Genomic DNA, 57,671 nt, shown 5'->3' with positions numbered 1-57,671 from the left:
CGTCGACGGCCGCCAGGGCGACGTCGACCACGGCGGCGACCCGGGCCCAGATCGCCGCAGCCGCGGCACGGGCGTACTCGAGGAGGGAGTTGATGACGTCGACGGCCACCCCGGAGGTGGCAATCGCGCTCTCCTTCCAGTCGGCGCGCAGCTGGGCAAATGACCGGGCCTTCTTCTTGGGAGGGCGGGTCATCTTCGCCGCGATCCCGTTCAGCTTGGCGCGGGCCCGCTCGGAGACCACCGGCAGGAAGCGGGGCTCGCCGTCGTCGTCGACGGCGGTGACGTACTCGTGCTCCAGCTCGGCGAGGCAGGCGGCGATCTGGTCACTGCGCCGGGAGGTCCAGCGGATCAGCTCGTGCGGCACCCCGGCAACCTCCATCACGGGTCGGCGCCCCGGGGTGACGGTGCGCGGCTCGGTCGCCAGCCCAAGCGCCTCGCAGACCTCAGCGGCCACGGTCTCGTTGTAGAGCGCTGAGGCGGCGACGGTGTTCTCGTGCAGGGCCGTGGTGTGGATGGAGCTGTGGGCTCGCATTCGGAATGTCCCGTTCCGGCGTGCCGAACAGGGCCTTCTGAAAAGTCTCAGTTGCGGGACAGGGCGTTTCCGTCTCACCCCAGTGTCCCCTTTTACTCGTCGCTCAGCGCCCCCTGTCGGGTCCGCATGGAAGGTTTCAACCTGGGCACTGAAGTTCCCTGCGGGACGGCTCGTGGGTGGTTCGTGCGCACTTTGTTGGCTCTCTGGCCGCGGTGTTTTGACAACCCCTGGCTGTGGGGCACTGGATCAGCGTTTGACACGGTTGCGCACAGCCAGGACTGCCAGGCCCAGCAGGACGGGCTCGACCACGCGTGAAGCCATCTCAACGTAGGTGCCAGTGGTTGTGAGGTCCTCACCGGAGGATCGGAACACCACCGAGTTGAGCGTGACGTTCAGGGCCTTCTCGAAGCGCTCGCCGGTGAACTGGACCCCAGTGGGATTCTGAGGGTCCGCCTTGTCGATCTCGAAGGTGATCCTGCCTCCGCCGGGCGGCACAGTGCCCGTGGCTTCCTGTTTCGGAGACTCTTGAGGGAGCCCGAAGCCCATCAACAGCAGGATGGTGATCAGCATAGCGAAGGCAAGCCATCCCAAGGCTCGCAAACCGCGCAGGCCATAGCCGGACAGCAACCAATAGCCGTGCAAGAGTCCGCGTTCAGCGCGTGTGGTGCCGATGCGGTCGTGGCGGCGCATCTCCATCTCGCCGTAATAGAAATCTGCCGCCCCCGGCTCGTCCTTGCGGTCCTCGAACGACTTGCGCAGCGCCCGGTACACCGGAGCCAGCTGTGCCGGCCCAACGCTTCCGGCGCCGAACACCGCCACGTCCCAACCCCGGACTGCTTGCGGTTGACGCGCGCGCCAGTGGTGCTCTTCAGCGAGGGTGCGGCGCTGGGTGTACTGAGCGGGGCGCCACCGCCGTCGCGGCGGGACCTCGGCGAAGGGACAGATGCCCTCCAACCGGAGCTGGTCCAGATGCACTGTCCCGGTGAAAATGCACTTTGACAGTTCGACGTCGGCGAGGACCAAGTGGGCGGCGTCCACCCCGCGCAGTGAGGCCATCCGCACCCTGGTATCGGGCGCGTCGGCGAAGGCTTGTTCTGCCACCACCCGTCCATAGGGGAGACCGAAGGGCTCGTCCTCCCAGGCGATCGTGAGGGGGTACTCGAAAACCGCGTGGGCGAAGTCCACTGTGGCGTAGCGCAGACGCAACTCAGCCGCTGACGACCATCGGGTCCGCCGACACTCAAGGTGACGCGCGGCGATAGAGAGGGTCACCGGGCTGGTGAACACGGCGCCAGACAGCCTTATCCGCCCGGCGCACACCAGCGGCCCGAACCGGGCGACACGTTCGAAGGTCGCGAACCCGAACTCGGCTTCGCGCCCGAAGGCCGCCGCCCCGAAGCGGGCGTCACCCTGGAAGGTCGCCGACTTGAACCCTGCGACAATCTCGTAAGTCGTCGACTCGAACCCAGCGTCGCCCTGGAAGACCGCCGACGTGAACCAGGCTTCGCGCTTGAAGGCCGCCGACTTGAAGTCGGCATTGCCTTGGAAAGTCGTCGACTCGAACCCGGCGAAGAGCTCGAAGGTCGCCCGTGTGAACTCGGCCTCGCGCTTGAACGTCGCCGACCCGAACCCGGTGTATCCCTGGAAGGTCACTGACCCGAACCAGGCCTTGCGAACGAAGGTTGCCGACTCGAACCGGGCGCTAAGCGCAAAGGTCGCAGATACAAATCGGGCAGCGCGTTCGAAGGTCACTGATCGGAAGTCGGCTTTGCCTTGCAGGGTCGTCACACCGCCTTGCAAGGTCGCCTTGCCTTGGAAGGTCGTTGACTGGAAGTTGGCATCACCTTCAAAGGTCGCCGACTGGAAGTTGGCGTCGCCGAGGCGGGGGTACCCAGTAGCGGGGTCGCGAAGGGCATCGAGGAGAGCTTCAAGAAGGGGCTCGGTAAAAGGGGTGCCGCAGTGGTTGATGTCGGTACCGGGGGTCAGGCTGGTCAAGTAGGCGGTACGCTCCGCATCGGATAGATGCGCGAGGCACACGGTGTGTCCGGGAACGTGGATGCCGCGGCAGCCGACTGAGTTTGCTGCTGGGACGGCGCCGTGGCCGCAGTGAGGCCAGTGAAGCGGGGCGGGACTTGCAGACGTCATGTCTCAAGGACGATCGGCGTACCCAGGCAGTTGCCGAGGCGGCGCAAAATTCTTCGGAGCGCCACTGATGGTCGCACTGAGATGACTCGTGCGCTGGAGACCTCTCGTGCGGTCCGGCACCACGGTGCGGTGGCGCGGAGTACCGCATTCACAGAATGCGGTACAGGCGTTCGGTGTCCTCGGGGCGGACTCCGAGTTGATCGGCCAGAGGAAGGGCGGCCCGGGCCACACGCTGCCCGAACTCGGTGAGCTGCATGGACCGGCCTTTGGATGCGCGATCAACGAGTTGACCGCCGAGGTCCGCCTCCAACTGCTTGAAGGCCTTGTTGACCGCAGTCCGGCTGAGGCCGTGTTCGTCGCAGGCGGTGGCGAACATCGGGTAGCCGGCGACGCGTAGGAAGATCCTCAGTCGGCGGAGGTGGTAGTTGTTGCTGAGTACCGGCTGAAGCAGGGGGTCGGCATCGCCGAAGTCGTGAGTGGGGCGGCTGAATCGTCGCTGGCCCTTGGGGTCGGTGGGGCGAGTGAGTTTGTGGGTGCGGAGCCATCGCATGATCACGGTGAAGCTCACGTCGGCGTCGTCGGCGATGTCCGTGATGGTGCGGTTGAGCTCGATGTACTGGGTGTGGAGCCATTCCGGGTCGGCCTTTCCGCCAGGGCAATGGTTGTGCCGGGGCAGGCCGTACTCGTCCACGAGCGGGGAAACGTCTCGGGGGTGGAGTCCTCGGTCTTCAGCGATCTTCTGGAAGGACTGGCCCTGCTGCACGTAGAGGTCTTCCAGGAGGTCTTCGGGGATCAGGCGGCGGGCCGTCTGGAGTCCGGTCTCTTTCCGCCACTCGGATCGGTTGTTTCGGCTCCGGCTCCGGCCTTTGCGTGCTGTGCGGGAGTTCGCCCGCGTGACCTGTTGTGCAGGGGCTGGGTGGTTGATGAGGGCGAGGCGGAGGATTGGCAGGTCGGTGCCGAGGGTCTTGGCGATTTCTGCGGGGCGTTCTCCGGTTGCCACCCGGCGGTGAAGATCTTCGAGATCGAGGTCTTCGGGGCCGGGCCAGGGCAGGTCGAGGCCGTGCAGGAGTTCGGTGGGGGGCTCCCAGGTGAGTGGCTCGCCGAGCACGCCGCTGCACGCGAGGAACTCGTGGGCAACACGGTCGAGGCCAGCCAGCAGGTCGGGGGTGAGCAGGAACGGAAACCGCTTCAAGGTCGTGTTGAACGCGTGTGAGGGCCCAGGAGATCCAGGGAGTTGTTCATACGGTAGGCCGCTGATGCGTTCGAACAGGAAGGACCGGGCGTGCTGGTGGCGCCTGCCGTATCCGGGCTGCAGCAGGGCGTCGTTGCACACCTGCTTCCACTGGGCGGCGGGCAGCAGGTGGGTGTAGTCGAGCTGGCGGCGGCGGGCGTAGTCGATGGGAACGTCGTGGTGGTCGAGGTAGTCGGCGAGCCGGATCAGGGCGAGCTGGATGCCTTCCCATTGCGGCGCATCTCGTAGTGCCTGCAGGACGTGTGTGGTGACGGGCTGTTCGATGAGGCCGTGCAGGTATTTCTCCGAGGCGGTGGTGAGATCGATGGGGCTGTCGACCAGCATGAGCGCGACGGACAGGGCGGTGCCCAGATTCAGGCGTACGCCAGGGTCGAGGCGGACCTGCCACGTTGGCCAGAGCAGGGCTGGGGTCTTGGCTGCCCGTCGGCGCACGGCCGCGGTGTCGGCCGATGGACTTCCCGGCCTGGGGGCGGCGATCCGGTAGCGCAGCTGGTCGGTCTGTCGCATTCGGGGGGCGAGGGACGCGGCATGGGCGGTCCGCAGCATGGGGCTGCTGTAGCGGGCCCACGACTGGGGTGCGGTGGGGCTGAGCCAGCGGTCGCGATCTGCTGCCACGTCCGTCAGCAGCTGCATTCGGGCGCCGGCCTGCCGCAGGTCGGTTTGTCGCAGCACCGTCCAGGCCGCTGTGACACTCGCGGCGGTCACCGCGGCGTTGTATATGGCCTTGCGCTCCGTGGTGGGGAGTTCCGTGACGGCGGTCCGGCACAGTTGGGCCAGGTCATTGGGGATGAGTTGAGCGAGCTGGTCGGCGGACAGGACCGTCAGTGCACGCCTGCCGAGGGCTTTGATGTCGGCGAGAACGTCCAGGGCGGGTACCTCCGCACTCCGGTATACGCCGAAGGATCCGAGGCCAGCCTTCACGGTGTCGGCCAGGTCCTGCTGCGCACGCAGGGCCGGATGATGGGCGGCAAGGAGGGGGACGTCGACCTCGCTGAACGGGAACAGGCACCGGCGGCGGGTACCGGGATCATGCCGGCTGAGATGGCCGCATCGCCCCGGGGAAGGGATGTCGGTGCCCGGATAGGCGACCGTGCGGGGGCGGGCGCCGCACCGCGGGCAGGTGTCGGCCAGCAGTCGACGATGTGGGATGCACGCGTACACCCAGCCGAGCCGCCAGGAAAGCTGCCACCGGCCGCCGTTCTCCTTGAGGCACTCAGGGCAGTACCGCGAGCCCGTCCCGGTGCCGTGCTTCCAACTGCGGAAGTGGTCCACGTTGCGCCGGCCGCGGTCGACGAGTACGGCCCGCTGATCGAAGTGCGCGAGCGTCATCGCACGGAGGACGGTTTGTGGGATGCCGGTCGTGGCCGCCACGGAGTCGGCTTCCTCGTCTTCCAGTAGGACCAGCCAGGGCACGCGCCACACCCAAGCACGTTTGTGCAGGCCCACGGCGCCCAGCAGGTCCGCCAGTGGAGCACGGAGCTGGGCGGCTGCGGCTTCGAGCCACGAGTCCATGGCCTCCCCGGGCAGCGGGGGAAGCCGCAGCGGCAGTGTCCGCGTCACCTTCACGCCACGGTCTTCGTCGTCGTGGTCTTCGACGTCCGTGGCCGGGTGATCTTGGTGGTCATACGCCGAAGGGCGAACTTCTTCGCGAGAGCGTTGCGGGCTCGCTCCGCCGCGGCGTCCAGCTTCACTTGGTCCAGGAGTTCCTCGTCGAGGAGCTCGGCCCCGGTGCGGGCGGCTCGCTGGCAGCCTCGGTTGATGAGCGTCATCAGCGAACCGATGTGGCCGGTGGTGCGGATGTAGAGGTAGTCGGACAGTTCGTCGGCGAGCATGCCGGGGAACTTCCTGGCCAGGACGATCCGCTGTTCCAGTGCCAGGAGGAGGTTCCGCCATTGTGTTCGGTGCCTGTTGTCGTTGACGACAAAGGGATCCATGGTCAGCGGCGTGGTGCGGCGTGCGGACTGGGCGAGGGTGATGTCGCCGCTGGAGTCGGCCTCGGAGTACAGGCCGCGGTTGCCCAGTTCGACCCCGATGAAGATCAGAGTGACGGGGAACTCGTTGGCGATGTACTTGAAGTGGTTGCTGACCTCCTTGCCGTTTTTGTCCTGCCACTTGAGAAAGTGGAGGTCGTCAATGATCAGCAGTTTTGTCTCACATCGAAGGACGCAGTCCAGCGCACGCTGCACGAACAGGGCGGCCGTGCCGCTCGTGCGGCCGGGGTGTGCGTAGAACTCCAGTAGAGACCGGTTGAAGTCCTTCATGCCGATGTTGCTGGTCAGGCCGACGCGGCAGACGGGCCACCGCTCGTGACCGGAGGCGGTGAAGGCGCCAGCCCGCGCGATCTCCTGCCGGTGGTACTTCAGTGCGAAGTCGAGCACCGCGGTGGTCTTGCCCAGTCCTGGAAACGCGTCCACAGCGATGGCCCCTTTGGCCTTGTCGCCGTCCTGCTGGTTGCTGGTGATGATGTCCCACAAGTCCTCGTGCAGTTCCTTGAGTTGAGGCGTTCCGATCGGCCCGAGGTTGGCGTGCCAGACACTCCGGCCGTGCTCGTACTCGAGCCGTGCCGGATCACTCAGGTCGGAGATCTGCTTGGCTGTCAGGAGCTCCGGCTGCCGACGGAGCTCGGCCTCCGCTAGGGCCCGCAGTCCTTCCTTGCGGGAGAGCGTGAGGTTGTCCAGCTGCGGACGCACGTCCTCGGACGGATCGGCGGGGCGGGGCGGCATCATGCGTCTTCCAGGGCGTCGGCGTAGAAGTCCTCGTCGGAATCGGGGCCATCGAGTTCGTCGTCCTCGTCGTCATCACCGGCTACCGGGCCCTCGTACGGCTCGGCCTCGTCCAAGTCCTCCAGGTCGTCCGCGTCGTCGGTGGCGTTGAGGATTCGGGCGACGGACGGAAGCGCTCGCACGTCGTCCGCGACGGTCTCCGGCAGGTCGAAGGCGGACTGCTCGCGGGCCTGGCGCAGCGCGAGGCGCCGCTCTGCCATCGTCAGCCCGAGCCCCAGGTGCCAGCGGTCAAGGAGCTCCGCGACCGCAGTCTCGTCGTCGGGGAACGGGTACTTCTGGCCCGCGAGCTTCCGGGCGATCTCGATGGCCCCCTGACTGATCGGGAACTTCTGTGCCGGGGCGTGCTCCCACTCCAGGGTGTGCCAGCGGCGGGTGTCCGGGCGGCGGAAGTAGATGTAGTTGATGTTGTCAGGGTCGACCTGGATGGGCCACAGGCCCTTGGCCTTGGGGCCGGTGTACGGGCTGGTCTCGCCCCGGTAGCCGTTCAGGCCGTCGCCGTTGTAGCGGCACTTGCGGATCTCGACGCCATAGTGGTGGGTCGGCTTCCACTCGGTTTTCAGGAACTCGAAGCCGAGGTCCGGATCGCGGGGCACCTCGATGTAGCCGGCACGGGCGATGCCGTGCTCGAACATCTTCGCTGGCGAGAGGTTCAGCCCCGGCACGTAGGCATCGACAAGTCCCCTATGCGGCCTGTGGTGGTACGTGCACGCCACCCACTCCCGGATGATCGCCTCCAACTCATGGAGGAAGAAAAACGCCTGGTCCTCCGGCCGCTCGCCGCGCGAGAACAAGTCAGGCCCCTTGTAACCGGGCAGCTCCTCCAGCACCCCCTCGCGCACGGTCTTGAAAAATCGCTCCAGCGGTCCCTTGTCCCGGCCCGTTCGCAGCCGGGCGGGCTGAATGGACAGACCCAGACGCTGGCAGACAGAGGTGATGTGCTCGGAGATGTAGGGCTTGCCGTGGTCGACCACGATTGTCTCCGGCACCAGCGCCGGAGACGCGACACCGCGCGGTGTGCCCTCCTCAGCCTCTTCGCCCTCCTCATCCTCTTCGGGGTTGAGCGCCTTGCGTTCGACGAAGACCGTGCGGGGAATGCCGTGGTCGGGCCACACCGCGTACGCGGGCCAGCCCTTGCCTGCCGGGCGGGGACGAAAGGTCTGGAACATCACCGCCGCGACGTCGATCGACGACGTGGACACCGGGGTCACCCGCAGCCCCGTGATGCACCTGTCGTACCAGTCCATCGCGGCCGTCAGCTCGGCCTGAACCCACTTCATCGTGATCGGGTCCATCGCGAACACGTCGAGACGCGTCGTGTCCAGCAGCAGATACTCACCCGGCCTCGTAGGCCGCAACTTCCCGTACGCGCCCGGCGGCCGGGCGGCGATGTCCCGGTTGCGTTTCGAGCTCAGCCGGAAGGTCGGCAGCCGCCGCTCCAGCTCCTGAAGCCACCGATACGCCGTCGCGCGGCCCGGCAGCTTCACCTCGCCCTCGCCGTAGCGGGCAACGAGGCGCGGGCCGACGGCACGGATCACTTTCCCGCGGGTCGGCTTCGACTCCTTCCCGTGCTCGGCCATGATCTCCAGGGCCATTTCCACCCACCGCGCGTCGGCCCGACCGAGCCCGCCCATGTCGCCGTCGCCGTGATCCGGGCCGCCGTGCACGAGCCCAGCTTCCCGGTCGGTGTGGAAAGCGCGCACCCACCGTTTGATGGTGCGTACGCTAACGCCCAACTCTGTTGCCTTCGCCTCGTATCGCTCCAGTTTGGGCACGGTGGCCGCGTACTGCGGCCGGGGCTCGCCCGCCTCCGGGAGCTCGTCGCTGCCCGACCGGAAGCCGGTCAGCACCTCGTTGATATGGGCGGCCCGTTCCCTGACCTTTTCCAGCTCCTCCTCGCCGAGCTGGGCGAGCAGCACCGAGGCCGTCTCGCGGTCGTCGTCCGATTCTGGACCCGGCTCGGTCGCGATGACCTGGGCCCGGCCGGAGGCGAGCACCTCACGCAGCGACAGCCGGAACCGGCGCCCCGGACCATCCCGCACCAAGACCTCGTTACCGGCCGCCGAGCCGAACATCTCCTCCACCACGACGACTTCGCCGTCGTACCTCAACCTCGAACCCAAGCCGACACGTACAGCAGCTCCGGTCACATGCCCTCCCTTACGAGACCCCCGCACCAGACAAATCTGCTCGCCCTCCGCGCCATCGCGTCCGGAATCCTCGACGGGGCGTGGCAGATCACGCCGACCAGCCCCGACCCCTACGGCCCGGCCCTTGCGCAGCACATGGCGCTCGGACAATGGCTCCGCCATGTCCGTCACGAAGTGCTGACACCACAACAGCCGCAGGACAGCAGCCCGCACCCGCCAGTCCGGGTGCCGGGGGAAAGCACAAAACGCCTCGCCCAGCGTTGCCCCATACAGATCCGTCGCCCGGATCTCCGCGAGCAGGTCCTGGTCGAAGAGCCAGTCGCGGCGATACCCGGCGAGAAAGCGAAGGTTCGCCAACTCCGCCTCCGGTGGCTCGGACCACACCTCGAAATCCCAGCCGCGCGACAGCACAACCTCACGAGCCCAGCCGAGCGCGAAGTTCACCTTCGGCCGGGTGAGCAGGTGCCCCGGCTTGACGTCCACGACCAGGGGCACGTCGTTCTCGCGCAGCACCAGGAAGTCGGGTACGTGCCGGCGTCGACAGCCGTCGACGGTAGTGGTCAGGAGGAACGGCTGGGCGAAGACGGCCGTCACGTCCGGGTCGAAGTCGGCGTAGAGAAGGCGCGTCAGCTCGAGCCGGGACTCGTAGACAACGTGGTCACGCATGGTGGAAGACCAGTGCGTCCCCGAGTAGTGCTTCTGCCCGTACCGCCAGCGGAACGTACGCCACGGAATCGAGGGCTCGAAGACATCGGCGCCCGTCGTCGACCAGACCAGGTCCTCGTCGATCACCCCGTCCGTACGACGGAGACTCATCGAAACTTCGCCCACTACACGCGCCATAGCTCACCCCCAGGCCGCGAGAGCGGGAAGCAGAAATCCCGATCTCGATCAGCTGCGACGTCTCCACGATCAGGTTGGAGATCGCCGCTGCATAGATCAGGACCGGGATCAGCACTACGACGAGCGAACGATCAGACGGGAGTTCGTCTCACCGCGCCGTCCCTTGGGCCAGACAAGGGCCACGGTCAATGAGAAAGGGACACTAGAAATGCGAACCTACACCCACGTCCCCTTGTCGTCCGGCCGCCGGGCGCGGATCGACACCACCGCATGATCGTGGAGCAGGGGCTTCCCGGCTCTGGACTCGTAGTCCCGGAACACCGCGACGATCAGCCCGTCCTTCACCGGGGCGCGATGCTTGCCGCCGCTCCCCCAGCGGATCTCCGCGACCGACTCCTCCAGCCTGTGGGGCTCGTAAAGTCATCGCTGCAGGTGAACAGTGGTGTCCATGGTTGTCGGTGGTGGCTGGGACCCTGTCCGGATGATCGTGTGGCTGTTGTGCCGTGCTGCTCGCACGATGCTGTCCGTACCGGCTGTCCTGCTGCGCCGGGACACTGCCAGGGACGCCGAGTTGTTGGTGCTGAGGCATGAGAACACTGTCCTGCGCCGTCAGTTCAAGGGCCCGGTCCGCTACGAGTCGGCCGACCGGTTCTGGTTCTCCGCGCTGTCCTCGCTGATACCGCGGCGCCGCTGGGCCGGTGTCTTCCCCGTCACCCCCGGCACCGTGCTGGCCTGGCACCGCAAGCTGATCGCCAAGAAGTGGGACTACTCCGCCCGCCGCAGCCGTACCGGCCGACCCCCGACTGTGGCCGCGCTCAGGAAGCTGGTGCTGCGCCTGGCCAGCGAGAATCCCCGGTGGGGGCACCGAAGGATCCAGGGCGAACTGGCCCGGCTGGGCCATCCGATCGCACCGTCCACGGTCTGGGGGATCCTGAACGCCGCGGGCATCGACCCGGCTCCACGCCGGTCGGCCCCAGCTGGCGCGAGTTCCTGACCACCCAAGCCCAAGGGATCATCGCGGCCGACTTCTTCCACGTGGACACCATGCTCAGAGAGCGCCTGTACGCCATGGCGTTCCTGGAACACGGCACCCGTCAACTGCACATCACCGGCGTCACCGCCCGCCCCACCCGGGCCTGGGCGACGCAGCAGGCCCGCAATCTCGCCGACCAACTCGACACGCGCACGGAGTCCCTGCGCTTCGTGCTGCGCGACCGCGACGCCAAGTACGACCAGTCCTTCGACGCCGTCTTCGAAGCCGAGGACATGGAGGTGCTGCTCAGCGCGCCACGGGCGCCTCGGATGAACGCGCACTGCGAGCGGGTGATCGGCACCGTCCGCCGCGAGGCGCTCGACCACCTCTTGCTCATGAATGAGGCCCACGCCCGGCAAGTCCTTGCCGACTTCGAACGGCACTACAACACACATCGACCTCACCGGGCCCGAGATCAACGGCCCCCTCACGCCTCCGGGCAGCCAGCCACCGTCCACGACCTCGACGGCCGCAGACTCCTGCGCACCCACATCCTCGGCAGTGCTATCAACGAGTACCGGTACGCCGCTTGACCTGCGCCGATGACTTTTCGAGCCCCACAACTCGTGCAGCCGCTCGCTGCAGGCAAGTTTGGACGGCTTCGGCCGCCGCGCGGCCAGCTCGGCCTTCCACTGCGCGATCGACGCCCGGTAGGCGAGTTGTCCGCTGCGGGTGGCCGCATTGCGCCGCAGTTCCCGCGAAACAGTGGACGGGTGCCTGCCCAGCCGACGGGCGATCTCCCGGACCCCGGTGTTCTGAGCCTTCAGCACAGCGATCTCCTCGCGCTCTGCAAAGGAGAGATACCTGCCCGACACCGGGCCCAGCTCGATCGACGGCATACCGCCACGTTCCTGGAACCATCGTGAGCCGACCGGCCCCGACACGCCGCACGCGATCGCCGCGTCCTCGCTGGTCAGCCCGTCAGCGATCTTCTTCCAGAAGGCACGCTCCACATCCCGGCGGACCGGCGGCCTGCCCGGAGACCGCATCGCCGGGCGCCCCGTCACCGCCGTCGTCCACCCTGCCGGTCGCCCCATCGGACACCTCCATGATCGAGGTGTTGCGACGACCGGTTGAATCCACCCAATACACATCGTTCAAGCTCGCCGAGCACCTGGACACCGCCGGCATCGCTGCCTCTATCGGCTCGGTCGGCGACGCTTACGACAACGCCCTGATGGAATCGACGATTGGTCTGTACAAAACCGAGTTGATCAAACCCCAGCGGCCCTGGAAGGCGCTCTCCCAGGTCGAGCTGGCCACCGCCGAGTGGGTCGACTGGTACAACCACCGTCGGCTCCACGGTGAGATAGGCCACGTCCCGCCCGTCGAGTACGAGGCCAATCACTACATGGAATCCACGAAACACCAGGTCACAACCACAATCTGAGATCTCTACCGAACCCGGGGCGGTTCAGTGGGAGCTGACGGCGGGGGGCTGTACGCGCCTAGCCATCCGACAGTCTAGCCGGTGGCACGAGTTCGGTTCAGCAGTGCAGAGCAGACCGGCCGCCTGCAGCTGCCGACCACCACCTGCTTTGGCAACGCCTGCACACTCGCTGACCAGCCCACGCCCCCGCAACTGCCCCGGCCCCAGCACACCGTCCGACAAATCCCGTGCGCGCCACGCCTACCGTCGCGCCAGCCACACTGCGCAAAACCAGCGCCGCTGTGCTTCCCCCGAGATCGGGAGGGTCTGACAGCGGGTCATACAGGCGAGGCCGACGGCGGCGAGCGGAATGACCTGCTGGCCAGCAGGAGAAGGAAGAGCTGGCATAGCTGAGCCCGGATCCACCGGCTGATCTTGGGGTGGGTGTTTCGGGGTTGTGCGGGCCGTGTCGGGGTTGAGTCGCGGATTCGGGCATGGGGTGGCCGCTGGTCTGCCCAGCTCTTCCACTTGTCCACAGGTGTCGGGCCCTTTCGGGCAGGTCGGTCGGGGAGCGTCAGGAGGCTGGCAGCCCATGCACCGTGCGGAAGAGCTGGGTGAAGTCCATGCTCCAGGGCCAGCGTTCGGGTAGGTGCAGGGTGAGGCGGCGGGCTGAGCGGGCCAGCCGGGCGGGCACGTTGATCAGGTGGTCACGGATGGTGGCGGTGGTCGCTCTGGCATGGAACGTGCCGGCCAGGGCGCCGGTGGCGCGGGTCAGGTTGTGCGCCAGCGCTGCCAGGGCGAGCCACGCGGCATTGGCCTGGAAATGGCCGGACGGCGCGTGAGCGAAGGCACTGTTCTTGACATCCGCGATCACCTGCTCGACGACAGCGTGCCGACGGTGGTCACGCTCGGCGTCCTTCAAGGAGAGCGGGGAGTCGGTGAACGCGGCGTGGTAGCGCCAGGTATCGAAGAGCGTGCCCTGCCCGGCGGGGACGGTGCCAGTGCCCAGGCGCTTGACGCGGCGCACGAGCAGACGGGCGGTGACCTGCTGTTTCTTCGGCTTGGAAGTGAACGCGGTGTAGGGGACCTCGGCTATCTCGGCGTCCGAGATCCAGCACTGGTCTTCCTCGTCCCAGACCGCCTTGGGGTACTTGATCGGCGTCCAGGCGCCCTCGTCGATGCGGGCGATCGCGGCCTTGACGGAGGCGTTCATCCGCACGGTGACGGAGAAACGCGCGCCCAGTGCCCGGCAGGAGTTGACGACATCGGCGCCGTAGAACGCGGAGTCCGCGCGCATCACCAGCAGGCCACTGGCGCCGCAGGCGCGGGCGGTGCGGATGGTCTCGGCGACGAACGCTGCCGCGCCGCGCGCGGAGTTCGACGGTCCTTTGCGCAGCCTGGTCGCGGCGATCACCGGGGCGGACAGGGGCGTGGAGACGATGCCGAGCAGTGCGTTCAGGCCCTTGACCTTGCTGTATCCGTAGCCGGCGCCCTGCTTGGCGTAGCCGTAGGTGCGGCGGATGGTGTCGTCGATGTCCACGTAGGCGACCTGGTCCGCGCCGGGCAGCAGTGGGGTATGACGGGCCAGTGCGGGCAGGAACCGGCGGGCCACGGCGTGGAGTTGCTTCACATGCCCGTGCGTGAAGGAGCGTAGAAACGATCCCAGCGTGGACGGGGCCCGGACCCCGGCAAACAGGCGGCCCATCGCGCCATGCCGCAGGCGGTCCATGTCATTGATGCTGTCGGCGCCCGCGGCCATGCCACCCACCAGCGACATCAGTTTCGCCGCTGGGAAGGCGCCGGTGCCGTCCTTCGATGCGGGCAGCCTGATGAGCTCGTCGGCCAGAGCTGGCAGACCGCACCGCTCGGCCAGCCGCACCACCGGCTCCAGCCCGCCGTGCGCGATCAGGTTCGGGTCGTCGAACGCGGATGAGACCGCCGCTGCGGCATGGGAAGATTGCATCTCGGAAGTGCCTTGCCGATCGTGCCTGATGTGGTCCTAGAGAAACCCCATCATCGCAGGTCGCAAGGCACTTCTTCGTTTCCGGAAGAACGACCCACAGGCGTCAAGCCGGTGGATCCGGGCTCATTCAGCCCCTGGTGACGGCTTGCGGTCACCGCCCGATCCAGGAAGCGATCATTGAGTACATGCGGACTGGTTCCGATTCAGAGAAGGTCGGCGCCAGCATGGCGTGGTACTTCGCCCGTCCAGGACTCCAGTACGCCTCCATGGAGGATCTCCGGCGAGGAGTGCCCACGGAGGAGAGCGAAGCGGCACTGGAGGCACTGGCCGATCTCCGCGACGACTACCGATCGGCCTGCCTCTCCGCGTTCCTGGCCTGCGAGGGCCCGGAGACGCGCCAGGACCTCTCGCTGGCACTCAGTCTCGACCCGACGGCCTACCCCACCGACCTCCAAGACAGCCATGAGAAGGCCAGGCGCATCATCCTGGCTGACCCCGAGCGAAATCGCTCGCTGCTGGAACGCTGCCCGCACGTGCCACCGCCTGCAGAGGGTCAGCAAGATCCGCCGACCCGTCCGCACGCTTGACAAGGACGATTGGGAATCAGTCACACCTAGCGGTTCTCCAGATGGTGCAGTTAAGGGTGAAGGTCCGGCACGCCGACACCACCGACGCTGCGGTCGTCGGCTACACCGGCCCCCGGAATAGGCCCCGCAACCTCGCCCTGGTGCCCGAAGGAGAGAGCACGCCACGGCTGTCGGCACGGATCGGCCCGGTGCTGTCCGTACGGATCGGTGCCGCACTCGGCGAAGCTGACGTGCTGGGACCAGCCGAGGCGGAGGGCGAGCCCTACACCCGCCTGGACACCAGCCTTGTTGTTGAGGTCCTGGCCGGGGCAGGGCGGCAGGGCGCGGCACCCTCACCATCACACGGATCCACTGATCTACACGGATCCACTAATCACCTCGGGGCAAACGAATTCTGCGAGCAGGCGTTCGGCCCGGCCATCCGTGTCTGAATCACGGGGTTTTGCGGCTGTTACCGATGAGCGTGCTGTTCGATGCGTGACTGACGGGGTGGTACGGCGGGGCGCGCGGGCGAGCTGAACAAGGCTTGTTCCCGGCTGCGGGGCGGATGCGTGCATCCAGCAGCCAATGTCAGGGGCACGCTCGGGTGGGGTCTGCGATCAATACAATCGCGAGTTACGGAAATGTCCGGATTAAGTAACACGAACCGAAGTCGCTGCTGGTGATGACGGAGATACTCCAGGCTATGGGTTCTCGGCCTGAGGGGCCGGGACCCGCACCGCGCAGCATGGCCCCTGACCGGGTCCTGGGCGCCCTTACTTGAGGGGACATCAATGTCTGCTTCTCGTACCGTCCGCCGCATTGCCGCTACCGCTCTGGCGGCCGGTTCCGTCGTCGCCGTGGCGGCGATGCCGGCGTCCGCCGACAGCGACCACGGCCAGGGCCACGGGCACGGCCGCCACCAGTCGTACTCCAACGTCGTCCTCGGCAACGTCCAGTACGACAGCCCCGGCCGTGACGACTGGTCGAACCGGTCCCTGAACCGGGAGTGGGTCGAGGTCACCAACACCGGCCGCCGCGCGGTCGACCTGGACGGATGGACGCTCTCGGACCGCGACGGCAACCGCTACCGCTTCGACGACCTGCGCCTGCCCGGCTACGCCACGGTCCGCGTCCACACCGGGCGCGGCTATGACACCCGCCGGGACGTCTACCAGGGCAGCCGGGACTACATCTGGAGCAACTACGCCGACAAGGCCACCCTGCGCGACGACCACGGCCGCACCGTGGACACCCACTCCTGGGGCTACCGCCGCTGACCCACTTGCCCTTGCCCAGCCACTGACCAAGGGCGCACCTTCCGCCCCCGGGGTGCAACCCTTGTGATCCGGCGTGCCACCACCCACCCAGGGTGGTGGCACGCCGCTCTCGTACGTCAACAGCCTCCGGGTTCTTGCCGCTTGGCACGGTGCACACCCTTAGCTCCTGGAAGGAGCTGAAGGGCCCTGGTCTGAGGGTCCAGGGCCCAGGCGTACGCATCCCGGAATGTGTTCCTGGTCGGTTGGTGGTTTGCTACTCGGTGGCGGCGGCCGGGCTTCTCGGCGCGCCGTTCATCGTGTGCATCCGCCAGGCTCAAGGAGGAGTTCCGGGCCCTGTCGGCCCGTAGCTGCCGAATCTCTTGGCGACGCCCTGCTGCCGGCGCGCCGGGCCCGGTGGCTGAGGGTGCGCACGGTCAGGGTGCGCGACCTGTTCGGCTGATGCGGGCCCGGCCGCCGTCTCTCTCCCCCCACCGCCCGATGGCGGCAGGGCGGCAAGGGGGCGGAGGTCTGTGAATGTGTCGTGCCGTCAGCCCCGCTGGTGCGGACCGGCCGGCGTGTATTGCTCGGCCTGCTGCCAGCTCGCGGGGATGCCGAGCGCGGTGGGGGCGTCCGCGATCCCCGCGCCCAGGCGGGGGTCGGCGCCGGGCAGGGGCCGGCAGGCGGTGCGCACCAGCAGGTACAGCGGGTCGGCGCGGGCCGCGGTCCGCGGCACCGCCTGGGTGCGCAGATGGTCGTGGTGGGCGAGCAGCAGCGCCGCCAGCCCGGTGACGTGGGCGGCGGCGATCGCCGTGCCGTCCACCGCGGCATAGCCGTCACCCAGGCTGGTGGTGATGACCGCCGCGCCGGGCGCGACCAGGTCCACTCCCGGACCGGTGGGGGTGAACGGGGCCGGGTAGGGGCCGGGCCACGGCGGCTGCACCCAGGTGAGCGGGCTGCTCACGGGATAGGTGCCGGTGTGCGCGATCGCCCCCACCGCCAGCACCCCCGGCAGGGTAGCCAGCTGAGTGAGGGGGCCGGCGGTGTCTCCCGCCGGGGCGATGACCGTGGTGCCGGCGGCGTGCGCATCGGCGAGTTTCCAGGCGGCCAGCTGGGACTGTACGGGATAGGCGAGGCTGATCTGGGCGATGTCGATGTCGTGGGTGATGCAGTAGTCGACCGCCTCGAGCAGGTCGCTGAGGTGCCCGCCGGGGAACAGCTTCAGCGCATGCACCTCGGCCTCCGCCGCGATCCCGGCGATGCCTGCGTTGTTGTCCGCCGCGGCGATGATGCCGGCGCACCACGTGCCGTGCCCGGTCACATCGAGGCCCCAGGTGCCGTTGCCGGCGCCGGTGAAGTCGTGCCCGTGCTGGACGGTGTCCTTCAAATCGGGGTGGGCGGTGTTCACCCCCGAATCGAGCAGCGCGATCTTGATGCCGTGGCCGCGGTAGGTCGGCGGGATCTGGTTGAGCCGCATTGCCTGTGTGCCCCAGCCGGTGAGCGCCTTGCCGGGGAAGCCCTCGAAGGTGTCCGACAGGGCCTGCACCGTAACTACCGCCTCGCCGTTGTCGGCGGGTTGGGGGGTGCCGGTGCGGGCCGGCCAGTAGTCGGCCACCGGGCGGACGTAGAGCGCCTGGAGCGTTTCGGGGGTGTCTGCGGCCAGGGTCATGGTGACGCGTCCGTCCGGGCTGGTGACTCCGTGGACCGGGCCGCCGGTGCCGATGGCCCACACGTGCGCGCCGGCCACCGCGTCCCCGTCACTGCCCACCACCCGCAGGGTGAGATGTTCGGGCTCCTCCAGGGTGACCGCCAGCATCGGGTCCAGTACCGGCACCGGGCCGGCACCCACCGGCGGGGTGGGGGTGTAGGACAGCGGCTGGTCGATCTCCACGACCACCTGCGGGTTCCCGGCCAGGGCGCGGGCCCGCTCCTGGGGCATCTTCACGACCGCGACCGGGGGGCAGGCCGGATGCGGCTCCGCGATCGCCCCCAACCCGCGGGAACGGGACGGCCGCACCTGCGCCACGGGTTCCACATCGGGGTCCTCCTCCAGCAGCTTGAACAGCGCCGAGGCCTCAATCGGCGGCACCCCACCGGCAAGCAGCCCCGACGGCCGGGGCGCCACCAGATAGCGGCCCCACCCCGCCCGCACACCCCGACCCTGGTACCCCAGCGCCTGCGCCTCCCCGCTCATCCGTCCGGCCGGTTCACCTGCCCCGCCCGCAGCCGCCGCCGGCTGCCCGGCCTCACCCGCCGTGCCCTGCGCACGCGGGGTCTTCCCGCCCTTGCCGTTGCCCGGCTTCACACCGTTGCCGCCCTGCTCACGCATTCAGCCAACCGCCATCTCAACGTAAAGCATCGTCGTACGCCCTGGATCTTCAGTGGCTGGCCGGGAAGCGGGCGTCCATGAGCTCCCCGGCCAGCGGCCCGCCGCGCCTTTGCCTCGCCCCGCCGCGGCATCCGGCCAGGTAGGCCCGCCTCCCCACACGGGAGGGAGAACGAGCGCTACCCGGGCGGGTGTCTCACATGCCCAGAGGCGACAGCTGCCCGTACTGCGGCTGCTGCCCGAACATCCCCTGGCCCGGGAACTGTCCCTGGCCAGGGAACTGGCCGAACTGGCCCTGCGGCTGCATGCCCGGGAACTGGCCGAACTGCTGCTGGCCCTGCTGGCCCTGCTGGCCCTGCTGGCCCTGCTGGCCCTGCTGGCTCTGCTGCACCAGCGTCAGGATCGCAATAGGCAGCGCCTGCTGCACGGACTGCTCCACAGCGCTGCGCACGCCCTGCTGCAGGGTGTGGTGCAGCGCGACAGCCAGGTACGGGTGCGCGTGGTGCTGGGGAATGCCCTGCTGCTGCAGCTGCTGCTGGACCTGCTGCAGCTGCTGCAGCGTCTGCTGCACGCGCTGCGCCACCTGCTGGCTCGCCTGCTGGCAAGCCTGCTGGATCGACTGCTGGACCACCTGCGCGATCTGCTGCTGCGGCTGGCCGATCTGGCCCCAGGGCTGCTGCTGGCCGAACAGCTGCTGCTGGTTGTACGGCTGCTGGGTGTGCGGCTGGCTGATCTGCTGGGGGGTGTAGACGGACATGCGGAACTCCTCCTTGAGCCTGGCGGATGCACACGATGAACGGCGCGCCGAGAAGCCCGGCCGCCGCCACCGAGCAGCAAACCACCAATCGACCAAGAACACATTCCGGGACATACCGCCAAGCGGGGAGCCACGTCCCGGTCGCGTTGACGATCGCCGCAGTCACGGCATCCGCTCTGCTCACAGACGTGTCGACAGCAGGCCGCCGGGCGCAGGCTGGAACCATGAGCGTGGCCCCCTCCCGAGGCGCTCATGGTGCACTGCTGCCGTTGCTCGCGCCGATGCTCGCGGTGATCGGCCCGCCGCCCAGGCCGGAGACCGAGGCTGAGTACGCCTACGAAACGCTCTTCAACGGTGCCCGGGTCATCGCCCATCTGCCCGGGGACGGAAGCCTGCGGCTTCTGTCCCAGGCCGGGATGGACGTCACCGCCCAGTACCCCGAACTCAAGGCGCTGTCCGGCCTGCTGCCCGGACCACAGGCGGTCCTCGACGGAGAGATCATCACCCTCGACGGCGTGGGGCGGCCGTCGGTGGAGCGGTTGCAGCAACGGATGAGCCTGCACCACCCCGAGGCGGTCACCCACGCCCTCGAAGACCTGCCCGTCCGGCTGATGCTCTACCTCGGCGAACCGACCGTGCAGCTTCCCTACACCGCCCGCCGCGACCTCCTCGACGACCTCGCCCTGACTGGTCCCGGCATCACGGTGCCCGCGGCCTGGCCTGCACTCGCCGCCCAGGCCATGGAACAGGGCTTCGACGGCGTCGTCGCCAAACGCCTCACCAGCCCCTACCTGCCCGGCCGTCGCACCCGCGACTGGATCAAGATCAAGCACCTGGGGGCGTCGGGGAAGTAGCCCACGGGGTTTGTCCGGCCCCATGACGCCGGTGGTGGATGGTCAGGTCGCGTCCCGGGCCCGGCGGCGCGAGGCCGCCGGGCCCGGGATAGTGAAGAAACCGCCGGCCGCACCAGGGCCAGTCCTTCCAGCCCGGCCACCAGCTTGCCCCACACCCCCCGGTAGGAGCAGTCCTCGAACAGGGCCAGGTGAAAGTCGGTCCAGGGCGCGGTTTCGGTCTTGCGACCGGCCCGTCTCCCTGGACCGCTTCCCGAACCCGCCGTGCGGCTCACACCGCAACGGGCTCTCCACAGGTCCCGCTCAGGGCTCACTTGTTGAGCGTCATCCCGTGGCCGTCCAGGGGTTCGGGATCGCTGTGCCCCGGTACTGGTAGCGGGTTGTGCCTACCTTCTCGGGGTTGAACAGCGCTCTGTCGTCTCCGGTTGGCCATCCTCTGTGGTCGCAGAAGCGCCGGTAGAGGTCCTTCCAGGTGATACGGCGGTGTTTGCGGCGCAACCACCGGATGACCTGTTCCCGCGCGTAGTGCGCCAGGTATCCGAAGGTCGCGCTGGACACGCCGGGTTGGAAGAAGGCGCACCAGCCCCGCAGCATCTGGTTGAGCCGGATGAGCAGGGTGTCGAGCGGCTGGCTCGTGTCCATCTCCCGGCACCACGTCTTGACCTTGGCCATCACGGCCTTGAGGGCCTTGCGTGAGGGGTAGGTATAGACGTAGCACCGGTCGGTGCCCCGTTTGCGGTGGCGCTGGATGTGCCACCCGAGGAAGTCCAACCCGTCGTCGATATGGGTGACCAGGGTCTTCTCCTGTGAGAGACGCAGGCCCATCCTGGTGGACAGGACTTCTGCGATCTCCTCCCGCAGCGCCTCCGCGTCGGCCCTGGTGCCCGAGACCATCAGGCACCAGTCGTCGGCGAAACGGACCAACCGGTGGTTCGGCTGCCCGTGACGGCGGCGCTTTGCGCGCTCCACCTGGCTGGACGCGGGACCTCCCGGGCCCTGGGCGATGTGCTCGTCCAGGACCGACAGGGCCACGTTGCTGAGGAGCGGCGACAAGATCGAACCCTGAGGGGTTCCGGCGTTGTTCTCCCGCAGCACGCGGTCCTCGCCGAGGATGCCCGCCTTGAGGAACGCCTTCACCAGTGCCAGGACGCGGTTGTCCCCGACTCGTCTGCGCACCCGGTCCATAAGGGCTGGATGCGAGATTTCGTCGAAGCATGCCTTGATGTCTCCCTCGACGATCCACTCGTATGAGCGGGAGGAGAGGTAGCGCACCTCGGCCACCGCGTCATGGACCCGGCGCATCGGGCGGAACCCGTAGGAACACGGGAGGAAATCCGCCTCGAACACCGGCTCCAGCACCAGCTTCAAGGATGCCTGGACCACCCGGTCCCGGATGGTTGCGATCCCCAGACGGCGCGGCTTGCCGTTCGCCTTGGGAATCATCCTCTCCCGGACCGGCTGGGGTCGGAAGCTGCGGTCCTTCAAAGAGGCCCGCAGCCCGTCGAGGAACTCCTCGACGCCCACTTCCCTGATGACCGACACCGCTGTGCGGCCGTCCACCCCGGCGGTCCTGGCACCCTTGTTGCCCTGTACCCGGTCCCACGCGACCAGGAGGAACGCGGGGTCAGCGACAAGGTTGTAAAGATCATCAAACCTGCGATGCGGATCATCACGAGCCCAGCGGTGCAGCTTGGTCCGGATCCCCAGTACCCGGATCTCCGCCCCGAACAGGGCAGACTCCAGCTCGTCGGTGTTCACCGGCGACAACCTCCCAGCCTTCCAGCCCTTCAGCCACTGACCTGCTGTCCCCCTTCGCCATGTACGCACCTCTCGTGCGCTCGGACTACTACGAGGACTCCGCCCCATCCCACGGCCCCCAGTCGGCAACGGACCTGCCCACTTCCCAGGCTGGCTGCCGGGGCCGCGGGCGACCGCGGATGGTTCCAACGTTCCCTACGCCTCGATCGGCCAAGTAGACGTCCAGCTCTACCCCGGCAGCCTCGCCATGCCTACGCCGCAGACCTTCGGCATGGCCTCCCCACCGACCTCGCTCCTCGGCTTCGGAGTTGACCGACGCCCACGGCGTCGGTCACGCACTGCTGACCGGCCCAGATCCGCCAGGTTCGAGCCGGCACTTCGCTTACGGGGCTTCAACCACTGATTCGCTTCCGCTACACCTCTTGGCCTCGCTCGCCGAACCCGGCCGTCTGGCAGTGCCGGTCCGTCCCGGCTTTGTCAGGGCTGCTTCCCGCCCTCCCCGGCGATCCCCGGGTCAGACTGCCCTCAGCTTCGATCAGGCCGCTGCGACGGCCTAACGGCAGGGTCCTTTCACCCCCGCTCGAACACGTAGAACCTCGTTGCGCACTGCGAGGACGAAGTAGACCACCACCCGCGACGGCAGCAGCCGCAGCCGGCGCTCCCGCGTCCCGGTCTCCTCCAGCACCGCGTCCACCAGCGCGAAGTCCACGACCTGCGTCAGCTCGCCCACGTGCCCGGGCGCGTACACACCCCCGGCCACCTCGATCGTTCGCGTGATGACAGACTTCTCCCGCAACGGGACTCCCGATGATCGCCTTGCCTCAGCAACAAGTTGATCTATCAGGACGTCCCGTTGCGTCATTCACCAGGGCTTGACCTGCCGCTCAAGACTCAAACGCAACGGTGTTGGAGTTGATGTCCTCGGTCGATCACCGTTGGGTGCGGTTCGTTTCGAGGGACGATGCTGATCAGGCGGTGAGGTTGTAGTTCTCCTGGCCGGGGGCGGGGTAGAGGCGTTCGTGCTCGTGGGCACTGTGGAAGCGCCAGTAGGCGTCGAGGTCGCCGTTGGCGACGAGGGTGCGGAGTCGGAGGACGGCTTCGGCTCCGGGCAGGCCCCAGCGGGCACCGGTAATGTCGAGGCGGTCGGCGATCAGGTGGCGGCAGGCACCCTCGACCGCGCCCGTGGCTATCGGCCACCCGTTGGCGAGAGCGGTGTCGTAGCGGAGCTGGTCGAGGTGGCCGGTCAGGTAGCGGTGGCAGGCGTCGACGGTCTCGCGCCGGGTGGCCGGCAGTCCTTCCCGGTCGGCATCGGCGGTCATCTCGGCGGCGGTGCGGGCCACGTGGCCTGCGAGGATCGCGGTCAGGTGGTCGGCTGCCCAGGCTTCGGCCTCGGTGGTGCCGGGCTTGTGGAAGGCGTGGGCGGCGGCCCAGACGTACTCGGCGACGTGCACGAAGTCCAGCAGGACGTGCACCGTGACGTCGCGTCGGGCGGTCTCGGCGGTGATCAGGTCGAGTTGGTGGCGAGCGCCGTCGACCAGGACGATCCACGGCCGCAGATGCTTCGGGTCGCGGGCGTCGGCCTGGTCGAAAGCGTCGGCGATGACCTGCTCGGGCGGGCGGACCAGGGAGGCGGTGCACCACTTGCTCTCCGCCCTCGGCCCCGGACGGACGGGACGTTCGCCGCTGCGGCCGCCGGGCGGGTGGATCACGTCGTGGGGGCGTCTGGGGGCCGGGCGGGTGTCGAAGACGCAGGCCACGGTCGCCATCCGCTTGCGGTTCGGTTTCTCGCCCGGCGCGAGCCAGCCGCGATGCCCGCCCGCGGCAGCGGCTTTCACGGCGGCCCGGCGGGTGGCCTCGCGCAGAGCCTCGGGGCGCATGACCACGCCCTTGCCGTCGACCTGGAGGACCAGCGGCATCTGTCGGCTGCACGGAACGGGGATCTGGGCCCGGTAGAACGCGTCGACGTCGATGGCCGCGGCGATCACGAGCTCTTCCAGCCGCCGCTTGCCGAGCACCTTCCCGCAGCGGCGCGTCACCGCATCGTGGGCCTGGTCGAACGAGCCGCGCACGGCCTCTGTGACCGCGAGCCGGCGCAGGCCCAGCGAGTGGCGGCCCGCGGGCAGCGACAGCTCCTCGTCGGCGGGGTGGACGTTGCCCACGCCGGGGCCCCGGTGCGCGACCCGGGTGAAGCGGACCAGCCCGAACAGGCTGGCCAGCCAGCGCGCGTGGCCCGTCTCCCGCCATGGCCGCACCCGTCCCTCCGGCCCCACCACGACCAGGCCGGCACCGGCGCGGACCTGTTCCTCCTCCCGCAGGGCGCGCAGGTCCAGGTGGTCCTGCAGCAGCTGCCGTAACAGCTCCCGCCCGGCCGCGTCGAGGTGTTCCTCCAGCTCAGCGTGGGTCCACGCGCTCGCCTGGTCACCCGACAGGGTGCCCATCAGCGTCTCGAAGGCGTTGACCGAGCAGGCAAAGGGGTCAGCGGTGGCATGAGTGTCGTACTGTTCCATCTCCGGGGCTCTTCTCGTCCTGCATCCGACACGGTTGGCACCTTCGAATGTAGGCGGAAGAGCCCTTCTGTTAAAGGGAGTTGGACGTGACAGCCGTCCGGCGGCGGGCCGGGGTGAACAGTCCCGGGGCGTCCTCGTCCAGCCAGCCCCGTTCCACCAGCCGCTTCAGTTTCGACCGCGTGCCCTCGATCTTCCCGACCTCGGCCGCAAGCCCGATCCTGGGGACGATCTGCTTGGCCCGGACCGGACCCGGCGCATCCGCCACCACCTCCACGATGTCCCGATACACCCCGGGCAGGACGTCCGCCCCCATGCCGGGCTGCCACTTCGGCACCGTCAGCACCCCGATCACCTGCCGCTCGGCCCCCGCATACGCCGACACCACCCGCTCGCCGGGAGGCGACTCCCGGGCATCGACCGTTGCCGCAGGCATCTCCGGCGTCATCTCGGCGAGCACTTCCGCGACCGTCTCCCGCGCGATCCGCAGCCGCCCTAGGCCCTCCCGAGCCAGCTCCAACTTGCCGGACACCGCAGCGAGTTCAGCCTCCAGCTCCTCCACCCGGGCCCGGGTAGCCGCCTCGCGGGCCTCCAACTCCTCGAACAATGAACCCATCAGCAATCCTCCTCCACCATCACGGTAGGGATGAACAGCCGCGAACACAGCCCAGATGGAGCTTGGATGTCGGCGGCAGGGACTAATGTCCGTGCCTGCCGTCGATAGGAGAGCCGTGAACACGCACATGGACTGGTCGGAAGTCCGCGAACGCGTCATCGCTGTGGAGGAGGCCGAGCGTCGAGCCCACGGCCGTGCACCGTCTCGATACCCGACGTTCGAACCTGTCCTGACTCCCGCCGAGATCGCCGAGGTCGAAGCACAGTTCGGTGTCACGCTCCCCGACGAGTACCGCACGTTTCTGGCAGAGGTCGGGGCCGGCGGCCCCGGACCGGCACTCCAACTCACGTCGTTGCGCCGAATCGACGGGAAGTGGGGCTGGCTCTGGGACAACGTCCCAGACCATCCCTGGCTGCTTGACCCCAGCGGGCCGTTCGTCGAGACGGAAGACTGGGCTGACCAGCAGATGGCAACCCTTCGCGCCGCCGGGCACGAACCCACCACCCGAGACGAAGACGACGACTATCTGGACGACTACCGCAAGGTCTTCGGCGACGCCGGCGACGAACTCTGGCACCTGGAACGCGGCCGAGGTGCGATCCACATCAGCGACAACGGATGCGGGATGACCGGCTGGCTCATCGTCGTCGGCCCACACCGCGGGGAACTCCGCGACCGGGACTGCGCGGTCAACCCGCCCTTCGAGCCGTACGTCGATGCAAAGGGAATCCGCCACACCTTCCGCACCTGGTACCTCGAGTGGCTTGAGCAACGCGAGAGGGCAGCTCGGTGATCAAGAGCTGGTGACCCTGGCCCGCCCCACGCACAGCGGCCTACTCAACCCTTCCCTTCAAAGGAACTGCACCCTTCTCAGCTTCATGCGCAAACTGGCCTCCAGTGGTTCCAGGCGGTAGCAAGAACGCTCCCGCGCATGAGTAGCCGACCACACCGGTCGGCTCCGGTGAGCCTGGCGTCCCCCTGACCTCACGGTCAAGAGATCCGACATCTCCAATTCCCCTTTAGACAAACGGAATTGACGACTTGCACCTTGCACGACAGAGCAGCCCCCGGCCTTCAATAAACCGCCACTGAGGATGGGCGCGACTCAGCACCGAGAAGGCAGCGGCTAGCCCGATCCGCGCGCTCGCCCTCGATGGCCTCAGCCAGGGCCATCTCCAGCGCCTCGCACCGGCCGCGGATCTCCCCGCCGATCTGGAGCAGAGCCACCCGGGCCCGGAACGCGGCAGCAGCCCTGCGCCGGTCCCGATAGGCCGCCTGCCTGCACGAACCCGGACGCTGCGGCGCAGGGGCTGGACCGGCTGCGGTCCGGAGCTCGGGCCCGGGCGCAGCGGCGCATCCACGTTGTCCAAGCCGATTCGGCAAGGACACCAGGTTCTGGACCACCGCCGCTCCCGCTCACTTCAGAAAGACGAAGATGGCTGCGAGCGGACCGTAGGCAACCGCAAGCGCGCAGAGGAGCCGCTTCCACTCGAAGGACCAGTTGAGCAGGGCCTGCCCCTCGCTGGTGCTGCCCCCCTGCGCCTGGAGCGCATTGAGGTGGGCTTCTCGGAGCAGCCGAAACGCCCTTTGGTGGGTCGAATAGCCAGTGAAGGCTCCCAGCAGTGAACTACCGAACGCGACCGAACTAATCGGGCGGCCGTCTCTCAACTTGATGGTCAGGCCGTCGTGCACGGTCACTTCCTCGACATCGGTCCAAGCGACGGTCGAGGTCACGAGAAAATTCGTGATCGACACATGGTCGTCAGTGCTGCGGATGGCAGAATCCCATCCAAGCGCCCAGAGGAAGACGGTCAGACCGGCGACCGCGAACGCCGCCGCTGGCTCCTCGTCCAGCGGACCTATGATCAAAACCGCACACACGTAGAACGCGATCCCCGCAGCGACGGGAAGCCACACGTACGCGGGTCGCCGAATCACCTTGGCCTGCAACCAGAACCACCCCCAAACAGCAGATCCTTTCCGCTGGTGGACACGGGGTCAAGATCACGCAAGGTGAGTCGGGCGGCGGCAACGCTGCATTTCAGGATCGGATATTTCGTCCCTACAGTTTCTGCCCGAGACAATAAGCGTCACCACCGAGTCGCTCCTCTCAGGTTCGACGTGAGGCTTGGGTTCTGGAATGAGGTGACTGCACGCTTCTGCGTGTGGCAGCTGATCTTGTACCTGATGACCTGCGGGAACGCGTGGCTCCGTTGCTCCCGCCTCGCCCACCGCTAGGTAGAGCCGCTAGGTAGAGCCGCTGCGACAGCTGGACTGCCTCAGAAGTCGTAGCAGGCGTAGGCGCCGTCGGGCCCGCGGGCGATTCTGTCCGAGCCCCAGCAGTGAAGCATTGGCCCAACGCGGTACAGGGCGGCGCCACCGGCCAGCAGGACGAGAACGGCGAGCACGGCGGTCACGATCCGCATGGCCGTCATCCGCCGTACGAGCCACCAGGCCCCGGCGACCGCGAGCGTCCCCAGCACCAGCATGACGGCCGATATCGGGGCGGTGTTGTTCTGGATCCCGGGAAAGCGATCCGGGTGCGCGGCGTGTTGGACGGCGGCGAAGGCGAAGAAGAACAGCAGCAGCCCCAGCAGCAACAGTCCGACGGAGCTGACCCCGCGGCCGACGGCCCGGCCCCGGCTCTGCGGGCCGCCGGGCCCCTCGACGGCGTCCGCGCGCACGAGCCGACGGTCGAGGACCGCCCGCAGCCGGTCCACGTCCTCCGGGTCCGCCACGGCCCGCTTGGGCAGGACGACGACGCCGACGGCGGACTTGTCGGCGCTGAGAAGCACGAACAGCTCCGGGGTCTCGGCGTAGCGCGGGTAGAGGTGCCAGTCAAGGATGGCCGAGCTGTGCGCGGTGGTGAGCCGGATCCCGGTGTCGTCGACCGTCCCGCGGATGTCCCCCTGCCGTTCGGCGAGCCGGTGGAGCTGGCGCGCCTGCAGCCACGGCACCGCAGTCATGAAGACGGCGAAGACCACCAGCCCCGCATACAGCGGCCACGGTGTGTCACGGCGGCCGGAGCCGGCCGCCGACAGCAGGGCACCGACGGCCGCGACCGCCACCGTCCAGACCAGCGCCCGGCGCTGAAAGCGTCCCGCGCCGGTGCTCCTCGCACGTGCTCGCAGCGCGGACGCCAAGTCGCCGACGGACGGCCGGTAGGCCAGCTCCACCGGTCTCTCCGCGACCGCGTCCGTCGTTTCCCGGCCCTCGGCCATGTCCCCTCCCTGGTTCGATGATCAACCGGATCGTAGAGGCTTTCTCAGCCGCTGCGCCGATGGACAACCCGAACCGTCCACCCGCTATCCCGATCGGCACCAACATGACCTGGCGATTCGTCAAAAACGTCAGCGCAACATCGGCAACCACTGGCAGCAGCAGACACCCAGCCGCCCCCCATCTCAGCCAGAGCTATCAACACCCCACACCACTGACACATCCACGCCGAAAAATCACTGACAAACCAGCACACATCATCGCTGAGGTCGGTGTCACGAAAGCGTTCCCGCTGGGCAGGTGGGTCCACCAACAGCGCCGCGCATACCGTGCCGGCGAACTCGACGACCACCGCAAGAAGCAACTGGACGCCGAAGGCATGGTCTGGGAACCAGGCGACGAAGCATGGGAGACGAAACTCGCCGCACTCCGCTCATACCACCGCCACCACGGACACCTAGCCCCCCGCCAGGACGCCGTGTGGGGCGAGGAAGACAACGACCTGGTCCCGGTCGGACAGTTGATCGCCAACCTCCGCAGGAGGGGCGGCCTGGGAAAGGACGCCGAGCAGGCCGAACACCGCGCCGTGCAGCTCGCCGCGGTGGACAAGGACTGGGCGTGCCCCTGGCCGCTGGACTGGCAACGCCACTATCGGGTGCTCGCCGACGGGGTGCTGCCGGCCATCGAGCCGGGCGTGCTCTTCGAAGGCGACGACCTCGGCAAATGGCTCGCACAACAACGGAAGCCACACACCTGGGCGCAGCTGACCGACGAGCAGCAGGAACGGCTGACCAAGCTCGGCGTACAGCCCGCCCAGGCCCCGTCTCCCACCCCGGCGGCGTCGCCGACGGCGAAGCAGTCGAGCAAGGCCCAGCAGGCGTTCCAACGGGGTCTGGCCGCCCTGGCCCAGTGGGTGGAGCGGGAAGGCACTGCTCGACCGGTACCGCACGGCCACAGCGAGACGATCACGGTCGACGGCGAGACGGAGCCGGTCATCGTGAAGCTGGGCGTATGGATCTCCAACACCAAATCGAGGCGGGACAAGCTCACCGCCGCCCAGCTCACCGCCCTCGCAGAGCTCGGCATCCACTGGGCGCAGTAGCGGATATGGCAGAGCTCTCGGGGTCGCCTCCAGGTGTGGTGGCGGCTCGCGCCGGGGGCTTCTGAGGGTGGCCAGCCCGTGAAGTGGATCGTTCTGGTGGACCCTGGATGTCCTCGCGGCCGGCCACAGCGGCGTGTGCCGCGTACGACGCCGCCGTGGCCCTGCTACCGCTTCTCCGGCACAGCCCGGACGGGCAAGGGGGAGGAATCGGCCCGCGTCAGAATGCGGGCTTTTGCCGTGCCAACTCGTAGATGCCTACCCGGACGTCGTCGTCATCGGCGTCCTGGGCGCCCTCCAGGGCGGACGAGTCGCACCCTGCCGGAAAATAGCGGGGAAAGGCCCCTCGGACCCAGCCGAGAACGTCCCCCGCGCGCCTCCGGCGGGGCCTTCGCGCTGCTCCGCTCCCAGCGGCGGCCCCCCAGAACGGCGGCTTCGGCAAAGCCGTGGACACGACCACCTGGGACCTCATCACATATGGCCTGACCTGCGCATTTACCCCCAGATACCTAAGATGGACATGCACGGGCGACGGCGTGGAAGCAGCGTCGGCTGCTTCGGTGACATCTACTCACAAACATGCTCAGGACGGCCCAGGGAGGGTGCTTCATGACCGAGTCCGGCAACCCCAATCAGCCCGCGAACGTGAACGAGTACACCGGCAGTCACATCCAAGTACTCCAGGGCCACGAGGCGATACGCAGGCGCCCCGGCATGTACATCGGCTCGACCGGCGAGCGCGGCCTGCATCAACTGGTGTACGAGGTCGTCTCGTACGCCGTCGACGAGCACCTTGCCGGCCACGCCGACTCCATCGACGTCACGATCACCGCGGACGGCGGCGTTCGCGTCGCGGACAACGGGCGGGGCCTGCTCGTCGAGGTGGAGGAGCCCACCGGCAAGTCGGCCATCGAACGCGAACTCGCGGAGCTGTCCTTCGGCTCCAAGCCCCACACCGGCTACGGGGTCTCCGGCGGCCTGAGCGGCCTGGGCCTGTGTGTGGTCAACGCGCTGTCGAGCCGTCTCACGGTCGAGATCCACCGAGACGGCCATCGTTGGACCCAGGAGTACGAGAAGGGCACCCCGATCACTCCCTTGACGAGGAACGAGGAGACGAGCGAACACGGCACCGCAATTGCGTTCTTGCCCGACGCCGACATCTTCGACACCACCCGGTACTCGTTCGCCACGCTGTCGAAGCGCCTCCAGGAACTTGCCTTCCTCAACGGGGGCCTGGCCGTCTCACTCACCGACGAGCGTCCGGAGCGGCCGGTCCGCTACCACCACGCGGACGGCCTTCGGGCCTACGTCGCCCACCTCAACCCCTACCCCCCGAGTCTCGTCCACTCCCCCGCCATCGGCTTCGAGTCGGAGAACGAGGACAAGACGATCTTCGTACAGGTCGCCATGCAGTGGAACACCTGGCCCCCGGGAGAGCTCCACTCCTTCGCGAACAGCACCCGCACCCATGAGGGCGGCGCCCACGAACAGGGCTTCCGTACCGCGCTCACAGACCTCGTCAACCATTACGCGCGCCGTCAGCGGCAGATATCCGCAGACGACGAGGACATCACCGCCGAAGCCATCCACGAGGGCCTGACCGCGGTCGTCTCCGTAAAGCTCGCCCATCCAGTCTTCGAGGGCTCCACCAGGACCAGGCTCAGCAATCCCGAAGCAGACGCCTACGTCCAAGAAGTCGTCCACCAACACCTCACCGACTGGCTGGACCACAACCCGAACGAAGCCGCGGCCATCATCCGCCACATACGCAATGCCGCTACCGAACGCGGGAAGGAGTGACGAAGGACTTCCCGCTGGCGAGGAGAAACACCTGGAGGTCGCTGTCACGGGCAGCGACCCAATCACCGGGACACTGCACACGAACGGATGGATCGCGGGCGGCGCCGCCACCGCGCTCACCGACCTCGGTATCCAGTGGGCCGTGCGGTGAATGCCGAGACGGGCAGTTGTCGACTGCCTGTAGAGCTCGGCTACTCCGCCTTGGTCTTGGCGAGGTAGAGCACCGCGTAGCGGGGGTCTGTACAGCGAACGGCTCTGTCCCGTAATCGGCTCTGGCTCACATCCGGTGGTGACTGAAAGTCACGGCGGCGACGAATAGGCCATCGATCACGAAGCCGCAGGTCCGTGCACCACAGCGGTCGTTCCCTGGGGCCGACCGATCGGCCCGGCGTCTGTCCGTGAGAGTCCGGCGCGACAAGCTCAGCGCCCCCGATGCGCTGCCATCCGCTTCAAAGCATCGAGGTCAGAGCACCAGCCGCACTCTCTGCAAGGTAGAGATACCCCATACTCACGATCCGTCACCACCGAATGTGAGCCAGAGCCGGTTACCGTACAGACCCCGTCCCCGGCGGGGAGGTAGAGCACGCTGGGCGTGCGGAAGAAGAAAAAGTCGAGCGCGGAAGGTGGCCGGCCCCACTGCACGGCTTTCCGCTCGGCCAGTGGACCGCCGACGCCCGCCGCTTCCACGCCCGCGGGAACATGGACGCCGACCGCGTCGTCCAGCTGGAGAAGCTCGGCATGATCTGGTCCCACTACGACATCGCCTGGGAAGAGGGCCTCGCAGCGGCGCGCGGGTGGGCCGCCGAGGCGGGCCACCTCCTGGCCCCACTCGACGCCACGTTCCAGGGGTACAAGGTCGGCATCTGGCTAAAGAACGCCCGCGCCGCCACCCGACGTGCCCTGGAGCTCGAGCAGTACCAGGCCGAAGGGCTGCCGGTTCAGTCGTGGTCCGGGGCGCTGTCGCCGGAGCGGCGCGAGCAGCTGGAGGACATCGACCCGTCCTGGTGCCCGGCCTGGCCCGTCACCTGGCAACGCGCCTTCCACCTCACACGACACCACCTCGACACAGGCGGTGAGCTGCCCACCACGGCGGGCGACGTCGTACGCCAGGGCGAGGATCTCGGGCGGTGGGTCACGTCCGTCCGGCTCGGATGGGACCAACTCACCGGGGTGCAGCAGTGGATGTGCGAACACATCCTCGGCATCCAACCCGCCACCGAGGACGAAAAACCCAAACCACGCACCAGCCAGGCACAGAAATGGGCACTCCACCTCACCGCCGCCACGCAGTACTACCAACGCGAGGGACACCTTCGAGTGCCCCGCAAGCACGTCGAGACGATCACCATCGACCACCGGGGCGACGGCGAGGACCAGGAGCAGCGTGATCTCCGGCTGGGTGCCTGGGTGAGCAACCAACGCTCGAGGTCCGCCACACTCACACCCGAACGAATCGAACAACTCTCCGCGGTTGGGATGCGGTGGACGTAGGCGAAGGCGCTGCTTTCCTCCTGCTCTTTGCGCTCACGCTCGGCCTGTTCGGCCTCGCGCGCGGCCTCGAAGCCGCGCTTGCAGCCAGCGCGCTTGAACCTTTCAACCAGCCGCTGTGGACGATCCGCATTCCCCAGGCGAAAGTTCACGTAATTCCCCAGGTGCTCGTGGGGAGACGCCTAGGTTGGGGCCAGGGTCAGTCCCACCAGAGCACGACGAGCAGGTGGCGCTTTGCTGCGTCGAGGTAGAAGTCCCGCAGGGCGTTGAAGTGCTTCAGCAAGTACTCGCGCGGTCCGCCGATGATGTGGTCGGCCCCGTGGCCGATCAGGTATCCGGCTTCGCGGTCGTCGGTGGGCAGGGCGGCCAGGAGGGAGTGCATGTCGATCTGGTCGAGCAGCTCGGAGACACGCGCCGCTTTAGCGCTGGACAGAGCCGTAGGGACAGGCCCGAACGGGCCGATGGCGTGAGGGTGCGTATTGAGGAAGCCCAGGTCGACAGCGGTGTCGCCGTCGGTGGCCTGGCGGAGAGCGTCGAGGCGAACCTCATCGAGCCCGGACACCTCGCCCAGGCGTGCAAGCAAGGCCGGCGCCCAGTCCAGGTCCAGCACGTCCGATGCCGGCGGATCCCAGCGAGGATCACCGTCTGGTGACACGCTGGCTGACTGGCGGCAGGCGGCGAGATACTCCGCCGGAATGCGGGCGAGCTGCTGGGTGACGGCCATGATGGCAGTATCTCGGCGACGTCCACCGGATTCTCTGGCGCTCGCTTGGCGAGGGTGGGACGGGCCAAGGCGCCTGGCGGTTGGGGTGAAGCCCCGGCAGGGCGGGCGTGATGCCTGCGCCCTGCCGGGACGGGGTGGGTCGTCAGTCGGCCAGGCCGACGACGTTGATCTCGGCAGCCGTGGTCCACGGGTTGCCGTTTACTTCGCTGAGCGCGCGCAGCCGGACGTAGTGCGCGCTGACCGGGGTGAAGCAGGCCTCCTGTTCCGCGGAGGTGTTGGCCCAGGTTCCGGTGGCGACCGGGTTGCCCCAGTTGGTGCCGTCCTTGCTGGTGTACACCTCGTACTTGGCGATGCGGCCGTTGGCACCGTTCTGGCGTGGCAGGTAGGTCAGGCAGGACGCGGTGTGGTCGCCGCCGAGGTTGAGCTGGATCTCGTGCGGCATCGGTGCGGCGGTGCCGGACCACTTGGTGTGCCAGATGGTGTCCGGGTTGCCGTCGACGGCGTTGGTGGCCGGGGCGTTCTCGCCGACGGTCTCCTCGCTGTCCGCGAAGGCCACCGTCACGGGCAGGTTCGGCGGGCGGACCTTTACCTGGATGGTCTTCGTGACCACGTCACCGGCTGCCTGGGCGACCCGGACGGTGACCGGGTAGGTGCCGTCGGGGGTACCGGCCGGAGCGCTGACGTGGATGGTCACATCGTGGGCGGTAGGAATCGTGTCGGAATGGACGTCGTCGAACTCCGTCTCGCGCGGGTCCACGGTGAGCTGCTCCGGCGCGCTGACCTTGATCGAGGCAGCGGTGTCACTGGGTGCGGTGAGGAGGGTGGAGACGGTCAGGTCGGTGCCGGAATCGCCAGGGTGCACGATCGGCTTGGCCGGGGACACCGCGACCACGGCACGGCGCTGAAGGTCCGGCACGGTGTCGAGGGCGGGCGGCGCGTCGGCGGATTCAGTGCCCCAGTCCGAGTGCGTGGCACCGACGGTGAAGGAGAGGTCCTCGCCCGCGCGGATGTCCTCGGTCGTGATGTAGGTGTTCTGCAGCTTCTTGCCGCCGAGCTCGGCGGTCTGGATGTAGCGGTCCGTGGCGGTGGTGCCGGGGGCGGTGATGGTCATCGAGCCCTGGGGGTAGTACTGCTTGTCCAGGGTGAGGTCGACCCGGTCGAAGACCGGCGTGGACAGCCCCCACATGTCGGTGCCCGGCATCACCGGGTAGATGCCGATCGAGGAGAGCACGTGCCACGACGACATCTCGCCGAGGTCGTCGTTGCCCGTGACGCCGTTCGGCGCGTTCGTGAACAGGGTGAGCGCGGCGTGCACCACGTCGGTGGTCTTCCACGGCTGCCCGGTGGACAGGTAGGTGTACGGGGCGCCGAGGTCGGGCTCGTTCTGCGGGTTGTACTTGTCCGCGTTGTAGTACCCGTACGCGCTGTTGACCCACACGTTGCGGGCCGTGCCCGCCGGGTCCTTCAGCAGCTTGTCGTAGGCGAAGAAGGAGTCCAGTCGGGCGTTCGCCGCCTCCTTGCCCCCGATCAGGTCGACCATGCCGGGCACGTCCTGCGGAACCAGCCACATGTACTGCCACGCGGAACCCTCGTGGAAACCGGGGCTCACCTTCGGATCGGCCGAGCCGACAAACATGCCGTCGGTGCCGCGGGGGCGGAAGAAGCCGGTACGCCGGTCGAAGATGTTGCGGTAGTTCTGGCCCCGGGCCAGGTACCGGTGTGCGTCAGCCACATGGCCGAGGTCCTTGGCCATCCCGCCGAGGGCGGCGTCCGCGAGCGCGTACTCCAGGGTCGCGGAGGCACCGTGCCGGAAGTCGTTGTCGCCCGGCTTCTGCGGCCGAGCCTCGTCCTCGGGGACGTATCCGTCAGCGAGGTACTCCTGGTTGGCCTGGCGTACGGCGGACGGCGAGGACGCCGGCGGAACCGTGTCCGCGTGCTTCTTCAGCGTCTGGTACGCCTCCTCCTCGTGTCCCTTGAGCAGGCCCTGCCGGTAGGCGTTGACAAGGAAGGGAGTGACCGGGTCGCCCGTCATGATGTTCGTCTCGACGGTGGCGTAGCCCCAGCGCGGCAGATGTCCGCTGTCGTCCGCGACCCGCAGCAGCGAAAGCGCCATGTCCCGCGACTCGGCCGGTGCCAGCAGCGACAGCATTTGCTGCTGGGTGCGGTAGGTGTCCCACAGCGACCAGTTCTGGTAGTACGTGAACCCGTCGGCGGAGTGCGTCTTCTGGTCCCAGCCCCGGTAGCGGCCGTCCACGTCGCTGCCAATGCTCGGCGTCAGGAAGGAGCGGTACAGCGAGGAGTAGAACGTCCGCTGCTGCTCATCGCTGCCACCCTGTACCCGGACCTCCCCGAGCCGGTCCTGCCATGCCTGCTTCGCCGCGGCCGCCTTCTCGTCGAAGGTGCCCCCGCCCTCGGCCGCCAGGTTCTTCGCGGCGCCGTCGGCCCCCACCCAGGACACCGAGGTGACCGCGGTGACCTTCTGGTTCTGCGTCGTGTCGAACCGCACATAGGCGCCGCCGCGCCCCGTGGAGGTGGACGAACCGCTGCCCGCGGTCACGGTGTTCCCGTTCCAGGTGCCATACGACGTGAACGGCCGGTCGAACCGCGTCTCGGTGTACACCGTGCGCGGCTGGGTGTCCTTGCCGCAGAAGCTGCGGCTGGTGATCGCCGTGACCACCGTACGGTCGTCCACCACGGTCACCGTGTTGCGGATGGTTGTGGTCAGCGCCTGGCCGGAGTTGAGCAGCACATTGGCCTGATCGGTGGCCGGGAAGGCGTAGCGCTGCCAGCCGGTCCGGTCGGTGGCGCTCAGCTCGGCGGTGATCCCGGTGCCGAGCTTCACCTTGTAGTAGCCCGGCGATGCGGTCTCGTCGGCGTGGCTGAACGGCGCCGCGTAGCTCGCGTTGTCGGTGGACGTGATGGCACCGGTGGTGGGCAGCACCGGAAGGTCCCCGCCCAGCCCGCAGCCCACACCCGACAGGTGCACGGCGCTGAACCCGCGGATACGGTTGTGGTCCCAGTTGTAGCCGGTGCTGTGTCCGGTGTCGGGCGACAGCTGCACCATCCCGAACGGCATTGAAGCCCCGGGGAACGTGTTTCCCTCATGCTGCGAGCCGATGAACGGGTTAACCAGGTGGGTGAGGTCACTGGTGTCCCCAGCGGCTTCAGCAGCCCCCGTAGACAACGTTGTCATAGTGCCTGCGAGAAGAGCGGCGACTGCTGCCACCGCCATCGCTCGCAAGCGTTGAGTTCTTGATGCCATGTGATTCCGCCTCAGATGGAGAACGTGGTCGCAGCTCCAGAGATGCCCAAGGACCAGGGGGCTTGGAGGTGGGGGAACAACGTGCGACTCAGGTAGCGAGATTCTTGGCCCAAACGGTCTTCGGTGTCAATGCAGGCGAGGCCGGCTGTCTTCCGCCGGACTGCACCTTGCTCGACAGGGGGTTGGTGTTGCCCGATGTGCGCGCGGCGTCGGTTGGGTGACGGGGGCGCCCGTTGCCGCTGCAACTGAACCCATCGCCGCATCCGAGCGGCATGCGGGAATTCAAGGACGTCCGCCGCGCGCCCGGAGCGCGCACGACAGGGATGCGCCTACTTGGTGAGCGGAGCCAGCTTGGGATCGTTGGCGTACGCCTCGGCCGCGTTGGCCTTGGTCACGATCACCGGCGGGAGCAGGTAGGACGGGACGACCTTGACGCCGTTGTTGTACGACTTGGAGTCGTTGACCTGCGGCGTACCACCGCTCTGCAGCGACTTGATCATCTTGATGGTGTCCGCGACCAGCTTGCGGGTGTCCTTGTTGATGGTGGAGTACTGCTCGCCGGCCATGATGGACTTGACCGACTCGGCCTCCGAGTCCTGGCCGGTGACGACCGGCAGCGGCTTGCCCGCACCCTTGACCGAGGTGAGGATCGCCCGGGCGAGGGTGTCGTTCGGCGAGAGGACACCGTCGAGGGTCTTGCCCCCGCTGTAGGTCGAGGTCAGCAGCGAGTCCATGCGCTGCTGGGCGTTCTCGCCCTTCCAGCCCTGGACGGCGGTCTGCTTGACATCGGCCTGGCCGGAGCCGACCACGACGTCGCCCTTGTCGATGTACGGCTTGAGGACATCCATCGCGCCGTTGAAGAACACGCCGGCGTTGTTGTCGTCCGGCGAGCCGGAGAACAGCTCGATGTTCCACGGCCTGGTCGGCTTCTTCGCCTTCATGCCGTCCAGCAGCGCCCGGCCCTGCAGCTGGCCGACCTTGAAGTTGTCGTACGCGATGTAGTAGTCGATGTCCGGCGTGTTGGTGAGGAGGCGGTCGTAGGCGATGACGATCGCACCGGCCTCCTTGGCCTGCTTCACCTGGGTCGAGAGCTGCGCGGCGTCGGTCGCGCCGATGACGATGACCTTCGCACCCTTGGTGACCATGGTGGAGATCTGGGCCTGCTGGTCGGCGACGGTGGTCGACGCGCCCGCGTACTGCACATCGGCCTTGAAGCCCGCGTCCTTGAGGCCGTTGACGAACTGGTCGCCGGCGAGGACCCAGTTCTCCGAGGTCTTGGACGGCAGCGCGACACCGATGAGGGAGTTGGCCGCGAAGCCCTTGGCGGGGGCGCTGTCTCCGCCCTCGCCCTGGCGTTCGTTGGAGCAGGCGGTGGCGCCGAGCGCCAGTACGGCCGCTGCACCGACCGTCAGTGCCTTGGTGAGGATTCTGCGCATCGTGGAATACCTTTCATGGGCTGCAGGAGGTGAGTCCCGCGGGGGATGTTCGCCGGGGTGTGCGTCGTGCGGTGCGTCAGCCGACGGCCGGGGCCTTGGAGCTGTCGCCGTGTGGGGCGGTCCGGGCTGCCGCGGACGCTGTCTCCTGTCGGCGGAAGGGCCGCGTGAGCGAGCCGATGACCGAGAAGTGGCCCTGGCTCTTGTTGTAGACGTCGAGCGCGACGGCCAGCAGCAGCACCAGGCCCTTGATGATCTGCACGAGGTCCACGCCGACGCCCATGAGCTGCAGGCCGTTGTTGAGCAGCGCCATGACTAGGCCGCCGACGATCGAGCCGCTGATGGTGCCCAGGCCGCCGGACACCGCGGCCCCGCCGATGAACACTGCCGCGATCGCGTCGAGTTCCCAGCTCAGTCCGTCCTGAGGGCCGGAGGCGGCCGACCGGGCCACGAAGATCATGCCTGCCAAGGCGGCGAGGACCGACATGTTCATCATGACGAAGAAGTTGACCCGCTTGAGCTTCACACCTGACAGCTCCGCGGCGCGCGCGTTGCCGCCGACCGCGTAGATGCGCCTGCCGCCAACGGTGTTGCGGGTGTAGAACGAGTAAGCCAGTACCAGGACGATCAGGATGATGCCCGACACCGGGAGGCTCGTGCCGACCCGGCCGCCCGCGAAGCGCAGCGTGGCGAAGACGATGACGCCCACCATCACGACGAGCCGCACACCGGAGATCCACAGCGGCACCTGCCGTGCACCCATCTCCTGCCGGGTGCTCCGGGCACGCCACTCCCGCCACACCACTGCGGCGCAGGCGATGGCGCCCAGCAGCAGGGTCGGGTTGTTGTAGCCGGTGCTGAGGCCGAACTCGGGCAGGTAGCCCGCGCCGATCGTGCGGAAGCCCTCGGGGATGGGGACGGTGTCCGCGTTGCCTATGAACTGGTTGCCGCCGCGGAACACCAGCATGCCCGCCAGCGTGACGATGAACGCGGGGACGCCGATGTAGGCCACCCAGAAGCCCTGCCAGGCGCCGATGACCGCGCCGACCGCCAGGCCGAGCAGGATCGCGGCCGGCCACGGCAGGTCGTAGTTCTGCATCGCCTTGGCGACGACGATCCCGGTGAACGCCGCGACGGAGCCGACCGACAGGTCGATGTGCCCGGCGACGATCACCATCAGCATCCCGATGGCCAGGATGAGGATGTACGAGTACTGGCTCACGACCGCGATGAGGTTGCCCGACGTCAGCGTGAGGCCGTTGGTCAGGACCTGGAACAGCAGGATGATCGCCACCAGGGTGAAGATCATGCCGAACTGGCGGCTGATGGAGGTGGTGCCCCCGAAGAGGTTCTTCTTGAGGTCTTGGTATCCGCTCATGACACCGGTGTTTTCTTGGTAGTGGTCATCTGCTTCATGAGGAGTTCGGGATCGGCCTCGGCGCGCGTGACCTCGCCGGTGATGGCTCCCTCGAACACGGTGTAGATGCGGTCGCACAGGCCGATCAGCTCGGGCAGTTCGGAGGAGATAACGACGACCCCCTTGCCTTGCGCGGCAAGCCGCTGGATGATCCCGTAGATCTCGAACTTGGCGCCGACGTCAATGCCGCGCGTCGGCTCGTCGAGGATCAGCAGGTCCGGGTCGGTGAACATCCACTTGGCCAGGACGACCTTCTGCTGATTGCCACCGGAGAGCTTGGCGACGCCTTCGTCGACCGTCGGTGTCTTGATCCTCAAGTCACGGCGGTACTCCTCGGCGACGCGGTGCTTGGCGGCCTCGTCGATGACGCCGTACCGCGCGACCTTCGCGGGCTTGGCGGCCACGATGGAGGTCTTGATGTCGTCGAGGAGGTTGAGACCGATCGCCTTTCGGTCCTCGCTCACGTACGCCAGGCCGTGCCTGATCGCGTCGGAGACCGACTTCAGCTGAATCTCCTCACCGTTCAGGTAGATGTGGCCTCCCTGCCAGACCCCGTAGGACCGGCCGAACAGGCTCATAGCAAGCTCGGTGCGCCCGGCCCCCATCAGGCCGGCGAATCCGACGATCTCGCCGCGGCGCACGGTGAAGCTGGACCCCTTGCACACCAGGCGCTCGGTGGAGATCGGGTGACGCACCGTCCAGTCGCGGACCTCGAAGAACACCTCACTGATGTCGGGGGTGTGCTCGGGAAATCGGCTGCTGAGTTCGCGTCCGACCATGCCGCGCACGATCCGGTCCTCGTTGACTCCGCCGGCCCGTACGTCGAGCGTCTCGATGGTCCGCCCGTCGCGCAGGATCGTGATCGAGTCGGCGACCGCCTCGATCTCGTTGAGCTTGTGCGAGATGATGATCGAGGTGATGCCCTGCCGCTTGAACTCGCACAGCAGGTCGAGCAGATGGCGGGAGTCGTCCTCGTTGAGCGCGGCGGTCGGCTCGTCGAGGATCAGCAGCTTCACGTCCTTCGCGAACGCCTTGGCGATCTCGACGAGTTGTTGCTTGCCGACGCCGATGTCCTTGATGAGCGTGTCGGGGTCCTCTTTGAGGCCCACCTGCTCCATGAGCTCCAGGACGCGGCGCTGGGCGCTCTTCCAGTCGATGGCACCGCGCTTGCGCGGTTCGTTGCCGAGGAAGACGTTCTCGGTGATCGACATGTCGGGAACCAGGGCCAGTTCCTGGTGGATGATGACGATGCCCGCGTGCTCGCTGGCCCGGATGTCGCCGAAGCGGACCTCCTCGCCCCGGTAGAGGATCTCGCCGCTGTAGGCGCCGTGCGGGTACACCCCGCTGAGCACCTTCATCAGCGTCGACTTCCCAGCGCCGTTCTCCCCGCAGATGGCGTGGATCTCGCCCTCGCGCACCACCAGGTTGACCTCGGCCAGGGCGGTCACGCCCGGGAAGGTCTTGGTGATTGAGCGCATCTCGAGCAAAACCTGGGCGGCGCTCATGACAGGGGCTCCGCGCCGTGCGGCCCGCCTGGACCGGGCCGGCCCGGTCCAGGCGGGGCAAACGATGACGTTGGCATCAACTTCTCCGAAGGTCTTTTCTCGCGTCCGGGCCACTTCATGTGCCGCAGCGACGTCTGGTGGCGAGGACTGTAAATCCATTTGCTTTACTTAGTCAACGCCCCGGTGCAGACTGACGCTTGGCGGGCGAACAGGAAGGACCTCCAGTGCGACAAGCAGGCACGAATCTGCCCAAGGTGGGGCGGTACAACCGGGCGGTGGTGCTCGAGCAGATCCAACTCAGCGACGGCATCAGCAGGCTGGAGATCGCCCAGCACACCGGCCTGACCGCGCAGAGCGTGTCCGGGATCGTCCGTAAGCTGATCGACGAGGGCATCGTCCGCGAGGACGGCGCCAGCCGGGTGAGCAAGGCGGGGAAGCCCCGCACCACGCTGCGGATCAACGCCGACGCGGGCAGCGCGGTGGGACTGCACTTCGACCCAGCCGAGCTCGCGTGCGTCGTGGTGGACCTCCTTGGTGAGCCCCTGGCCACCAAGCGTGTCCCGACACCGGCGGGCGCCGTCCCGGCCGACAGCGTCGCCGCGATGGCCGACCTGGTCGCGGACGTACTGGAGCAAGCGGCCGTGCCGCGCGAGCGCGTCCTCGGCCTCGGCCTGGCCTGCCCCGGCCCGATCGACCTGGAGCACGGCATTGTCGTCGCGCCGCCCCAGCTGGCGCACTGGAACCGCGTCCCTATCAAGCAGATGCTCAGTGAAGCCACAGGCCTGGCCGTCACGCTGGACAACGACTCCACCGCCGCCGCGGTCGGCGAACGGTGGGCGGGCGCCGGGCGAGGAGCCGTGAACTTCGCGTACTTCTTCTTCGGCACCGGTATCGGCGGCGGTCTGGTCCTCAACCACCAGGTCTACCGGGGTGGGTCGTTCAACGCCGCCGAGTTCGGCCACCAGACGGTGCTGCTCGACGGCCCGGAATGCTACTGCGGCAACCGGGGCTGCCTGGAGACCCTCGTGAGCCCGGCCGCGATCGTCGCCGAGACGCACCGCAGGCTCGGCGCCGGCGGTGAGAGTTCGCTGGCCGAACGGTTCGGCGCCGACCCAGCCCTGGTCGACAACGCCGCAATCAACGACGCGGTGGCGGCCGGTGATCCACTGGCCGCCGCAGTCCTCGACCAAGCGGCACGTTACGTCTCATCCGTGGTCGTCAACGTCGTCAACGCCACCGATGTGGACCTCGTCGTCCTGGGCGGCCACGGAATCCGGAACGTCGAGAAGCTCTTCGTCGACACCGCCCAGTCCGCCGTGTCCACGAGGGCGATGTCCCGGCACATCCGGGTGGTCGACGTGACGATGTCGCCGCTGGGCGCCGACGCCGCGGTCGTGGGTGCCGCGGCGCTCGTCCTCCACACCACCTATTCGCCGCAGCTGTCGGCGCTCCTCTCGGACTGATCCCCATGGAAAGGACACTCATGGCCCAGGAAGTCGTGCTCGCGGTGGACATCGGGGGCACCAAGATCAGTGCGGGCCTGGTCGACGCACAGGGGCAGGTGTACCGGCACGCCGAGGTCGCCACACCCATCCCCGGCTCCCTACTCAACGACGCACTTCGCGGGCTGCTCACGTCCGTGGTGGACACCACGGCACCCAGGGCCGTCGGACTGGCGTGCGCGGGGCCGGTGGATCCACCGCGCGGCACCGTGAGTCCGGTCAACATCCCGGCCTGGCGGGACTTCCCGCTGATCGACCTGGTCCGCGACATCGTGCCCGGTGCTCCGGTCGACCTCGTGGGCGACGCGATCGCCGCCGCGCTGGGCGAACATTGGCTCGGCGCCGGACAGGGCATAGCCTCGATGCTCGGCATCGTCGTGTCCACGGGTGTCGGCGGCGGCCTCGTGCTCAACGGGGTGGCGTACGCCGGTCCCAGCGGCAACGCGGGCCACATCGGCCACGTGGTGGTCGACCCCGCCGGACCGCAGTGCACCTGCGGTGCGACCGGCTGTGTCGAGGCGTACGCCAGTGGCCCGTCCATGGTGCGCTGGGCCCGCGAGCAGGGCTGGACCGGGCCCGACGCCCGCGCGCTCGCCGCCGACGCGGCCCGCGGTGAGGCCGTGGCCGTCGCCGCGTTCGACCGCGGTGCCCGGGCGCTGGCACGTGGCATCGTCGGAACCGCGACGCTGTGCGACGTCGACCGGGTCGTGATCGGCGGCGGGGTGGCGGCCGCCGGCCCGGTCCTGTTCGAGCCACTGCGGAAACACCTGGCAGACTCGACCACCCTGGATTTCGTCCGGCGCGTGACCGTGAAACCGTCCACCCTGGGCCGGCACGGCGGCCTGCTCGGCGCCGCACGCACCGCTCTCCTCGCACCTGTGGTCGACACCGCGTCGCGCCCATGACCGACGCCGCGCCGCACAGCCCCAAGTCGCGCTCAACGCCTTGAGCATCGCCTGAATCACCCACGGGGTCGCGCCCCCTCCCCCGAACGGCGGGGCCGGCCCCGCCCACCGATCTCCGCATATCCCTGACCCCACCCGACAACCGAGGCGGACATGAGCGAACTGCTCCGACTGCACAACCCGGTCCGGCCCTACGACTGGGGCTCACACACGGTTCTTGCCGACCTTCTCGGCCGCCCGAGCCCGACGGCGGGCCCCGAGGCAGAGCTCTGGATCGGGGCGCACCCGGGCGCCCCGTCCATCCTCCCCGACGGCAGGTCGCTGCTGACGGCGGTCACCGACGCCCCTCGGCCCATGATCGGTCCGGGCACCGACCGGCTCCCGTTCCTGCTGAAGGTTCTCGCGGTCGAGCGGCCGCTCTCCATCCAGGTGCACCCGGACGCCGGCCAAGCCCGCGACGGGTACGAGCGCGATGAACGCACGGGACTCGCTCCTGGCGACCCGAAGCGCAGCTACCACGATTCCTGGCCCAAGCCCGAACTCCTCTACGCGCTCACCGCGTTCGAGGCGCTGTGCGGGTTCGCCGAGCCCGAACAGGCCGCATCCCTGCTGACCTCGACCGGTGGTACACGGCTGCGCCGGGTGGCCGATGTCCTGGTCAGTGGCGGGCCTTGCGCAGCGGTCACGCTGCTGGGCCGCTGGCCCGAGGACGACCGCGCCGCGCTGGTGGACGAGGTACGCACCAGCCGCGCGGACATCCCCGAACTCGTGTGGGCCCGGCGGCTGGCAGAGCTGTACCCCGACGACCCCGGCGTCGTCACCTCGCTGCTCATGAACCTGGTGACGTTGGCACCCGGTCAGGCGCTGTTCGCCCGCCCCCGCACCCTCCACGCCTATCTGCGCGGTACCGGCGTGGAGATCATGGCGAACTCCGACAACGTCCTGCGCGGCGGCCTGACGGCCAAGCACATCGACCTCGCCGAACTCCAGGCCGTCACCGATTTCGCTCCCTCGACGCCCGAAGTGGTGCAGGCGGTGGAACTGCCCAACGGGGAGGACCTGTACCCCACCCCGGCGGCCCAGTTCCAGCTCACCAGAATCCGCGGCGATGTCAAGGTCCGCGCTCCCGGCCCGGGCGCGCTGCTGTGCATCGAGGGCGAACTCACCGCCGAACGCGGGTCGGCTCGCGAGACCCTGCGCCGAGGCGAGGTGCTCTTCGTTCCCGCAACGGGCGGCCCCCTGCGCGTGACCGGATCCGGGCTCGCGTTCCGCGCCTCGATCCCGTCCTGACCGCATCCTGTACGACACCCGACCGGGCTGCCGCATGCGAGAAGCCGGCCACCCGGCAGCGGTTCGAGGCAGCTGCGACGAACTGGCAGCCCGTTGGCTCGCACGGCAGGCCCGCGACTGGGCGCAACTCAACCCGGAACAGCAACAGCGGCTCGCGGCCTTGGGCGTGAAACCGGCTGCACGGCCCCAGAAGACCGCAGCGCAAACCAACACGAAGGCTGGGGCAACGAAGGGCGCCGACGCGTTCACACGGGGCGTAGCAGCCCTCGCTCAGTACATCCAACGCGAGGAGAAGACCGTCGTCGGAAGGCAGCACGTCGAAGAGCTCCCCGACGGCACCTCCGTACGACTCGGCGTCTTCCTCAGCAACCAAAAAAGCCGACGCCACCGCCTCACCGACCAACAACTCGCAGCCCTCGCCAACCTCGGACTGGAGTGGGCGTAGAAAGAATCGCTGCTGTCCGTCGTCGTGAACATCCGCAGCGTGTCGGCAGTGGTGTGCCTCCCGAACTGCTGTCTAAACGCTGCTCCCTGTCGCGTACAAAGCCACGCGGCTGTCAATTCAAGGTCGTACGCAAGCCACAGGGGTCAATCAGCCCACGGGCAACACTGCAGGCCACCAGCCAGGAATGCCACCCCGAGGGGGTGCATGACCCGCGTGGTCACGGCTGAGATCGGATCACCGCGACGCAGCACAGCGCTGCGAGGGCCAGCTCCGGAGGCCAGGCGCCCCGTTGCGGGGCCACCAAAACGGTAATGGGGTGTCTGCACAATAGCTTTGACCAACCGTCAGACCGCGAAGGGCCGCGCCATGGATGACGCCTCCCCGCACCAGCGGTGGACGCCCCGCACCACCCCGGCCGACGGCGGCGAGCAGGGCCGCGCAGCCCGCATCCGGGCCACCGCGGCGACGGCCGCCACCCGCGTCCACGAGCAGGCGGTGAAGGCCGCCATGGCCGGCCTCCACGGACAACTCAAGGACCGTCCCCCGGACATCCCACTCTTCCCCTCATCACCGTCCAGAACGGCGAACAACTCCACCTCACCGCAACAGGAATCCGCTACAACCTGAAGCCCACACCGTAGAAAGCGACGCCGACCGCCCCGGCCTCAACCTTCGGCACCCAACCCCCTGCTACCACAGCCCTGACCAGCGACAACACACACCGTGCTGTACCGACCGGTAACCAGCTGGCCAGCACCATCACCAAAATCGTCAGCACCAGATCGGCATCCATGACAGCACCCGAAACCCCCACCACAACCAGCTGAACAGCACAGACAGCGCGCCACCGAACTGACATCACGATGCCGAACCACCACCGACAAAACCCCGCAGATCATCACCACCGCAAGAAGCAACTGGACGCCGAAGGCATGGTCTGGGAACCCGGAGACGAAGCATGGGAGACAAAACTCGCCGCCCTCCGCTCGTACCACCGCGCACACGGACACCTGGCCCCGCGCCAGGACGCCGTGTGGGGCGAGCGCGACAGCGACCTGGTGCCCATCGGACAGTTGATCGCCAACCTCCGCAGAAAGGGCGGCCTGGGCAAGGACACGGAGCGGGCAGCTACCCGGGCCGCGCAGCTGACGGCGATCGATCAGGACTGGAACTGCCCCTGGCCACTCGACTGGCAGCGGCACTACCGGGTGCTCGCCGACCTGCTCGACGCCGACGGGGCGCTGCCGGCCATCGAGCCGGGCGTGCTGTTCGAGGGCGATGATCTGGGCCGGTGGCTGGAGAGGCAGGCGAACTCCTCCTGGGCTCAGCTGACCACCGAGCAGCAGGAACGGCTGACCGCACTGGGCGTGAAGCCCACTGCGCGTCCGGCCCCGGCCGCCAAGGCTGCAGCGAAGGGGGCGGGCAAGGCGTCAGCGGCCTTCCAGCGGGGCGTAGCAGCCCTCGCGCAATACATCGCACGCGAAGGGACACACGCCATCGTCCGGTCGCACACCGAGCGGATCATCATCGAAGACCAACAGCACGACGTGAAGCTCGGCATCTGGGTCTCCAACACCAAGCAGCGACGGGACAAACTCACCGACCTGCAGCGCGCCGCCCTCGCAGAACTCGGAGTCGAGTGGGCGTAGCAGCCGCAGCAGGGCGGTGAAACCGAACACGTCATACCGACCGGCAACCAACTGACCTGCATAATCGCCAAAAGCGTCAGGGCGCGATGCCCGACCGGGGCCACGTCGAGGTCCTCCCCGACGACACACAGCACCGCACCGGCTTCTGGATCGGCAACCAGAAAGCACGCCGCGACAAACTCGACGCCGAGCAGCTCCGCGCACTCGCCGGGTTGGGAGTGGAGTGGGCCGTGCAGCAGCGCAGAACGCCGCCCTGATCGTCTACGCACGCCCGATGAGTCAGAAGCTGGGACCGTGACCGTACTCGTAGAGGTCGAGGCCGCGATGCGTGAGGTGGGTGTGTACAGCGAGCGGTGCAACTCGGGTTGATTTCTTCTATCGGCGTCCGGCGGTAGAAGAAATCAACCGAGTCCCACCGTTCGCTGTACAGACCCGGTCCGGCGGCCCGGACAGCTGCTCGGCAGGCAGCTGTCCGGCCGGTCCTCAGCTGGTGGCGAAGACGCCGAACTCGTTGAGGGCCCAGCCCCATCCGGTGGCCGGTGCGCCGGTCTTGGCGGAGACCCAGCTGTTGACGCTCAGGAGCACGTAGCGGGCCTTCACCTTGGGGAAGGTGTACGAGTGCGGCTGGCCGCATTTCTGGACGCCGTGGGCGGCGCAGTCGGTGGTGTCGCCGGAGTCGGCTTCACTGGCCACGGTTGTCCAGTTGGTCCCATCCGCCGAGACCTTGAGGTCGTAACTTACCGGGTAGTTCTCCCAGTCGGGGTTGACCTCCATCCGGCTGACCGCGGTGCTGGCGCCCAGGTCGACCTTCAGGCTCCAGGGATCGCTGGTGGTCGCCTGTGCCATGGTCGCGAGATTGCCGTCGACGGCGTTCTCTGTGGGCTTGCCCCAGGCGGTTGCCGGGGTGCCGTTGATCATCGTGACCGGCTTGCGGAGGGCGAGATTCCCGGTCGCGGGCGGCGGGGTCGTCGAAGCGCCCCAGCTCTGCGGCGCTGCGTCCATGGTGAACGTGAGGTGTCCGCCGCCGGTGAGGTCGGAGTGACTCAGGAAAGGCTTGGTGATGCTCTTGCCGTTGAGGCTGAGTCCCTTCACGTACGGCTTGAGTTCTGCGCCCTTGGATTTGATCACCAGCGGCTTGGTGGACCCGGGCAGCCGAAGCGTGACCTTGTCGAACATGGGGCTGCCCACCGCGTACTCACCGGAGGCCGGGTTGACGGGGTAGAAGCCCATCGCGGAGAACAGGTACCAGGAGGACATCTGGCCGCAGTCATCGTTGCCGGAGAGACCGTCGGGGGCGGCGTGGTAGTTCTCGTCGGCGATCTGGCGGACCAGTTCCTGGGTCTTCCATGGCCGGCCGGCATAGTCGTACAGGTAGGGAGAGTGGTGGCTGGGCTCGTTGGTCTGGTTGTTGTGTCCGCCGTCGAAGTAGCTGTCGAGCCACTCGGCGTACTTGGCGTCGCCGCCCTTGAGGGCGATCAGGCCAGGGACGTCATGCACGACATCGTTGGTGTATACCCACTTGTCGCCCTCGGTCCAGCCGCCGTTGTTCCAGGAGCCGTCGAAGTTGCGGGCCTGCATGAAGCCCGTCGTGGGGTTGTACAGATTCTTGTAGTTCTTGCTGCGGTCCAGGAAGAACGTGGCGTCGTCGGTGTTGCCGACGGCCTTGGCGACCTGTGCGACGGCCCAGTCCTCGTAGGCGTAGTCAAGGGTGCGGCTGCCTGCCTCCGCGGTGCGGTCGGCGGCGACCCAGCCGTTCTGCTTGTACGTCGTCAGGCCTGCGCGCGCCTCGGCGGGCGTTCCCTGCTGCCGATCGCCCCACCACAGTTCGGTGTCCTTGTCGGGAGGTGTCATCGCGTTCTTGCGGACGGCCTCGTAGGCGAGGTCCACGTCGAACCCCTTGAAGCCCTTGGCGATAGCCTCCGCGATGATCGAGTCGGCGTTCGTGCCCACCATGATGTTGGTCTCGGCGAGGTTCTTCCACATGGGGAGCCAGCCGCTTTGCTTGTAGTCCTGAAGCATCGAGGTGACCATGTCGTTGATGCGTTCCGGAGCGAAGAGGGTGAGGAAAGCGTTCTGCGCCCGGAAGGTGTCCCAGAGCGAGTATCCGGTGTAGCTGACGCCGTCGTGGACCTGATCGTCGTAGGCGCTGTAGTAGCGGCCCTGCTCGGACATCTCCGAGGGGTACTGCAACGCGTGGTACATGGAGGTGTAGAAGGTGGTGCGCTCGTCGGGCGTGGCGCCGGAGATGTCGACTCGGTCGAGCTTGTCGGCCCAGGCGGCCCTGGTCTTGGCCGCGGTCGCATCGAAGCCCTGGCCGTCGGGAACCTCTGCGTCGAGGTTGGCCCGCGCCTGGTCCACCGAGATGAACGAGGTCCCGATCCGGACGTTGACCGTCTCGCTGCCGGCGGGGAACCGGACGTAGCCTGCGAGGTCCTGGTCCGTGCGGTCGCCCTCACCGTCGAACTGGGTCGCACCCTTGGCCGTGCCGTAGCTGTCGAAGGCGGTGTCGAACCGCGCGACGAAGTACCCCTTGAAGCCAGGTGCCCTGGACGGGCCGAGCTTGCTGTCCTGGCGGTCGGGGTTGTAGCCGGTGATCTCCTTCTTGGCCGGGTCGATGTGCACATTCCCGGTGATTCCGGACCGGGTGGCCTGCATCACGAAGTTCGTCGCGGCCCCCTCGGGATAGGTCAGCCGCAGGTGCCCGACCCGGGAGGTTCCGGTGAGTTCGGCCTTGAGCGTCTGCCCGGGCGCCGGAGTCATGTTCACCGTGTACTTGTCCGGCGCGGCAGTCTCATCGGCGTGAGTGAAGGGCAGGCCTCGATCCGCCTCGGCCGTCTTGACCGCGCCGATTCCGGGCATGCCCACCACGTAGCCGGAGTCGCCCATCCAGATCGCCGGCTGATGGGTGCCGATGAACCCGGTGATCTTCGAGTCGTTGTGGTGGTAGGGCAGCCTGCTGACGTAGTTGGTGCGGGTCATCGGCGACCATCGGGTCATCGCGAAAGGGGGCGCCGTACTGGGAATCATGCCCCCGTACTCGGTGCTGTTGGCGCCCGACGTCCCGATGAGGGGATTGACATGCTCGACGTTGGACGCCGCAGTCACCTCGGACGGGGCTGCGGCCGCAGGGCCTGTCGCGCCGATCCACGGGACCAATGCGGCCAGCAGTCCGCCCGCGATCAGGGCTGCCAGCCCCCTGGGGGCCGGCTTCGCGCGTCTCGCGAGCGAAGTCCGGGCCGGGGCTCTCCCGGAACTGCCCCGATACCGGCTTGCTTTCATCAATGCCTCCAGAGTGGAAATCAATAGACAACGTTGTCAAAAGCCCTGGGAACGGAGCCGGAGGAGATCTACAAGGTGCTTGCCGCAGGCCCCCGGTCGTGCCGGTCGGCCGCCGCCGTACGCAGCCACAGCGACCGCCCAGGCGCCCGAGCAAGTGCCCACATCTAACTGGCCAGGCGCATTCTGAGCAAGCCTTGTTGCAAAAAAGATGCGCGATCTTGGTTCTCTCATGCGAAACATGCACGGATGGCGATCAGGCCATTGCGAGCAGGGTCGCATCGAACGCCGTCGGGCCCTCCGGGGCACCCCGATACGCTTCCTCGCCTGGAGAGTGCTCCTTTCATGCGACGACCTGGACCCAAGACAAGCCTCATCGTTGCAGGCCAGGAGCACTCTTCACGTTTCTGATCACCCACCGGGCGCCCTGCCACGTGAAAGCTCGAGGTTAGTGCCCAACGAGCTGGAGCAGGCCGTCAGTAGACCACCGGAGACGACGGTCAGGTCGGCCGCGCCGGTGACGCCCCGCAGCAGGCTTCTGCGGCTGCGCGCGAGGGGCCGCGTCTCTCCCTCACCTGCAATGGAGACAACGTCCCGTCAACTACTCGACATCCGCCCGTTGCGTCCCCCGTCTGGACGCGTGCAGTCCAGCCCGCGCATCACAGCCCCGGCCGGCATCGGCCTGCACTGAGAGGTGATCCCATATGGCGACTCTGCGGCAGCAGATGAGGGTGCAGGCGATGCTCGTGAAGGCGAGGAAGTGCTAGGCCTTGCGCTCGTAGCAATAGGGCAGGCGGCGGCAGCCGGCGAGCAGGGCATGGCGCGTTCGACGGTGACATCCCGGCCGCCGTGCGGTCTCAGCGCCCTACAGGACCAGGGGCACCGACGTCACCATCGACTTCAGGGGCGCCGGCACCAAGAAGTACGCAAACACCTGGCAGAAGTTGCTCGCCGACGACCCGTCCACACCCGTCACCTCCTGGAACAAGGAGTGCCGCGAGGGTCTGGCGGACGGTAGCATCGCCACGCCGTCCATCGGTGCGGGCCCGCCAACTTCACCTCGGGCGTCGCCTCGGCGTCGGGTAACTGGTGCGGCGCGCCGCTTCCGCAGCGGCCCCCGACGACAAGACCAGCGCGGAGCACGGCAGTTGCGCCATGCCGAAGGCCGCCAAGACCGATGAGCGACCCCGTCCCGGGTGAAACATCACAGACTCATCTCACCCCCGTACACAGGCTTGACACTCTCCCGTAATGAGCAGTGTCATATGTGTGCCCGTTTGAACCTGATGGTTTCTGGTTGATTTTGAGGTTCTACCTCTCTTCCGAGCATCCGCACCCGGCCGCTCGACGGCCATCTCGCTCTCCTCACCGCACGACCCCTGAACACGCCTTCTCCGGTGGTCGCTGCCAGCACAAAGGAGCTTCACCATGTCCTCTGCATTCCAGCGGCATGTCGCCGTCGCCACCGGCCTCCTGCTCACCCTCGGCGTAAGCACAGCGTGTTCCTCGGGCAAGGAGGCTGCCGGGCAGGACCCCGTCGGCAAGGCGGACGGCAAGATCTCCCTCACCTATCTCCAGAAGCAGGGCGACCAGGAGTACTTCGTCGGCGAGGCCGCCGGAGCCAAGACGAAGGCGGACGAGCTCGGCATCGACCTCAAGATCGTCAATCTCGGCAACGACGCCAACAAGACGGTGGGCGAGGTCCAGTCCGCCGTCGCCCAGAAGACCAACGGCGTCATCATCGTCGTCCCGGACCCCGCTGTGGGCCCCCAGGTCGTGCACACGGCCGAGGACGGCAAGGTCGCCCTGCTGACATCCGACGACCAGATCTGCTCCACCGGCCCCGACCCGGCCAGCTGCGGCAAGGCCGACCTCGTGCCCCGGGTCGGCTTCAGCGGCGCCCAGATGGGCGAAGAGGTCGGCAAGCGCGCGGCCTCCGAGTTCAAGAAGGCGGGCTGGAAGGCCTCCGACACCCGCGTCATCTCCGCCTGGAAGCAGGACGTCACGGTCTGCGGGGACCGGGTCAACGCCTCCAAGAAGGCCTTCGACGCGGCCGTTCCGGGAGTGAAGACCATCAACGTGGCCACCGACAACACACCCACCGGAGCTCAGGACAAGATCGCCGCGACGATCACCGCCAACTCCAAGGTCAAGAACTGGGTCGTCTGGGGCTGCAACGACGAGAACGTGATGGGCGGTGTCACGGCCCTGCAGAACGCCGGGACCCGTCCCGCCAACATCATCGGCGTCGGCCTGGGCGCCTACCTCGCGTGCAAGGAGTGGCAGTCGGACCAGCCGTCCGGCATGAAGGCGGCGCTGTTCATCAACGGCAAGGACGTCGGCGCTCTGGCCGTCCAGACCATGTACGACAAGCTCAAGCACGGCAAGGACTTCCCGCAGGAGGCCTTCGCCCCCACCACCATGGTCGACTCCCACTCCTGGAAGAGCGCCGGCCTCACCTGCAACTGATTGCCCCTCCCGCCGACGACCGGACAGATCGTCGGCGGGAGGCCGGCCGGCCCGGCCCGTACGCACCGGCCAGGCCAGCCAGGCCGGCCGAACCCACCACCCGTGCACAACGCCTTTGAGGTGACCCCACGATGAGCGCAGCCCGCAGTTCGACCACCGATCCCGGCTTCCCATCGCCCGATGACGCCGTCGGCGGGGCGGCCCGGTCCGTCGGTGTCTCGGGCATCACCAAGCGCTTCGGTGCCGTGCTTGCCCTCGACGGTGTCACGCTGGACTTCCCCGCCGGCCAGGTAACCGCACTGATGGGGGAGAACGGCGCGGGGAAGTCCACCCTGCTGAAGATCCTGACCGGCGACCACCAGCCGACCGTGGGGCATGTACTGATCGACGGCGAGCACGTCGCCCTCGCCTCTCCCGCCGCTGCCCGCGCCGCGGGCATACGGATCATCCCGCAGGAACCGGAAATCATCCCCCACATCTCGGTCGCCGAGAACGTCTACGCGGGATCCCTGCCCCGCAAGGCCGGCCGCGTACTGGACCGGATCGAACTGCGCCGCCGGATCGAAGCGGACCTGAAGCGGCTGGGTTTCGCCGACGTACTCGATCCCGATCTGATCGGCTCCCGGCTCACCCCGGCCCAGCGGCAGCTGGTCGAGATCATGCGGGCACTGACCGGCACGGTGCCACCGAAGGCGATCGCGTTCGACGAGCCCACCTCCTCCCTGTCCGAGCACGAGGTGGACGCCCTGTTCGCCCTCATCCGCCGGCTGCGCGACCAGGGGATCGCCGTCATCTACGTCTCCCACCGCATGCAGGAGATCTTCCAACTCGCGGACCGGATCGCGGTGCTGCGCGACGGCAGCCTGGCCGGCGTGCAGCAGGCGAGCACCACGAACGAGAGCGAACTGGTGCGCCTGATGGTCGGGCGCGACCTGTCCACCATGTTCGTCCGCCAGCGGGTGGCCACCGAACGTCTCGTACTGGACGTCAGGGATCTCACCACCGACGACGTGCAGAACATCAGCCTCCAGGTGCACGCGGGCGAAGTCGTCGGGCTGGCGGGCCTGATCGGCGCCGGCCGCTCCGAACTGGCCCTGGCACTCGCCGGTGACCTGCCCTTCCGCAGCGGCACCGTGACACTGGACGGCGTCCCGCTGCCCTCCGGCAAGCCCGGCGCCGTCATCCGGGCCGGCCTCGGACTCGCCCCCGAGGAACGCAAGGCCCAGGCCCTGTTCCTGCAGCAGACCATCCGCGAGAACACCTCACTCGTCGTCCTGGACCGCCTGCGCCGTTTCCGCTTCGTGCGCCGTAGGGCCGAGCGCTCGCTCGCCCAGGAATACACAGACCGGCTGCGGGTGCGTACTCCGTCGGTCAACCACGAAGTGCGCAAGCTGTCCGGCGGAAATCAGCAGAAGGTCGTCCTGGCCCGATGGCTGGCACGCAAGCCGAAGGTCTTGATCCTCGACGAGCCGACGCGTGGTATCGACGTCGGCGCCAAGGCTGAGATCTACCAGATCATCGCCGACCTTGCCGTCGAGGGCGTCGCGGTGCTGGTCATCTCCTCCGAGCTCCCCGAACTCCTCGGCCTCGCAGACCGGGTGGTCGTGATGCAGAGCGGCCGGATCACCGGCGAACTCCCCCACGACGAAGCCACCGAAGAATCCATCCTCGCCCTCGCCATGGCCGACGACATCGCCTCCACCAGCGCCTCCGGAGCAGCATCATGAGCCTCACCAGCACCCCGACCCCGACCCCGGCCGCGAAGGAACCCTCCCACGCCACACCGTCGTCCCGGCCGAAGCTGCTCGCCGGCATCAGCGGGCAGAACGCCAGCCTCGTCGGCGCCCTCGTTCTCATACTGGCGCTGTTCGGGATCCTCAACGACAACTACCTGAGCCTGTCCAACATGCAGGTGATCGCCGAGGCCGCCACCATCACTGGCCTGCTCGCCATCGTGCAGACCGTCGTCATCATCTGCGGCGGCCTGGACATCTCCGTCGGCTCGCAGGTCGGCGTCGCCTCCGTCGTCAGCGCCATGGTCTTCACCACCACCGGCTCCAACGCATTCGTGGGCATGGTCGCCGCCATCGGCGTCGGACTGCTCATCGGCGTGGTCAACGGCCTCGTCATCGTCTACGGCCGCGTCAACCCCACCATCGCAACCCTCGCCGGACTCGCCGCCTACAAGGGTCTCGCTCAACTCCTGTCCGACGGCCGCGCCCAGGGCTACGTCCTCAACAACGATGTCTTCATCTTCCTTGGCCGCGGCAAAATCGCCGGGCTGCCCGTCATGGTCTGGATCCTCGTCGTCGTCGCCCTCTCGGTGCACCTGCTCCTCAAGTACACCGACATCGGCCGCAACCTCTACGCCATCGGCGGCAACGACACCGCCGCCCGCCTCGCCGGCATCAACATCAACAAATACCTCATCTGCGTCTACGTCCTCATCGGCATCGTCGCCGCCCTCGCCGGCATCCTGCTCACCGCACGCACCGGCTCCGGCCAGCCCGTCTCCGGTTCCGAAGGGCTCGAGCTCAAGGCCATCACTGCTGCGGCACTCGGCGGCGCCGCCCTCAAGGGCGGAAAGGGCGGAATCGGCGGCACCCTCCTCGCCGTCGCCCTTCTCGGGTGCCTCGAGAACGGCCTCACCGTCGAAGGCATCAACGCCTTCTGGCAGAACGTCGCCCAGGGCGTCCTCCTCGTCGCCGCCGTCGTCATCCAGCAGCGTCGTAACGGCGAACGCGCTGTCGGCCTGCCCCACTGACCCTTCCCAGGCCGGACCGCCTCACCATGCTGCCGAGCTGCTGCTCGACCGCACAGCCCGCACCCGGCCTTACCCCCGGCCCACCCGGCACGGCACCCTCCAGCACGCCGCCTTCACCCCCCGCCGAAGGACCTTCCATGGCCGTTAAGCCCCGCTCCCCGCCGAGACCCTCCATCACTCCGCCCCCTCCAGTCATCCGAAGATCCGAGGCACGGCCACACCTGCCGGAGTCGGGACAGAGGACCAGGAGCTGGGCCTCCGGGCCGGGAGGCACCTTCCTGGTGGGCCAGCATTTTCGGTGGCGACCTCCACGCCGAGTCGGTATCCGCCGCCCCTGCATCCCAGCAGAAACTCGCCTTCGATCAAGGCGCCAACGGCGCCCGCCCCTGCCCCCCGTGGGCGCACCAGCCGTCAACTCCCCCTCCCCCGAGGTACCGCATCCCCTCCTTCCTGTGTCGCTTGGGTGTTACACCCTGCAACCTGACGGTCCGTCACTGCATCGGCAGGAGGAGCGCGGCACCTTAGTCCTCACTCGTCTACCTCTGAACACAAAGGTGATGACACGAATGAAAACCACTTCCAGAACGTTGTCCATGCTGGTGCCTACCTTGGCTGCCGCGCTTGGATTCGCGACTCTCACCGTGCCGGCCGCGCACGCAGAGGGCGATGCGCAGAGCTGGACGGTGAGTCAGCCCGGATCCTCCGGGCAGGCTCTGACCGCCACGGTCGCGCTGAACACGAGCGGTGAACTGTCCTTCGGGGTCCGAAGGGGCAGCACGACCGTGCTCGAGCCGGCCCCCGTCGGGCTGGTCACCTCCCAGGCAGACCTGTCGAAGGGCCTGCGGCCGACGGGCCGCAGTGACAAGCTGGTGGAGGAGACCTACCGGGCCACCACCGGAAAGCGGCTGGACCGCTCCACGAAGATGAACGAGACGCGGCTGTCCTTCACCGGTGCCAACGACACCCGCATCGACCTGGTGGTCCGTGTCTCCGACGATGGTGTCGCCTACCGCTACGACCTGCCGGGCGCCACGAGCGGCACCGTGAGTCAGGAGAAGTCGGCATTCCAGCTCCCGGGGAACGCGACGGCATGGCTCACCAAGTACCAGGCCGGCCACGAGGAGCACCACACCCAGATCACGGCCGACAACGCCGCCACCGGCTCCTTCGGATACCCTGCCCTGTTCCGCGTGCAGGACTCCTACATCCTGCTGTCGGAGTCCGGGGTCAACGGCCACTACGCCGGAAGTCAGCTGGCCCACACCTCGGGTAGCGGCCGCTACACCCTCAAGCTGTCCGACTCCGACGTCGACATCAACGGCCCGCTGACCACTCCCTGGCGCACCGCCATGATCGGTGACCTGGCCTCGGTCACCGAGTCGACGTTCACTGACGACCTCGCCCCCGCCTCGCGGATCCCGGACACCTCGTGGATCAAGCCGGGCAAGGTGGCATGGTCCTGGCTGGCCGGGGGCCACCCCGTGCAGGCCAGTCTGGCGGCACAGAAGTCGTTCGTCGACTACAGCGCCGCCCACGGCTGGGAGTACACCCTGGTCGACGACGGCTGGAAGGGCCAGACGTGGATGCCCGAACTCGTCCGCTACGCGGCCCAGCGAGGCGTCAAGATCATGGCCTGGATGCCCTGGACCGACCTCGACACCAAGGCCGAACGCGACACCGCACTGACACAGATGAATGAGTGGGGCGTCGTCGGCCTGAAGATCGACTTCATGGACTCGGAATCCCAGAGCCGTTTTCAGTGGTACGACGAAATACTGAAGGCAACGGCCGAGCACAAGCTGATGGTCAATTTCCACGGTGCGACCATCCCCAACGGCATGCAGCGGACCTGGCCTCACGTCATGGCGCTGGAGGCGGTCCGAGGCGCGGAGTACGGGGGCGGAGCGAACGACGGGCCCAACGGGCGGGCAACCATCACCGACATGACCACGAACCCCTTCACCCGGAACGTCGTCGGTTCCATGGACTACACCCCCATGGACCTCCATGTGGGTGGCCACCCCAACTCCGAGGCCGCCGAGCTGGCGCTGTCCGTGGTGTACGAGTCGGGCTTCCAGAACTTTGCCGGAACCGTGGACGCCTACCGCGCCCGGCCGGAGCTGGAGCGCTTCCTGGAGCAGGTGCCTACGGTCTGGAACAACACCAAGCTCGTCTCCGGCCTCCCGGGCAAGGACGCGACGATCGCCCGCCGCAGTAACAATCGCTGGTTCCTGGGGTCGATCTCCGCGCGCGACGCGCACACCGAAAATGTCCCGCTGAGCTTCCTCCCCGGCGGAGAGTGGCTCGTCGAGACCGTCCGCGACGGCAGCAACGGCCTGGTCCGTGAGTCCCGCATCGTGGAGCGGACAGACACCCTCTCCGTGCCCGTGCCGGCCAACGGCGGCTTTGCCGCCATCGCCTGCCACGCGAAGCCAGGCCTGACGACCTGCGACAAGGCGGTCAACCGTGTTCCCACCGCGACCCTTGCCCTCACCCCCGACAAGGTGGAGATCAAGCCGGGTGCCACGGCAGAAGTAACGGGGCGCTTCACCCCTGACGGCCCTGTCACGGACGTCTCGATCGAGGCCGCCGATGCGCCGGCAGGCTGGAAGATCACCGGCACCGGCACCAGCGCCGCCACGCTTGCCCAGGGCGAGGCCCTCACTCCCACATGGAAGATCACCGCTCCCGCGGACGCCCCCGTCAACAGCGGAACTGACCTG

Annotated in this window: 38 protein-coding genes and 8 pseudogenes (2 of these 46 running past the window's edge); 22 read left to right on the top strand and 24 right to left on the bottom strand. The window is 67.9% G+C overall.

Features of this window, described 5'->3' with window-relative positions; all coding sequences use genetic code 11:
- The 6 genes and pseudogenes from OH809_RS43640 to OH809_RS43615 form a co-directional block, all read right to left on the bottom strand.
- On the bottom strand, window positions 1–532 hold the start of the coding sequence (locus OH809_RS43640; protein WP_406415210.1) for a relaxase domain-containing protein. Its footprint begins 824 nt before the window's first position; 532 of the gene's 1,356 nt are visible here — the first part of the coding sequence; it begins with the start codon at window positions 530–532; the stop codon falls past the left edge of the window.
- 246 nt (window positions 533–778) lie between these two features.
- Window positions 779–2,527, bottom strand: a complete 1,749-nt coding sequence (locus tag OH809_RS43635) for a pentapeptide repeat-containing protein (protein WP_406415212.1) — start codon at window positions 2,525–2,527, stop codon at window positions 779–781.
- A gap of 298 nt (window positions 2,528–2,825) precedes the next feature.
- Window positions 2,826–5,489 (bottom strand): TniQ family protein, encoded by a 2,664-nt coding sequence (locus OH809_RS43630; RefSeq protein ID WP_406415214.1) that lies wholly within the window; start codon window positions 5,487–5,489, stop codon window positions 2,826–2,828.
- A gap of 2 nt (window positions 5,490–5,491) precedes the next feature.
- Window positions 5,492–6,655: an AAA family ATPase gene (locus OH809_RS43625; protein WP_406415216.1), complete on the bottom strand. Its 1,164-nt coding sequence runs from the start codon at window positions 6,653–6,655 to the stop codon at window positions 5,492–5,494.
- Complete coding sequence (locus OH809_RS43620) at window positions 6,652–9,675, bottom strand: TnsA-like heteromeric transposase endonuclease subunit (protein ID WP_406415218.1); 3,024 nt, start codon at window positions 9,673–9,675, stop codon at window positions 6,652–6,654. The genes OH809_RS43625 and OH809_RS43620 overlap by 4 nt, the downstream gene beginning before the upstream one ends.
- A 249-nt stretch (window positions 9,676–9,924) precedes the next feature.
- Window positions 9,925–10,104 (bottom strand): annotated as a pseudogene (locus OH809_RS43615) (relaxase domain-containing protein); the annotation flags it as partial.
- 79 nt (window positions 10,105–10,183) lie between these two features.
- Between OH809_RS43615 and OH809_RS43610 the strand changes: the two are divergent.
- Window positions 10,184–11,268: pseudogene (locus OH809_RS43610) on the top strand (integrase core domain-containing protein).
- A 36-nt stretch (window positions 11,269–11,304) separates the two neighbouring features.
- On the opposite strand, the pseudogene OH809_RS43605 reads toward OH809_RS43610, so the two are convergent.
- Window positions 11,305–11,772, bottom strand: a pseudogene (locus tag OH809_RS43605) (transposase); the annotation flags it as partial.
- A gap of 44 nt (window positions 11,773–11,816) precedes the next feature.
- Between OH809_RS43605 and OH809_RS43600 the strand changes: the two are divergent.
- A pseudogene (locus OH809_RS43600) lies at window positions 11,817–12,125 on the top strand (integrase core domain-containing protein); the annotation flags it as partial.
- 553 nt (window positions 12,126–12,678) lie between these two features.
- On the opposite strand, the gene OH809_RS43595 reads toward OH809_RS43600, so the two are convergent.
- Window positions 12,679–14,067 (bottom strand): IS1380 family transposase, encoded by a 1,389-nt coding sequence (locus OH809_RS43595; RefSeq protein ID WP_406415220.1) that lies wholly within the window; start codon window positions 14,065–14,067, stop codon window positions 12,679–12,681.
- A 224-nt stretch (window positions 14,068–14,291) separates the two neighbouring features.
- Here OH809_RS43595 and OH809_RS43590 point away from each other — a divergent pair, with 224 nt between their 5' ends.
- The 3 genes from OH809_RS43590 to OH809_RS43580 all read left to right on the top strand — a co-directional run bounded on the left by OH809_RS43590 (window position 14,292) and on the right by OH809_RS43580 (window position 15,913).
- On the top strand, window positions 14,292–14,654 hold the full coding sequence (locus OH809_RS43590; RefSeq protein ID WP_406415222.1) for a hypothetical protein: 363 nt from the start codon (window positions 14,292–14,294) through the stop codon (window positions 14,652–14,654).
- 41 nt (window positions 14,655–14,695) lie between these two features.
- Window positions 14,696–15,085: a hypothetical protein gene (locus OH809_RS43585; protein WP_406415223.1), complete on the top strand. Its 390-nt coding sequence runs from the start codon at window positions 14,696–14,698 to the stop codon at window positions 15,083–15,085.
- A gap of 342 nt (window positions 15,086–15,427) precedes the next feature.
- Complete coding sequence (locus tag OH809_RS43580) at window positions 15,428–15,913, top strand: lamin tail domain-containing protein (protein ID WP_406415225.1); 486 nt, start codon at window positions 15,428–15,430, stop codon at window positions 15,911–15,913.
- Window positions 15,914–16,439: 526 nt separating this feature from the next.
- Here OH809_RS43580 and OH809_RS43575 read toward each other — a convergent pair.
- Window positions 16,440–18,218, bottom strand: coding sequence for a S8 family serine peptidase (locus OH809_RS43575; protein WP_406415227.1), 1,779 nt, complete (start codon window positions 18,216–18,218; stop codon window positions 16,440–16,442).
- Between the two features lie 193 nt (window positions 18,219–18,411).
- Entirely contained in the window at window positions 18,412–18,972 is a 561-nt protein-coding gene (locus OH809_RS43570; protein ID WP_406415229.1) for a hypothetical protein, read from the bottom strand.
- Window positions 18,973–19,196: 224 nt separating this feature from the next.
- Between OH809_RS43570 and OH809_RS43565 the strand changes: the two genes are divergently transcribed.
- Window positions 19,197–19,826, top strand: a complete 630-nt coding sequence (locus OH809_RS43565; RefSeq protein ID WP_406415231.1) for a hypothetical protein — start codon at window positions 19,197–19,199, stop codon at window positions 19,824–19,826.
- Window positions 19,827–20,147: 321 nt separating this feature from the next.
- Here OH809_RS43565 and ltrA read toward each other — a convergent pair whose 3' ends face one another.
- The 4 genes and pseudogenes from ltrA to OH809_RS43545 form a co-directional block, all read right to left on the bottom strand.
- Entirely contained in the window at window positions 20,148–21,581 is a 1,434-nt protein-coding gene (ltrA, locus tag OH809_RS43560) for a group II intron reverse transcriptase/maturase (protein ID WP_406415233.1), read from the bottom strand.
- Between the two features lie 604 nt (window positions 21,582–22,185).
- Window positions 22,186–22,377: pseudogene (locus tag OH809_RS43555) on the bottom strand (transposase domain-containing protein); the annotation flags it as partial.
- Between the two features lie 172 nt (window positions 22,378–22,549).
- Complete coding sequence (locus OH809_RS43550) at window positions 22,550–24,088, bottom strand: ISKra4 family transposase (RefSeq protein ID WP_406415235.1); 1,539 nt, start codon at window positions 24,086–24,088, stop codon at window positions 22,550–22,552.
- A gap of 70 nt (window positions 24,089–24,158) precedes the next feature.
- Window positions 24,159–24,701, bottom strand: coding sequence for a hypothetical protein (locus OH809_RS43545; protein ID WP_406415237.1), 543 nt, complete (start codon window positions 24,699–24,701; stop codon window positions 24,159–24,161).
- Between the two features lie 115 nt (window positions 24,702–24,816).
- Between OH809_RS43545 and OH809_RS43540 the strand changes: the two genes are divergently transcribed.
- Window positions 24,817–25,494, top strand: a complete 678-nt coding sequence (locus tag OH809_RS43540) for an SMI1/KNR4 family protein (RefSeq protein ID WP_406415239.1) — start codon at window positions 24,817–24,819, stop codon at window positions 25,492–25,494.
- Window positions 25,495–26,117: 623 nt separating this feature from the next.
- Here OH809_RS43540 and OH809_RS43535 read toward each other — a convergent pair.
- Both OH809_RS43535 and OH809_RS43530 read right to left on the bottom strand, forming a co-directional pair.
- Window positions 26,118–26,651, bottom strand: a complete 534-nt coding sequence (locus OH809_RS43535; RefSeq protein ID WP_406415240.1) for a hypothetical protein — start codon at window positions 26,649–26,651, stop codon at window positions 26,118–26,120.
- Window positions 26,652–26,980: 329 nt separating this feature from the next.
- Window positions 26,981–27,922, bottom strand: coding sequence for a YcxB family protein (locus OH809_RS43530; RefSeq protein ID WP_406415241.1), 942 nt, complete (start codon window positions 27,920–27,922; stop codon window positions 26,981–26,983).
- Window positions 27,923–28,182: 260 nt separating this feature from the next.
- Between OH809_RS43530 and OH809_RS43525 the strand changes: the two are divergent.
- From OH809_RS43525 to OH809_RS43510, 4 genes and pseudogenes are all read left to right on the top strand, one after another.
- Window positions 28,183–29,022: pseudogene (locus OH809_RS43525) on the top strand (helicase associated domain-containing protein); the annotation flags it as partial.
- A gap of 606 nt (window positions 29,023–29,628) precedes the next feature.
- Window positions 29,629–30,819, top strand: coding sequence for an ATP-binding protein (locus OH809_RS43520; RefSeq protein WP_406415243.1), 1,191 nt, complete (start codon window positions 29,629–29,631; stop codon window positions 30,817–30,819).
- The gene (locus OH809_RS43515; RefSeq protein ID WP_406415244.1) at window positions 30,791–30,970 is read left to right on the top strand and encodes a hypothetical protein; all 180 of its coding nucleotides are present in this window, start codon (window positions 30,791–30,793) and stop codon (window positions 30,968–30,970) included. The genes OH809_RS43520 and OH809_RS43515 overlap by 29 nt, the downstream gene beginning before the upstream one ends.
- 485 nt (window positions 30,971–31,455) lie before the next feature.
- Window positions 31,456–32,310, top strand: a complete 855-nt coding sequence (locus OH809_RS43510; protein WP_406424619.1) for a helicase associated domain-containing protein — start codon at window positions 31,456–31,458, stop codon at window positions 32,308–32,310.
- A gap of 196 nt (window positions 32,311–32,506) precedes the next feature.
- Here the strand turns inward: OH809_RS43510 and OH809_RS43505 are convergent, their stop codons facing one another.
- The 6 genes and pseudogenes from OH809_RS43505 to mmsA all read right to left on the bottom strand — a co-directional run bounded on the left by OH809_RS43505 (window position 32,507) and on the right by mmsA (window position 40,648).
- Window positions 32,507–33,031, bottom strand: coding sequence for a DUF1877 domain-containing protein (locus tag OH809_RS43505; RefSeq protein WP_406415246.1), 525 nt, complete (start codon window positions 33,029–33,031; stop codon window positions 32,507–32,509).
- Between the two features lie 142 nt (window positions 33,032–33,173).
- Window positions 33,174–33,587: a discoidin domain-containing protein gene (locus OH809_RS43500; protein ID WP_406425452.1), complete on the bottom strand. Its 414-nt coding sequence runs from the start codon at window positions 33,585–33,587 to the stop codon at window positions 33,174–33,176.
- Window positions 33,588–33,953: 366 nt separating this feature from the next.
- Window positions 33,954–36,293: pseudogene (locus OH809_RS43495) on the bottom strand (GH92 family glycosyl hydrolase); the annotation flags it as partial.
- Between the two features lie 329 nt (window positions 36,294–36,622).
- Window positions 36,623–37,729 carry a substrate-binding domain-containing protein gene (locus OH809_RS43490; RefSeq protein ID WP_406415248.1) on the bottom strand — a complete coding sequence of 369 codons (1,107 nt, stop codon included), beginning with the start codon at window positions 37,727–37,729 and terminating at the stop codon, window positions 36,623–36,625.
- 76 nt (window positions 37,730–37,805) lie between these two features.
- Window positions 37,806–39,104, bottom strand: coding sequence for a multiple monosaccharide ABC transporter permease (mmsB, locus tag OH809_RS43485; RefSeq protein ID WP_406415250.1), 1,299 nt, complete (start codon window positions 39,102–39,104; stop codon window positions 37,806–37,808).
- Window positions 39,101–40,648: a multiple monosaccharide ABC transporter ATP-binding protein gene (gene mmsA / locus OH809_RS43480; protein ID WP_406415251.1), complete on the bottom strand. Its 1,548-nt coding sequence runs from the start codon at window positions 40,646–40,648 to the stop codon at window positions 39,101–39,103. The genes mmsB and mmsA overlap by 4 nt, the downstream gene beginning before the upstream one ends.
- Window positions 40,649–40,872: 224 nt before the next feature.
- Between mmsA and OH809_RS43475 the strand changes: the two genes are divergently transcribed.
- From OH809_RS43475 to OH809_RS43455, 5 genes are all read left to right on the top strand, one after another.
- A complete protein-coding gene (locus OH809_RS43475) occupies window positions 40,873–42,111 on the top strand; it encodes an ROK family protein (RefSeq protein ID WP_406415253.1) in 1,239 nt (412 codons plus the stop codon).
- A 20-nt stretch (window positions 42,112–42,131) separates the two neighbouring features.
- On the top strand, window positions 42,132–43,055 hold the full coding sequence (locus OH809_RS43470) for an ROK family protein (RefSeq protein ID WP_266992411.1): 924 nt from the start codon (window positions 42,132–42,134) through the stop codon (window positions 43,053–43,055).
- A 153-nt stretch (window positions 43,056–43,208) separates the two neighbouring features.
- A complete protein-coding gene (gene manA / locus OH809_RS43465; protein WP_406415255.1) occupies window positions 43,209–44,345 on the top strand; it encodes a mannose-6-phosphate isomerase, class I in 1,137 nt (378 codons plus the stop codon).
- A gap of 34 nt (window positions 44,346–44,379) precedes the next feature.
- The gene (locus tag OH809_RS43460; protein ID WP_406415257.1) at window positions 44,380–44,790 is read left to right on the top strand and encodes a hypothetical protein; all 411 of its coding nucleotides are present in this window, start codon (window positions 44,380–44,382) and stop codon (window positions 44,788–44,790) included.
- Between the two features lie 366 nt (window positions 44,791–45,156).
- Window positions 45,157–45,417: a hypothetical protein gene (locus OH809_RS43455; RefSeq protein ID WP_406514805.1), complete on the top strand. Its 261-nt coding sequence runs from the start codon at window positions 45,157–45,159 to the stop codon at window positions 45,415–45,417.
- On the opposite strand, the gene OH809_RS43450 is transcribed toward OH809_RS43455, so the two are convergent.
- The gene (locus OH809_RS43450; RefSeq protein WP_406415260.1) at window positions 45,407–45,583 is read right to left on the bottom strand and encodes a hypothetical protein; all 177 of its coding nucleotides are present in this window, start codon (window positions 45,581–45,583) and stop codon (window positions 45,407–45,409) included. The genes OH809_RS43455 and OH809_RS43450 overlap by 11 nt on opposite strands.
- A gap of 112 nt (window positions 45,584–45,695) precedes the next feature.
- Between OH809_RS43450 and OH809_RS43445 the strand changes: the two are divergent.
- Both OH809_RS43445 and OH809_RS43440 read left to right on the top strand, forming a co-directional pair.
- Window positions 45,696–46,439 (top strand): annotated as a pseudogene (locus tag OH809_RS43445) (helicase associated domain-containing protein); the annotation flags it as partial.
- Window positions 46,440–46,525: 86 nt separating this feature from the next.
- Window positions 46,526–46,696, top strand: coding sequence for a hypothetical protein (locus tag OH809_RS43440; RefSeq protein WP_406415262.1), 171 nt, complete (start codon window positions 46,526–46,528; stop codon window positions 46,694–46,696).
- 226 nt (window positions 46,697–46,922) lie between these two features.
- On the opposite strand, the gene OH809_RS43435 is transcribed toward OH809_RS43440, so the two are convergent.
- Window positions 46,923–49,718 (bottom strand): GH92 family glycosyl hydrolase, encoded by a 2,796-nt coding sequence (locus tag OH809_RS43435; protein WP_406415264.1) that lies wholly within the window; start codon window positions 49,716–49,718, stop codon window positions 46,923–46,925.
- Between the two features lie 1,425 nt (window positions 49,719–51,143).
- On the opposite strand from OH809_RS43435, the gene OH809_RS43430 reads away from it, so the two are divergent.
- From OH809_RS43430 to OH809_RS43415, 4 genes are all read left to right on the top strand, one after another.
- Window positions 51,144–52,184: a substrate-binding domain-containing protein gene (locus tag OH809_RS43430; protein ID WP_406415266.1), complete on the top strand. Its 1,041-nt coding sequence runs from the start codon at window positions 51,144–51,146 to the stop codon at window positions 52,182–52,184.
- Between the two features lie 131 nt (window positions 52,185–52,315).
- Entirely contained in the window at window positions 52,316–53,911 is a 1,596-nt protein-coding gene (locus OH809_RS43425) for a sugar ABC transporter ATP-binding protein (protein WP_406415268.1), read from the top strand.
- Window positions 53,908–54,948 carry an ABC transporter permease gene (locus OH809_RS43420; RefSeq protein WP_406415269.1) on the top strand — a complete coding sequence of 347 codons (1,041 nt, stop codon included), beginning with the start codon at window positions 53,908–53,910 and terminating at the stop codon, window positions 54,946–54,948. Before OH809_RS43425 ends, OH809_RS43420 begins: the two co-directional genes overlap by 4 nt.
- 593 nt (window positions 54,949–55,541) lie before the next feature.
- Window positions 55,542–57,671, top strand: the 5' portion of a protein-coding gene (locus OH809_RS43415; RefSeq protein ID WP_406415271.1) for a glycoside hydrolase family 97 catalytic domain-containing protein. Its footprint extends 531 nt past the window's final position; only the first 2,130 of its 2,661 coding nucleotides appear in the window; it begins with the start codon at window positions 55,542–55,544; its stop codon lies off the right edge, out of view.

This window comes from Streptomyces sp. NBC_00873 (genome assembly GCF_045207415.1).
GTDB lineage: Bacteria > Actinomycetota > Actinomycetes > Streptomycetales > Streptomycetaceae > Streptomyces.
The sequence above is the reverse complement of the archived record's forward strand: the minus strand, read 5'-3'. Positions and strand labels throughout refer to the sequence as shown.

Coding starts and splice junctions, on each gene's coding strand:
- OH809_RS43425 (WP_406415268.1), top strand. CDS start 52,316: ATGAGCGCAGCCCGCAGTTCGACCACCGATCCCGGCTTCCCATCGCCC.
- OH809_RS43450 (WP_406415260.1), bottom strand. CDS start 45,583: ATGGATGCCGATCTGGTGCTGACGATTTTGGTGATGGTGCTGGCCAGC.
- OH809_RS43430 (WP_406415266.1), top strand. CDS start 51,144: ATGTCCTCTGCATTCCAGCGGCATGTCGCCGTCGCCACCGGCCTCCTG.
- OH809_RS43625 (WP_406415216.1), bottom strand. CDS start 6,655: ATGATGCCGCCCCGCCCCGCCGATCCGTCCGAGGACGTGCGTCCGCAG.
- OH809_RS43545 (WP_406415237.1), bottom strand. CDS start 24,701: ATGGGTTCATTGTTCGAGGAGTTGGAGGCCCGCGAGGCGGCTACCCGG.
- OH809_RS43530 (WP_406415241.1), bottom strand. CDS start 27,922: ATGGCCGAGGGCCGGGAAACGACGGACGCGGTCGCGGAGAGACCGGTG.
- OH809_RS43565 (WP_406415231.1), top strand. CDS start 19,197: ATGAGCGTGGCCCCCTCCCGAGGCGCTCATGGTGCACTGCTGCCGTTG.
- OH809_RS43505 (WP_406415246.1), bottom strand. CDS start 33,031: ATGGCCGTCACCCAGCAGCTCGCCCGCATTCCGGCGGAGTATCTCGCC.
- OH809_RS43570 (WP_406415229.1), bottom strand. CDS start 18,972: ATGTCCGTCTACACCCCCCAGCAGATCAGCCAGCCGCACACCCAGCAG.
- OH809_RS43595 (WP_406415220.1), bottom strand. CDS start 14,067: ATGCAATCTTCCCATGCCGCAGCGGCGGTCTCATCCGCGTTCGACGAC.
- OH809_RS43585 (WP_406415223.1), top strand. CDS start 14,696: ATGGTGCAGTTAAGGGTGAAGGTCCGGCACGCCGACACCACCGACGCT.
- OH809_RS43455 (WP_406514805.1), top strand. CDS start 45,157: ATGGATGACGCCTCCCCGCACCAGCGGTGGACGCCCCGCACCACCCCG.
- mmsB (WP_406415250.1), bottom strand. CDS start 39,104: ATGAGCGGATACCAAGACCTCAAGAAGAACCTCTTCGGGGGCACCACC.
- OH809_RS43620 (WP_406415218.1), bottom strand. CDS start 9,675: ATGAGTCTCCGTCGTACGGACGGGGTGATCGACGAGGACCTGGTCTGG.
- OH809_RS43440 (WP_406415262.1), top strand. CDS start 46,526: ATGCCCGACCGGGGCCACGTCGAGGTCCTCCCCGACGACACACAGCAC.
- OH809_RS43460 (WP_406415257.1), top strand. CDS start 44,380: ATGCGAGAAGCCGGCCACCCGGCAGCGGTTCGAGGCAGCTGCGACGAA.
- OH809_RS43470 (WP_266992411.1), top strand. CDS start 42,132: ATGGCCCAGGAAGTCGTGCTCGCGGTGGACATCGGGGGCACCAAGATC.
- OH809_RS43420 (WP_406415269.1), top strand. CDS start 53,908: ATGAGCCTCACCAGCACCCCGACCCCGACCCCGGCCGCGAAGGAACCC.
- OH809_RS43590 (WP_406415222.1), top strand. CDS start 14,292: ATGGCGTGGTACTTCGCCCGTCCAGGACTCCAGTACGCCTCCATGGAG.
- mmsA (WP_406415251.1), bottom strand. CDS start 40,648: ATGAGCGCCGCCCAGGTTTTGCTCGAGATGCGCTCAATCACCAAGACC.
- OH809_RS43490 (WP_406415248.1), bottom strand. CDS start 37,729: ATGCGCAGAATCCTCACCAAGGCACTGACGGTCGGTGCAGCGGCCGTA.
- OH809_RS43520 (WP_406415243.1), top strand. CDS start 29,629: ATGACCGAGTCCGGCAACCCCAATCAGCCCGCGAACGTGAACGAGTAC.
- OH809_RS43435 (WP_406415264.1), bottom strand. CDS start 49,718: ATGAAAGCAAGCCGGTATCGGGGCAGTTCCGGGAGAGCCCCGGCCCGG.
- OH809_RS43550 (WP_406415235.1), bottom strand. CDS start 24,088: ATGGAACAGTACGACACTCATGCCACCGCTGACCCCTTTGCCTGCTCG.
- OH809_RS43515 (WP_406415244.1), top strand. CDS start 30,791: ATGCCGCTACCGAACGCGGGAAGGAGTGACGAAGGACTTCCCGCTGGC.
- OH809_RS43580 (WP_406415225.1), top strand. CDS start 15,428: ATGTCTGCTTCTCGTACCGTCCGCCGCATTGCCGCTACCGCTCTGGCG.
- manA (WP_406415255.1), top strand. CDS start 43,209: ATGAGCGAACTGCTCCGACTGCACAACCCGGTCCGGCCCTACGACTGG.
- OH809_RS43575 (WP_406415227.1), bottom strand. CDS start 18,218: ATGCGTGAGCAGGGCGGCAACGGTGTGAAGCCGGGCAACGGCAAGGGC.